Raw genomic sequence first — 45923 nt, forward strand, 5'->3', positions numbered from 1 at the left:
CGCGCCTGTGCGACGAGGGCAAGGTGGAGGAGTACGACGTGGCCGGCGCGCTCGACCCGGTCATCGAGCAGGTTGAGATCTGCGCGAAGGCGAAGGACGCCGAGTAGGCGCGAGCCGAACCGCACAGGTTGGCGCAGTAGCGAGAAGGGCTCTGGTGTCCGAAATTCGCGGGATCAGCACGTTCCGGCGGCCGTCAGGCCGCCGGAACCACAGAGCCTAGGGAACCGCTGATCAATGATGCTCGTACCGATCTGATCGCTTTCGGGAGAGCTGCTAAGGACGCCTTCCCCGCTCGATGCCTGTAGGCTTGCGCCCCCCGTCGTCCTTCGTAGTAGTGCGGTTTCACGAGCGCTACAAGCGTGTCCCCAGGGGATAGCCGTGCCCATCTGGCGCAGGAGCTCCTCACGCTTGGCCGTGCGCTTGCGAGGCCTCCGGGCATCCGCGAGGGTGTTCGGCGTTCCATGGAATGCCTCTCTCCCGATCTGGCGGTATCGCCATTCCGGCCGTCTTCTGCAGCCCGCTTCGCCTCGCTTCGCCTCGCTTCGCCCGCGCCGCGCCGACGTGCGGCGCGGGCTTCAAGCACGGTAGTCAGCGGTTCCCCAGGTTCGGGCAAGGCCCTGCTGGCGGGCATGCGGCCCTGCAAGATGGGGTAGGAGGTCGAGCTACGGTAATGGATTCGGAAATTTTTCCCGATATATTACCGAACCTCGGGATTTCGCGTCCGAAGCCTCCCGTTTGACGCCCGATATCCGGCTTTTCGCGCTGATTTGGGCGATTATCTCGCCTTGGAGGGGGAATTCGGAACCTCCATCGTTCGCTACGGTAAAATATCGATAATTTTCTTCGATTCCATTACCGTGCCCGAAGAGACAGGGCGATGCGGGCGGGCGTCGTCGCGCGATCGCCGGCTTGCACGGCGCCGTGGTGCACGGGATGCGCGGCGATCCGTTGCGGACCCGGGGAACCGCCGATCGACGCTCCTGCCGCGCGCGCTTCGCAGGGCGGGCGCCCCGTGCCTGCCGTCGAGCCGGGGGAACGCCGCGATCGAGCGGCAAGCCCGGGGTGCCTGCCCTGCGAAAAAGCCGAATCCGAAAATTTATCAGCGGTTCCCTAGGGGATGCCTTTTGAGGGAAATCAGCATATTCGCCGATGAGTCCGGAGGGCAAAACGGCCACTCGAAATACCATGTCCTCACCTTTCTCACTGTTCTTCTTGACGCTGCAGCACCTGCCCATCACCTATCAGTCATTCCTCTATAGAAGAAGCGAGCTGGCTGGTGCGGACGGGCTCGCCGCCCGCATGAAGCAAGATATCGTCAATCTGCTTTTCGACGAGCTTGAGTATTTTCAATCTTTCGACAAGGTGAAGGTTTACTACGATGACGGGCAGAACATGGTCGCTAGCGCCCTCCACGCAGCCGTAGAATACGCGCTGTCAAAGGAAAGCGTCCTGTATCGCAAGACGAAGTCATCGGACTTCCTCCTCTCGCAGACAGCTGACATGATCTGCACGTTCGAACTAACCGCATGCAAATTCCACAACCACGAATCCACGAGCACCGACGAGCGCGAGCTCCTTCAAGAACAATTACATGAAAGCCGTCAAAAGGAAGCGTCTTCGCAAGTGAAGCCCCCCCCCCCGTCACAGGTAGTCGTAAGGCATGCGGCGGGTGAAGGCGTAGAACAGCAGCAGCGCTAAAACCACGAGCGGCGAGAGCGCTACGGCGGCGGCCAGCGTAAGCACCCGCGCCACGTAGAAGGCGAGCCGCCGCCAGCCTGCGCGAGGGCGCGTCTCGCACGTCATGCGCACGAAGCCGCCGCCGAGCGTGCGGCCCTGCCGAAGCCACGGGACAACGCCCTCGAACGCGACGAACACCACAGCCGCAACCGCGCGCTCCCACCAGCTGCCGTCGGTCCACGAGGAATCGCCCGCCGCATGCAGCACGACACTCGCCACGGCAAGCAGGACGACCAGGACGACCCCCATGACGAACAGGTCGATCCAGAACGCGACGGCTCGGCGCACGAAGCCGGGCCGGTCGGTCACGCGACCTTCCCGTGCCAGCTCGCCCGGCGGCAGCAGGCGCCCGGCGAGCACGGCGGCGCCCCACCCGACGGCAGCGCCCGCCGTGTTGCAGAACAGGTCCAGAACGTCGAACATCCGGTACGCATAGGGATACAGGCCGAACAAGCCGGTGAGCTGCGCCGTCTCGATCAGCAGCGAGGTGCCGAACCCCGCCGCGAGCGTCATTGCGAACCGCCAGCGCAGCAGGCGCCCCGCAATGAAGCCGAGCGGCACGAAGAATGCGACGTTCGCCACCATGTCCGGCAGGGCGCGCACGCCGTCCTTCGCGAGGTCGTCCAGGAAGCCGAGCGGGTTAAACCGCGGCTCGATGCCGTAGGTGATGCCGGGGCCGGACGTGCCGTCGGGCAACGGATAGAGCGTGAAGCACCCGAGCCCCAGCACGTAGAGCACGGCGAGGTAGGCCGACACCGCCGATGCCGCGCGCAACCGTCCGTCACGGTGGTACAGGTAGGCAAGGATAGGCAGCGTGAGCAGCAGCGATGCAAGCGGCCACAGCGCCACCGCCGCTGCGAAGCTCTCGCTGAACCGTCCGAGGAACTGCGCAAGGTATCCCATCGTCTTCTTCTCTCCCGGTTGCCGCCCCGTCCTCACGGGTTCCAGTATGGCGCACGACCCTTGCGGCGGCCTTGCCCGACGCTTACGGCGCGCTTACTTCTTTGTAAGGCGCAGGTGGAGAAGGGCCGGCACCTCGCGGCGAAACGGGCAGAGCGCTACAATGGCGGCATGGATACCTCGCGAAACACCCAAACGCCTGCCCCGCCCGCGCCCGACCGCATCCAGGTGCGCGGCGCGCAGGTGCACAACCTGAAGGACCTCGACGTCGACATTCCGCTGAACCGCCTCGTGGGCATCGCGGGCGTGTCGGGGTCGGGCAAGTCGTCGCTCGCCCTCGGCGTGCTGTACGCGGAGGGCTCGCGCCGCTACCTCGAGGCGCTCTCCACCTACACGCGCCGCCGCCTCACGCAGGCGGGGCGCGCCGACGTGGACGAGGTGCTGCACGTGCCCGCCGCCCTCGCGCTGCACCAGCGGCCCGCCGTCCCCGGCGTGCGCAGCACGTTCGGCACCTCCACCGAGCTCTTGAACAGCCTGCGCCTTCTGTTCTCGCGCGTCGGCAGCCATGTGTGCCCCAACGGCCACCGCGTTCCGCCCACGCTGAACGTCGCCGCCGAGCGTCCCATCACGTGCCCCGTCTGCGGCGTGGAGTTCTTCGGCCCGAGCGCCGAGGAGCTGGCCTTCAACGGCGACGGCGCGTGCCCCGAATGCGACGGTACCGGCGTCGTGCGCACCGTGGACAGGGACGCGCTCGTGCCCGACGAGTCGCTCACCATCGACGAGGGCGCGGTGGCGCCGTGGGGCACGCTCATGTGGGATCTCATGAAGCAGGTCGCCCGGGAGATGGGCGTGCGCACCGACGTGCCGTTCAACCAGCTCACGCCCAAGGAACGCGACATCGTGTTCAACGGCCCCGCCGAGAAGAAACACATCCTGTACAAGGCGAAGAAGTCCGACACCTTCGCCGAGCTGGACTTCACCTACTACAACGCGGTCTACACCGTGGAGAACGCGCTGGCGAAGGTGAAGGACGAGAAGGGCCTCGCGCGCGTGGCCCGCTTCCTCAAGCAGGGCACCTGCCCCGTGTGCCACGGCACGCGCCTGTCGGCCGACGCGCTGAAGCCGCAGGTGGCGGGCATCAACCTGGCCGAGGCCACCGAGAAGACGCTCGACGGCCTCACGGGCTGGGTGGACGCCGTGCCGGGCGGCCTGCCGACCGAGATGCGCCCGATGGCACGGAACATCTGCGAGTCGTTCCAGCACACGGCGCGCCGGCTCGTCGACCTGGGGCTGGGCTACCTCTCGCTCGACCGCGCGGGCTCGACGCTCTCCACCGGCGAGCGGCAGCGCGTGCAGCTGGCCCGCGCCGTGCGCAACCGCACCACCGGCGTGCTCTACGTGCTGGACGAGCCGTCCATCGGGCTGCACCCGGTGAACGTCGACGGCCTGGTGGAGGTCATGCGCGACCTTCTGGCCGACGGCAACTCGGTGGTGATGGTGGACCACGACGCGCGCATCCTGAGCGAGACCGACTGCATCGTGGAGATAGGCCCGGGCGCCGGAGCCGCGGGCGGGCGCGTGATCGCGCAGGGCTCCGTGCCCGAGATCGAGGCCGACCCCGACTCGCTCATCGGGCCGTTCCTGTCAGGAGCGCGCACCGTGCACGTGCGCGCCCGAGCCGACGCCGCCCACGTGTTCGACCTGGGCCGCATCCATCTGGAAACGGACGCGCTCCACACCGTGAAGCCCCTTGCCGTGGACGTCCCGCGCGGGCGGCTCACCGCCGTCACGGGCGTGTCGGGCTCCGGCAAGACCACGCTCGTGCTGGAGAGCCTCGTGCCCGCGCTCAAGGCGGCGGCCGCCGGCGAGAAGCCGCCCGCCCACGTGCGCGTCCTCGAGGCCGCGGGCATCGAGCGGGCGAACCTCATCGACGCCTCCCCCATCGGCATCAACGTGCGCTCGACCGTGGCCACCTACGCGGGCGTGCACGACGAGCTGCGCCGCGCCTTCGCCCGCACCCCGGAGGCGAAGGCCGTCGGCCTCAAGGCGGGCGACTTCTCGTACAATACGGGGAAGCTTCGCTGCCCGGTGTGCGACGGCACGGGCTCCATCAGCCTGGACGTGCAGTTCCTGCCCGACGTGGACATCACCTGCCCCGCCTGCCGCGGCTCGCGCTACGCCCCGGAGGCCGACCGCATCCGCCGACCGCACGCGGACGACCCGGTGGATCTCGTGTCGCTGCCCGACCTCATGGCCATGGACGCGAGCGAGGCTCTGGCTGCCACGTCCGACCTCAAAAAGGTGGCCGCGAAGCTGCAGACCCTCTGCGACCTAGGGCTCGGCTACCTCACCCTCGGCGAGGCCACGCCGGCGCTCTCCGGCGGCGAGGCGCAACGCCTGAAGCTGGCGAGCGAGATGAAGCGCACGCAGGACGACGCCGTGTTCGTGTTCGACGAGCCCACCATCGGCCTGCACCCGCTCGACGTGGCGCAGCTGCTGGAGGTGTTCGACCGCCTGGTGACTCAGGGCGCCACCGTGGTGGTGATCGAGCACGACCTGGACGTCATCGCGAACGCCGACTACGTGATCGACCTCGGCCCCGGCGGCGGCGCCTCCGGCGGCCGCATCGTCGCCGCCGGCACCCCCGAGCAGGTGGCCGCCGATCCGGACAGCATCACGGGAAGGTACCTGTAGTGACATACGGTAAAGCTAATCGCAAGGTATACCTTGCGATTAGCCAGATTTATGATAATGTGTAAGGTATATCTTACACTTTTTTGAAAGGCCGCCGCATGACTGATAGCGAATTCCTTATTCCTCGCGAGCGCTATCAACGCCTATTGGAGGCCTATCGCGATGCCGAGCAGGTAAAGGTGCTGCAAGGCGTTCGCCGTTGCGGCAAGTCAGCCATCTTGACACTCTACAAAGACAGCCTTCTTAGCCAAGGAGTCGAACCGCGCAATATATATTATCGCCGATTCGACCTACTGGAGGAACCGCTGGACGTTTCAGCGGAAACCTTGCTGCAAGACGTGACGCAAGCGTGGGAAAAGGCAGATCGGGACAACCCCTTCTACGTGTTCCTCGATGAAATCCAGGACGTGGCAGGCTGGGAGAAAGTCGTTCGCAGGCTTCACTCGGAAAGAGGCATCGACCTATACCTGACGGGATCAAACGCCCACATCCTCTCATCCGATCTCGCAACCCTTCTCGCAGGGCGCAGCGTCACCATCGACGTGTTCCCCTTGAGTTTCAGGGAGTTCGTCGACTTCAACCGTCACGAAGGCGATGCGAGCGCCTCGACCGACGAGCTTTTCTCAAAGTTCCTGCGATACGGCGGCATGCCCAGCCTGTTCTCGCTCAAGCAACAAAACGAGGAGTTCATCACGCGAGAGCTGTCTTCCATCTTCGATACCGTTCTCTTAAACGATGTCGCACTCCGTCGGGGAATCCGCGATATCGCGCTGCTCGAACGACTCGTCACCTATCTATTCTCCACTTCGGGCAACCTGTTCTCCACGCGCAAAGTAGTAGGGGCGCTCGTCAGTTCAGGCCGAAAAACGTCCGCGGAAACGATCGATAACTATATCTCCGCACTTGAGAAGTCTTTCATCCTTCACGGCGTCGAGCAATCGGGAATAGCAGGCAAGCAGGTTCTCAGTCCATTAAGGAAGTTCTACCCCGTCGACACAGGACTCCGCAATCTGTCAACGAGGTTCTCGCCCCGCGACCTGGGATTCCAGTTAGAAGACGTAGCGCTTGTCGAACTCCTAAGGCGCGGATACGATGTACGGGTGGGGGCCGCCGAGAAAGCGGAAGTGGACTTCGTTGCAAACGGGCATGACAAGCGGATTTATTTCCAAGTGACGGAAACCATGCTCGACAACTCCGTATACGATCGCGAGCTTGCGCCGCTTCGAGCCATCCAAGACTCGTTCCCGAAGATGGTCCTCACGCTTGACCGCTTCCGCACCGGCACAACCGAAGACGGCATCCTTATTGCCAACCTCATCGACTGGCTCCTTGATCGCTGAAATTGCCGCGAAGAGACGACCTCTTCGCGGCGGGACCCACTCGATGAATCAGCAAGGGGAAACGGAGCTCCCGCTACCGGGCCATCGAGTCGTTCACGCGCGACGTCGAGGGTCTCGACGGCTCGGCGATGGTCGACCTCGTGGCGCATCGGCTGGAAGACTCCGTCGGCCAGCGCATGCTGCAGCTGGAGCAGGCGAGAAGCTAGCGCCCCTCCCCTCCGAGCTCCGCAGCAGGACCTCGCTCCTTGGCGTCGATCTCCCAGATGTCGTCGAAAGGGATGCGGGTGCGGACGACGGTGACAGTGCGGCCGGCAAGGTCGACGTCGCTGACCAGGCCGCGCGTCGTACGTACGCCTCGCCGTCGTAGTGGACGATGCTCGCCATCTCGCGGCGCTCCAAGCCCGCGAGGCGCTGCGACAGCTCGAGCGCCTGCTCGTCGGTCAGCTCGCGCCGCGGCTCTACCGTGCGCTCCCGCTCGCGGATGAGGTCGTAGTAGCCTTTGAGCGCGGCGAAGGGCATGAACTGCTGCGCGCGGTCGGCGCGAGGACGGCGCTCAGGCATGGTGGCCCCCGATCTGCTCGTTGCGCTCGCGCGCCGTGGCCTTCTCCTTGAGGCTCGTCCCGCGCAGAAGCGCGTTCTTCCCGAAGCGCCCCTTCACCGCCAACACCGCCTGCTGCAACCTGCGCTCCTCGGCCTCCGCCTCGGCGTCCGCGAACAGGTCCATGGTGGCGAACTCCTCGGGCAGCACGCCGCCGAAGCCCACGTTGATGCGGCGGATGGGTGCGTCTTTGCGCGTGGTCTCGTCGAACAGGTCGAGGAACCGCGGCATGAGCCTCGAGCAGAGGTTCGTGCGGTCCGGCTGCCTGCGCGTGCCGCCAGTGTGCGGGAACGCGCGCCGCCCGCTTGCGGGACGCCTGCCGTGGCCGCCGTCGAAGTATTCGCCGCCCGTGCCGTCATCGCCCGCCACGCCGCCCACGCGGCCGTCATCGCCTGCTATGCCGCCGCCTTGCGCCCCGGCCCCGCCGCCTGCGCCGCGTCCTTTCGCGTAGCCCACATAAAGCGAGATCGACCCAGCCACGAGGCCCTTCTCCACCAGGTCGAGCACGAGCTGGTCCACCATCTCCTTCAGCACGTCGCGCGCCTCGTCGAAGGAGTAGTCGCAGGGCAGCACCTGGCCGTTCCCCAGCGAATGCGCGCTCGGCTCGTAGGCGTGGATGTCGGCGATGGTGCAGGGCTCCTCGCCGTGGGCGTGGTCGATCAGGCACTCGGCGTTCACCCCGAACTCGCGGTAGAGCGTGGCCTCGCTCACCTCGCACACGCCGCGCAGGTCGCGCGCGCCGTACTTCGCCAGGCGCTTTGCGATGCCGGGCCCGATGTTCCAGATGTCGGTGATGGGCCGGTGGGTCTGGATCGAACGCTTGAACTCGGCCTGGTCGAGATATCCGATATGGTCCTCGGCATGCTTCGCCGTGATGTCGAGCGCCACCTTGGCGAGGAACAGGTTCGGCCCGATGCCCGCCGTGGCGCACACGCCCGTCTCGGCCAGCACCGCCTCCATGAGCATGACGGCGAACTCCTTGGCGCCCATCCGGTACAGCGAAAGGTACGGCGTCGCGTCGATGAAGCATTCGTCGATAGAGTAGGCGTGGATGTCCTCGGGCGACACGTAGCGCAGGTAGATCGAGTAGATGTCGGCCGACACCTCCATGTAGCGTTGCATGCGCGGGCGCGCCATGACGTAGCGCACGCCCTCGGGGATCTCGAACACGCGGCAGCGGCCGGGCAGGCCGAGCGCCTTCATCGACGGCGTGATGGCCAGGCAGATGGTCTTCTCCGTGCGGTCGGGATCGGCCACCACGAGGTTCGCCGTCAGCGGGTCGAGCCCGCGGTCGACACACTCGACGCTCGCGTAGAAGCTCTTCAAGTCAATGCACACGTACGTGCGCCCTTCCACCACCGCTCGCCTCCTCGCGCTACCCTAACCAAAACGTTTGTTCGTACAGTATAGCGCTTTCGGGTGTGACAGAGGGACGGGGATAATGTCACGTTCCTAGGCGCTTTGCAGCCCTGCATCTCATCGAGGAACGTGACATTATCCCCGTCCCTCTGTCACACCCGTCACATCCCGCCCCTCTGTCACACCCCGCCCGGCCTACCGGCGTTCGGGAGCGATCGGGCGCTTGGCCGGCCCTTCCAGCACCGAGCCGTCGGCGGCGAAGCGCGAGCCGTGGCAGGGGCAGTCCCACGAGTCCTCCACGTCGTTGTGCGCCAGGCAGCAGCCCAAATGCGAGCAGCGCCGCCCCGGCTTCACCAGGTTCGCCGCCGACACGCCCGCATTCGAGAGCAGGCTGGGAGCGAGCATCGAGCGCTGCGGCGAGAACAGGGCCTCCACCGGACTCCGACCATGCACCACGAGATCGGCGATGGCACGCGCGGCCACGAGCGCGCCCGTCATGCCCCATTTGCTGAACCCCGTGGCCACGTACTGGTTCGGGCGGCTACGCCGATGCACGCCGATATAGGGCACATGGTCCAGGCTCATGCAATCCTGCGTCGCCCACGCGTAGCGCTCCCGCGCGCCCGGATACGCCTCGTCGGCGAACGCCCGTATCTTGGCATAGCCCTCCGTGGGCTTCGGCCCCTGCCCCGTGCGGTGCCCTCCGCCTCCCACCAGCAGGAAGTCACCGTATGTGCGGAACGAGAAGCCGCCCGCGTCGCCTATGAACATGCCGTCGACAAGCGGGGCGCCTTCCAGTGCCAGCGCGTAGGAGCGCTCCTGATGCTCCTTCACGAAATACAACCCCGGCACGTTGACCAGGGGATAGTGCGATGCGAACACGATATGGCCGGCGGTCACGGAGCCGCGGTCCGTGCGCGCCGTGTTCCCACTCACGTCCCTCACGAACGCGTGCTCGTACACGTCGACGGACGGCATGAGCCCGAGCAGCCCGAACAACAGCTTCAGCGGGTTGAACTGCGCCTGACGCTCCATGCCCAGCGCACCCCGGTTCGCCACCGGCACCGGCGCGCTCGGCAGCACATGGTGCGGGATGCCCAGCTGCTCGTAGGCGGCAAGCTCGCGCTCGATACCCGCCGTGGAGCCCGTGGCGTACACGTAGGCCGTCTTCTCCTCGAAGTCGCAGGGAGCGGCATCGGCCAGCTGGCGCAGCCCCGCCACCGCCGCCTGGTTCGCCTCGAAGTAGAGGCGCGCGGCATCGGCGCCCCTCTTCTTGATCAGCCGGTCGTACACGAGGCCGTGCTGGGCCGTCACCTTCGCGGTCGTGTTCGCCGTCACGCCGGCGCCCACCTGGCCGCCCTCCACCAGCACGCAGCGGCATCCCGCCTCTGCCAGCAAATACGCGCAGAGCACACCCGCTATGCCGCCTCCTATCACCAGCACGTCGGCGGAGCGGTCGCCTTCGAGCGCCTTCGCGTAGCCCTGCGGCCGCACGGCGCTCGCTTCCCAGAGAGAGGTCATGCCGAGCCCTTTCGTCTTCAAGAGGAACGATCAGGCATCAGGGTACCTCGGCCCGCCAGCGGAAAAGCGGCCCGGCAAAACGCGTTTGCCACGCTTTGCCGAACGGTTTCGCACGCGTGAGCACCGCTCGCGCCGAGCGCTCGCATGATACACTATCCGCCGGAATCGAGGGAAAGGCGATCGATGGCGAAGAATCCCGGAAGAGACGCGTGGGCGAACGGCGGCAAGGGCAAGGCCATGGGCGCCCCGCGCGACATGCAGGTGCGCGCCGCCAAAGGCCTGGGCCCCAACAAGGCCTCCGGCCACAAAGGCGGCATCTCCCGCCAAGGCTCGAAGCGCGGATAGCGGGGCGGCATCCGAGCCTCCGCCTCGCCCCCCCCCCCGGCGCACAGGGCGCCCGCATACGGTGTGCGGAGGCGCCCGCATCCGCACAGTTGCCCGGAATAGCCAGCGCCTCCCTGCCGTGCGCGAGCCGCAACCGCCCCGAGACTGAAGCCCCCGTGCACGGGAAACCGCGGTTTGCGGCAGGTTTTGGAGGTTATTCGTCATCGAGGGCTCCAAAAACGCGCCGCCACGAAGTCCTCGGTGGAAGACAGCCGCGTTTCACCTGATGAGAGCGGCGTCCCTCCCTGCAAGCGCACAACGCTCCCTTCGGTGATGACGAATAGGCCGCGATTTCTGCCAGAAACGGCGGTTTCCCGCGCACGGGGGCCTGGCCCACCTGCCGGGGTTTTCGCAGCCGAGAGCTTGGCGCAGATCGGGAGCTTATGATGCGGCCCCTTGCAGTCCCCTACTCCAGGTACGCGCCGGTCTGCCTGCTCCACAGGTTCGCGTAGGCGCCGCCGGCCTCGATGAGCTCGGCATGCGGGCCGTCCTCCACCACGCGTCCGCCGTCGAGCACCACGATGCGGTCGAGCGAGGCAACCGTGGACAGCCGGTGTGCCACCACGATGGCCGTGCGCCCGCGCATGAGCGTGGCCAGCGCGTCCTGCACCAGCTGCTCGCTCTCGGAGTCGAGCGCGCTCGTGGCCTCGTCGAGCACCAGCACCGGGCAGTCGGCCAGAAGCGCCCGCGCGATGGCGATGCGCTGGCGCTGCCCGCCCGACAGCTTCACGCCGCGCTCGCCGGTGACGGTGTCGAAGCCCTGCGGCAGCCGCTCGATGAACTCCAAGGCGTTCGCCTGGCGCGCCGCCTCGCGGATCTGCTCCATCGTGGCGTCGGGCCGCCCGTAGGCGATGTTCTCCGCGATGGAGCGGTGGAACAAGAGCGCCTCCTGCGGCACGTAGGCGATCTGGCGGCGCAGCGACTGCTGGGTGGTGTCGGAGATGTCCTGCCCGTCAACGAGGATGCGCCCCTCCTGGATGTCGGACAGTCGCAGCAAGAGCTTCGTGAGCGTGGTCTTCCCCGCCCCGCTCGCGCCCACCAGGCCCACGCGCTGGCCGGCGGGGATGTGCAAGTCCAGGCCGTCGAACACGCGTGTGCGGGCATCGCCGTCGGTGTACCAGAAGCCGATGTCCTCGAAGTCGATGGCGCCCTCGCGCACCTCGAGCGGCGCCGCATCCGCCTTGTCGGCCACGAGCCGAGGCTCGTCGAGGATGACGGTCATGCCGCTCGCGTCGCCGAACGCGCGGTTGAAGCGCTGCAGGCCGTTGTTGATGAAGTTGAACTGGTTCGTCACCGTGTAGGTGTACGTGAACATCACCACGAGCGTGCCCGGCGTGATGCCGTACCACGCGTTGCCGCCCGCGATGAACACGGCCACCACGCTCATGATGGCGATGGTGATGCACGCCGTCACGATGCCGCGCGTGAGCGACGCCCACATGCGCTTCGAGTCGCGCGCCACCACCTCGCGGTTGGCCTGGTCGAAGAGGCCGCGCTCGTAGTCCTCGCGCCCGTAGGTCTTCACCGCCAAGATGTTGGCCACCGAGTCTGACAGCTCGCCGGAAAGCTGGTTCTGGGCGCTCGCCGCCTGCTCGTTCAGGTGCAGGATGCGCTTGTACATGTAGTAGGACACGCCCGCGTACACCGCCAGCAGCGCCATGAGGATGGCCACGTACACCGGCACGCGCGGCGCCAAGATGGCGCACGTGAACACCACCGAGCATATCACCGGCAGGAACGGGAACGTGATGGTCTCCAGCAGCAGCTGGTAGGCGCTCATGAACTTGGTGGTCTGGCTCACCAGCGTGCCGCCGAAGCGGTTCGAGTGGAACGACATCGACTGGTTGGACAGCGCGTCGAACGACATGGTGGCCAGGTCGTAGGAGGCGGCGATCTGCAGGCGGTACATCGCGTAATCCTGCACCTTGCTGGCCGCCTGGCCGGCCACGTTGATGCCGATGAGCGCGGCGATGTAGGGCCCGAACACGGCGAACACCTGGTCGGGCGCCACCGAGCCCGCGCTCACGCGGTCCACCACGAGGCTCATGACGTAGGGGTTGCCGTACGACAGCAGCGCCACGAACAGGAACGTCGCGGTCATGAGCGTGGCGAACAGCCCGAGGTGCTTGCGCGTGACCAGCCAGAAGTAATGCAGCGTGCGTCGCGTCGTCGACGCGCGGGAGGGTGCCATAGGATTCTCCTTCTCGTGTTTCAAGAAGATTATCGCACACCCGCGCAACTCCGGTCGCTCAGGCCCGCGCGCTCTACCCCACCAGCTTCGAGGACTCCACCTGCTCCACGTACCAGCTCATGAACTTCGCCAGCGGCTTGCGCAGTACGAGGCCCACGATGGCCGCCGGAATCAGGAACAGCGCGAGCAGCCCCATCTCCCACCAGAAGTCGCCCCCATAGGTGCCGAACATGGCCGCGCGCATGGCGTTCACCACGTGCGTCGCGGGAAGCCAGGGGCTTAGCCCCTGGATGAACGGCGGCAGCAGCTGCAGCGGGAACGACCCGCCGCACCCCGTCACCTGTATGATGAGCAGCAGCACCGCCACGGCCTTGCCCAGGTTCGCGAACGCCGCCACCAGCGCGTAGATCAAAAACGTGAACACGAACCCGGCGAGCCAGAAGCACAGCATGAACAGCAGCGGATGCGTCACCTGCACCTGCAAGAACAGCAGGTTCCCCAGCCCCATGACCGTGGTCTGCGCCAGCGACAGGAAGGCCATCACGCCGAAGCGCCCGAAGAACAGCTGGCGCGGCTGCGGGTCCACCAACTGCGCACGCACCCGGCCGGGAACGGTCGGCTTCACCACCACCAGTATCAGCAACGATCCGATGAACAGTGCGAGCGTAGTATACAAAGGCGCCATGGCCGAGCCGAAGTTGTCCACCGGGAACACGGCCACGCGGTCGATGCCCACGGGCGCCGCGAGCGCCTTCGACAGCACCTGCGTGTCGGAGCCCAGCACCTCGCGCAGCAGGTCGGCATCTCCGGCAACGAGCGCCTGGTCGATGCCGTCGGCCAGGTCGCGCAGCGTGGCGGAGGCGCTGTGCAGCTCGCCCACGGTCGCGTCTATCTTCTCCGCCGCCCCGCCCAGCACCGCTGCCGCGGAACCAGCCGAATCCGACAGGCCGGACCCCGCGGCACGCAGCCCCTCCAAACCGGAACCCACGCTCGCAACCAGCGAGGACGCCTCGTCGGCCAGCTTCTGGAGCCCCGGTTTCAGGTTGGCGTCGAACTCGTCCCGCATCGTGGCCGCACTCTGCTGCGCCTCGTCGGCCAGCCGCTTGATCTCCGCACGCTCCGCCTGCACGTCGGCGCTGCCCGCCTCCAGCTTGTCGGCGGCGCTCCCCATGGTGTCGCGCATGTTCTCCAGCAGGCCGATGGTGGCGTTCATCCGCGCGATGGCGCTCTCGAGCGCCTGCGCGTACTCGGGCGGCACCTGCTCGCGCAGCGCCTCCAGCTGCGCGACGATGTCCCGGCACGCCGCAACCTGCCCGTCCAGGGCATCGGCCTGCCCGCGCAGCGCGGCCACGCTGTCCTGCGAGCCGGTGGCGGCGGCATCGAACAGCGCGTCCACGGATGCCGACACGGCGGCGAAGCCCTGCCCGCCGTCCGCGAGCGCCTGGGACAGCCCGTCAGCCGCCTGCCGCAGCGCGTCCACCAGGCTTGCGGCCGAGGCCGCGCCCTGCGACGCCGTGCTCCCCAGACCGTCCGCCTCGCGCTGCGCGGCCTGCACCAGCTGGGCGGACTCGCCCACGAGCGACTGGGCGGACCCCGCCAGCGAGGAGTACAGCGTGAGCACCGAGGCCATCCGATCCACCTGGTCGCCCATGGTGCGCACGTGCGCGGACAGGTCGGCGATGCGGCCGCTCGCGTCGGCCTCGTCCGCGTAGCGGGAAAGCGACTCGGCAATGCTTAGCGCCACCTCGGAGAGCGTCTCGGCGAACACTTCGTTCACCTGGTACGACACCGTGTCCGCACCCCTGTCGGTGATCTTGGGGGCAATGGCGCTCTTCTTCTCGTTCGCGTAGTACACGATCTTGGCGTGGTGCACGTCCTCCGAGTAGAACGTGAGCATGACGCGGCTGAAGTCGTGCGGGATGACCACGGCCGCGTAGTACCGCCCCGACTTCGCGCCGTCCACGGCGTCCTCCTCGGTGGTGAACGTCCAATCGATCTCGTCGTTGGCACGCAGCGCGGACACCACCTGCTCGCCGATGTTCACGCGCAGGGGCACGAGGTCGCTCTCGTACCCGTCGTCCACGTTCGCCACGGCCACGGTGAGGTTGCCCGTGTTGTCGAACACGTTCCAGCACGCGATGATGTTGTACCAGGCGAAGATGGACGGCATCACCACGAGCCCGACGGTGATGATGATGTTCATGGCGTTCGAGAACAGCCGCCTCATGTCGCCGCGGAACAGGTGCCAGACATTGCTCATCGCACGGCACCCCCTTCCGCCCCGTCGTCGCCGTCCGCGGCCGAGCGCTCCATCTCGTTGCGCGAGGCGCCCAACTCCAGCAGCCCCTCGTCGGTCATGCCGTCGAGCCTCATCTGCCGCTCGAAGCTGTCGCGCAGGCTCTCAACCACCACCAGGAACACGAACACGGCCACAAGCCACACGAGCCACGCCGTGAGCAGCCACACCTTCTCGGCGGGCGTGAGCGCGAACACCACCGCCAGCGCCACCGGCACCGCGAGGCCTAGGGCCACGGAGCCGCGGATGAGCCGCGGATACCAGCGCGTGAAGCGCTCGTAGCGCACGCGCAGCTCCTCGCGGTACTCGTCCCTGCCCGACAACGCGCGGAACAGCTGCGAGAAGCGGTACGGCCGCGCGGGGATCTCCACGTCCTCGCCGTTGAAGATGCCGCCCTGCCGTACCTGGCCGGCCACCATGCGGTTGACGTTCGCCATCAGGGGACGCAACAGGATGCCGAAAGCCATGAACAGCGCGAAGAAGAACACCAGCATGCCGATGGCGTCGCCGTAGTGCGAGCCGTAGAAGCCGCAGATGGCCTCGCGCATGGCGGAGATGCCGTACGTGAAGGGGAAGAACGGGTACACGGCCTGGAAGAAGCCCGAGGTCATCTCGATGGGATACAACCCCGTGGCGCCGGGTATCTGCGCGAACACGAGCACGATGCAGATGCCCTTGCCTATGTGCTGCAGCGTCACCGACAACGCGTAGATGATGCTCAGGTACGCAAGCGACGCCACCGCCGCCGCAAAGAACAGCGCCGGCGCGCTGGCGGCCTGCACGCCGATGACCAGCACGCCCGCGCAGCAGATCACCGCCTGCAGCACGGCCATCACGGCCAAGAGCGCGAAACGCCCCAGGTAGCGCTGCGTGACGGTGAGGTTGCGTATGCCCTCGCCGTCCACCTCCTGCTTCATGATCACCAGCAGCATGAACGCGCCGATCCAGAACGTCAGGTTCATGAACAGCGGGGCCATGGCCGAGCCGTAGGCGTTCAGCGGGTAGAGCTGCTCGGTTTCAAGCTCGGTGGGCGACCCCATGAAGTCGGCGATCTTGGACGCGTCGAGCCCGTCCTCGCCCACCAGCTTCGCCAGCACGCCGGACTGTCCGAGCGACAGCACGTCCGTGCGCACGGTGTCCAGGCCCTCCTCCAAGCTGGCCAGGATGCCATCGGTCTGCCCGAGCGCGTCCTTCGCGGTGCAGAGCGTGGACGCCAGCTGGTCCAGCACGAGCGAGGTCTGGTCCACCAGCACGCGCTGGTTCGAGACGGCGGTTGCCAGCGACGACGATGCCGCGCCCAGCTGCGCCAAGCTCCCGTTCACGGCGGGGATCGTGGTGCCGAACAGGTTGTCCGAATAGGCTTGGGCGCCTGCGACGGCCTGCTGGACGGCGGCGTTCAGGTCGTTGCCCGCCTGGGCCGTGGCCTGCGAGACGGTTTCCGTGTCCGCGCTGATGCGGGTGAGGTCCTCCAGCGTGGCTTGGGCATCCGCAGCCTGCTGTTCCAGCTGCGCGGCAGCTTGGGCAAGCGGCTGCTTGCCCGGGTTGTCCTCGGGAAGCCCGTCGGCAACGCTCTTCAAATACGCCGCCAGCGCCCGATCCTCGTCCACCACCGCCTGGGCCTGCGCGAGCGTCGCCCGCACGCTCCCCTGCGCCTCGCCGATCGTGCCCGCGATGTCCCCCACCGCCTGGTTCGCCTTCGACGAGGCCTGCGACACCGATGACAGGCCCGTGCCCACCGCCGGCATGGCCGCGGCGGAGAAGCTCGCCAGCCCGTCCTGCATCTGCGTCGTCAGGCCGGACACGGTCTGCAGCGCGTCGGATGCCGTTCCCAGGTCGGCGCGCACGCGGCAGAGCGCGTCCTTCGCTTCGCCCACCTTGCCCTGCGCCTCGTCGGTGGCCGACCCGATGCCTGCAAGCGTTTCGCGCGCCTCGCCCACCGTCTGCACGGCCTGGGCGATCTTTTCCACCGCCCGCGAGCGCGACGCGTCCAGCTTCTCGCGCGACTCGCCCAGCGCCTGGTCGATGGCATCGGCGGCCACGTCGCTCACGGTGGAGACGAACGTGGAGTTGATGGTCTCGTCGAGCGTGCTGGCGCCGGTGTCGGTGATCTTCGGGGCCACCGGGCCCGCCTTCTCGTTCACGTAATATTCCAGCTTGGGCTGCGTGAAATCGCCGGTGGTGAGCGAGAGCAGCTGCGAGGTGAAGCCCGACGGTATCACGAACGCGGCATAGCTCTTCCCCGCGTCAAGCTCCGCCATGGCGTCGTCGCGGTCGACGAACACCCAGTCGAGCTGCGTGTTCCCATGCAGCTCGTCCACTATCATGTCGCCCACGTGCAGCTCGCCGGTCAGGTCGCTCGAGCCGCCCTCGTCCTCGTTCACCACGCACACGCGCAGCGCGCCCGTGTTGTTGTAGGGGTCCCAGAAGCCCACGACGTTGTACCAGGTGTACACCGACGGCAGCACGAGCAGCGCCAGCACTACCACCAGCGCCGGTGGCGTTTTGAGCAAGCGCAGCACATCGCGCTTGAGCACCCGCAAAACGTTTCCCATAGCCGCTGCCGCACCCTTTCTCCGCCCGATAAAATACCGAACAATGATAGTCCTCTCGGCACGGAACGTCACGCAAGATTGACGAACACGTTACATTCGTCAACGCAAAGCCGTCGACGGCCCGAAGCACGATGCTCCGGGCCGTCGGCCCCCTCGCCAACGCGGGCGCTACCGCGTCTCGTCGTCCTCGTCGTTGCCCAGCTCCCGGGCGGCGGCCTTCTGCTGCGCGTTGAACTGGTCGGCGCTGCGCTGCTCGGCTGCGGTCGCCTTCTTGAACTCGGTGGGCTGGTTGATCACCACCTGCGGGAACGGGATGCTGATGTCGTACTTGTCGAAGATCAGCTTCATCTCGCGGTTCAGGTCGCGCTCCAGCTGCAGGCGGTCGCTCTCGGAGCACTGCACCACGATGCGGATGGTCACGCTGTTGTCGCCCAGCTCCACGACGCCCTTGTAGAACGGCCCGTCGATGATGGCGGGAAGGCGCTTGCGGATGTTCGGCAGCTCCTTGGACAGGATGTTCTCCACGCGCTCGAGCGACTCGCCGTACTCTATCCCGACGTCGCACGAGGCGTAGGACGTCTCCTTGGTCATGTTGATCACGTTGCTGATGTCGCTGTTGCGGATGACCTTGATGTTCTGGGAGCCATCCTCCACCTTGGTGGTGCGCACGCCGATCTCCACCACGGTGCCGCGCCAGTCGCCCACCTTGATGATGTCGCCCACGCGGAACTCGCCTTCGAAGATGATGAACAGGCCGGAGAGGATATCGCTCACCAGCTCCTTCGCGCCGAAGCTTATGGCGATGGACAGGATGCCGGCCGAGGCCAGAAGCGTGGTGGTGTCCACGCCCACCAGCATGAGGCAGTAGTACGCCATGCCGATGATGGTGGCGTACTTGATGAAGCTGCCCAGAAGGCGGCACACGGTCTCGCCGCGCGCGCCCAGCACGGTGGCCAGCAGGTTCAGCAGCTTCTGAACGAGCGCGACCACGGTCAGCGCCACGCACACGAACATGATGCACGCCGTGAGGGCGAACACGTTCACGCCGCGCTCCCAGTTGCCGCCCAGGATATAGGAGAAGATCGAGCCCTGGCCGAAGATGCTCTCCCGGAACACCACGGCCGCGAACACGGCGATCACGAACACGCCCACGAGCCAGCGCACCACCGTGGCCGTCTTCTGCTCGGCCGTCTTCTCGCCCCACTTGAACGAACGGGCGATCCAGCGGCTGGCGGCCGACTCGGTCTTGGCCACGCGTCCGCTCGGCATCTTCACGTCGATCATGCGCGCGTCGGCCTCGACCGGCGCCTTGGCCACAGTCACGCTGCCCCTCGGCTCGAAGGCCAGCAGCAGGAATATCACCACGAGGCATACGAGGGCCACGCCACCCGTGGCCACGGTGAGCGGCACGCGCTCGGCCATGAGCTCGCCCTCGGTGTCGGCGACGTACAGGAAGTAGTTCTCCGCCTCGGCCGATGAGACGTAGTACGTCGTCCCCTCCACGGTGAGGTAGTCGCAGTAGCCGCCCTTCAGCTGGTTCTCCGTCATGCCGTGCTCCAGCGCGTCCTTGCCGACAAGGCGCTGGTCGGGGAAGTACGCGAAGGTGCGGTCGTCCTTGCTCACGGCGAAGGCGAACCCTTCGGAGCCCACCTTCACGCCACCCAGCACGCTGTCCACGGTAACGGTCTCCAACAGATTCTCCAGGCGCGTCGTGCGAATGCCGATCTGCACGGCGCCGTTCACAGTGCCGGCCTCGTCGTGCAGAGGCACGCCGATGTACTGGCGCAGCTGCCCGGATATCTCGTCGGGCTGCGCTTCCTGCACCACCGAGTCCGCGCCCTGGAGCAGCTTGCGGAACTCGGAGGACTGGTCCTCGGGGTCCTCGCTCAAGGTGAAGTTCGCGTAGGAGGAGTTCGTCGCGGTCATCACGCCGTTCCCGTCGTACGTGAACACGTACTGGATCATGAGGACGTCGGCCAGCCTCTGCAGGTCGTCGCGGTTCGCAAGCGAGGGGTTCTGGTCCAGGATGTAGCCGGCCACGCGCACCTTGCCCAGATAGCGCTCGTCGTACTGGCTGACAAGCTCGTCCATGCGCGCTTGGGTGCGCTGGGTGGTCTCGACCACCTCGGCGGCGCGCTCGTTGTTGGCCACGGATTGGGACGATAGCGCGAACAGCGTCTGCATGTAGAACGATACGCCCAGAACAGCCAGAAAGCCCACGAACGAGAGCACCGCCGCCTTGCGCCCGACCACCTTGTTGTAGCGCAGCGGCCCGACGGCGCGGTAGTCCTCGGGGTCGCGCCCCTCGCGCTCGTCCTCGCGCATGACGAAGATGCCGTACATGATGACCACGGCCATGACCGCGAAGAAGATGAACAGGATCACTCCCACCGTGATGTTGCGGGTGGCGGCCATGTCGCTCTCAGGCACGGCGGCGATGTAGTAGGTGTCGCCGATCTTGCTCACCTGGCCGTACAGGCTCTCGCCGGCAAGCTCCATCCACGCGAGCGAACCGTCCTCGAGGTCGGCCACGTCGATGCCGCCGTCGATGGCGTCGGTGCCCACAAGATGGTCGTTCGGGTGGTACTCAACCAGGTAGTCCTGCGCCGACACCGCGAACACGTAGCCGTGCTGGCCGATGGCGATATCCTTGAGCACGCTCTTCGTCAAGCCCGTGTCCTCCACGAGCTGGCGCAGCTCCTCAGGGCCCTGCTCGACCACCACCATGGAACCGTCGTCGATGCGGGCAGCGTAGTAGCGCATGAGCCAGTTCTGTTCGGGCAGCTCCACCTCCACGGCCGCGGAGGGCTTGCCGTCATCGAACACGGTGCGCAGCTGGTTGAAGCGCGCATACGCGAAGTTCGCGGGGGTGTCCTGCGCCTTCGCGACGATGGAGCCGTCGCGCGACACCACCAGCACGTTGTCCACGCCCAAAAGGTCCTGGTACTCGACCATCTTCGCATCGGTCGCCGCGAAGCCGGCGTCGTTGTTCGCCATGAAGGCCACGCTCGCCGCCTTGGACTGGTATATCTCGTCGAAGGTGACGGTGTTCTGCTCCACGCCTTCGTCTGCCAACGTCAACAGGCCCTCCAGTGCGTCGGACTCCTGCTGCATCTCGCTCGCGTAGCCGTCCAGCGACAGCTCGGTCTGCATCATGGACAGCAGCACGCCCATGACCGCCATGCTCGCGGCTGCCACCAAAACGAGGACGGCGATCTTGACTTTGAGTTTTCTCGACATGCCCCAGCGCCTCCCTAGTTCCACTTGTCCGTGAGCGCCGCAACGGTGCCGTCGTCGAGCATGCCCTGGATGGCGTCGGATACCGGCTTGCTCAACGCCGAGCCCTTCTGCGTGGCAACGCCGTATTCCTGCGTGTCGATGACGTAGTCGAGCATGCTGCGGTCGGCGTTCAGGTAGGTATGCGCGATAGCGCCGTCCATGCAGGCCGCATCGATGGACCCTTCCTCGAGTGCCCGGCTGAGGTCCTGGTAGGATGCCATCTGCACAAGGCGGAAGTTATCGAAACGGGTCATCGAGTGGTCCTCGGTCTGCTCCAGCGCCTCGCCCGACGTGAAGCCGGACTCCGTCAGCTTGAGCGCCAGCTGCGGGGCGGTGTTCGTCCCCGCCATGGTGCCGAACGTGAGCCCCTTGAGGTCGTCGATGCTCGACACGAGCGAGCTCTTCTCCACCATCACGATGGAGGCGTCCGTGTAGTAGGACGGCGAGAAATCGAAGTTCTTCTCGCGCGACTCGGCAATGGAATAGCAGGCCACCATGCAGTCGACTTCGCCGTTCACCAGCATGTCCTTGCGGGTATCGGGCGTCACGGTCACGAACTCCACGGAGCCGTAGCCCATGCGCGCAGCCATCTCCTCGGCAATATCGATCTCCAAGCCGTAGTACTTGCCCGTTCCCTCGTTCAGGTAGCCGAAGCCCACCACGTCGCTGCGCACGCCCACGCGCAGCGCCTTGCCGCTCGCCGGGGAGCCCTTTGCATTCTCGCCGCTGCACCCCGCCAGCCCAGCAAGCGCGCAGGCCAGCGCCACGGCGACGAGCAGAAGCGCCGCGCCTCTCGTCCTCACCTTGCCCATGTACTTCCTCCCATCGGATAACCTCCGCCCGACCCCGCATGCCGTCTCGCATCTGCGGGCTCGCCCCGAAGCATGCGCCCGGCCGCGCAAAGGCGGCAAAGCGCATCAAAGCCGCGGCGGCGCGGCTCCAAGAAGGTAAGTATGCCAAACCGGAACTGGCGAACATGCGCGATTGCCGGTTCAAAATTTTTTTAAGGGGCTGGTCAGACAAGGGATGTGCTGCTTCTATGCCATCAACCTCGCACGCGGAAAACAGCGGCGCCCGGGACGGATCCCGGGCGCCGAGGAGCTTGGGGTGCGCGGTCGCGCTACGCCGCGAGGCGCTTCGCGATGGCGAGGATGAAGTCGCGGGTGGAGAGCTTCACCGGGTTCGGAAGCGTGGTGATGAGGGCCAGATCGCCCGTCATCTCGCCGGCCTCGATGGTGTCGAGCGTGGCGCGCTCCAGGCGGTCGGCGAACGCCACGAGGTCGTCCAGGCCGTCCAGCTCGCCGCGCTTGCGGAGCGCCCCCGACCACGCGAAGATGGTGGCCACCGAGTTCGTGGACGTCTCCTCGCCCTTGAGGTGCTTGTAGTAGTGGCGCTGCACGGTGCCGTGCGCGGCCTCGTACTCGTAGTAGCCCTGCGGGCTCACCAGCACCGACGTCATCATGGCGAGCGAGCCGAACGCGCTCGACACCATGTCGCTCATCACGTCGCCGTCGTAGTTCTTGCACGCCCAGATGAAGCCGCCGTCGGCCTTCATCACGCGCGCCACCGCGTCGTCGATGAGCGTGTAGAAGTACTCGATGCCCGCTTCCTCGAAGCGCGCGGCGTACTCGGCGTCGTAGATCTCCTGGAAGACGTCCTTGAAACGGTGGTCGTACTTCTTCGAGATGGTGTCCTTCGTGGCGAACCAGATGTCCTGGCGCACGTCGAGGGCGTACTCGAAGCAGCTGCGCGCGAAGCTCTCGATGGAAGCATCCAGGTTGTGCATGCCCTGCGCCACGCCCGGACCGTCGAACTCGTGCACCAGCTCGCGCGTCTCGGTGCCGTCGGCCGCGGTGTAGACAAGCTCCACCCTGCCGGGGCCGGGAACGCGCAGCTCCGTGTTCTTGTACACGTCGCCGTAGGCATGACGGGCGATGGTGATGGGCTTGACCCAGTTGCGCACGCACGGCTCGATGCCTGCCACGGTGATGGGCGTGCGGAAGACGGTGCCGTCGAGCAGGGCGCGGATGGTGCCGTTGGGGCTCTTCCACATGCTCTTCAGGTCGTACTCGTCCATGCGCGCGGCGTTCGGCGTGATGGTGGCGCACTTCACGGCCACGCCCAGGCGCTTGGTGGCCTCGGCGGAATCCACGGTCACCTGGTCGTCGGTGGCGTTGCGATGCTCGAGGCCCAGGTCGTAGTACTCGGTCTTGAGGTCGACGTGCGGGCAGATCAGCTCGTCCTTGATCATCTGCCAGATGATGCGCGTCATCTCGTCGCCGTCCATCTCCACCAGCGGCGTGGTCATCTGAATCTTCGCCATTGTCAGCCTTTCCCTCGTTGCGCGGCTCGCCCGCATCCCGTGTGTACCGCGCAATCATACCCCAGCCCAGGCCCACACAGGCGCATCGCGCGCAAAACCAACGACATCACCGGTTTTCGGAAACGAGCGCGAAACAAAGGGGCTCATCGGGCGGCGAGCGCCATGTAGCCGTCTTCGAGGGTGGGCTCGACGGACGCCGATCCTGCGGGCGGCGCGTCGCTGACGATGCGGTAGCGCGTGCCCTGGGCCGTGGTCGCCGCATTCACCACGACGGCTCCCGCCGGCGGAGCCATGAGCGGCGGCGTGAGCCAGGTGCGTCCGTGCGCGCCGTCGATGAGGCCTGCGGTGGCGCCGTCGTACTGCAATCGGCCCCCGCGCAGCACGCATACATAAGGGCAGGTCTGCGCCACGTCGTCGAGGATATGCGTGGACAGCACCACCGTGCGCTCGCCGCCGAGCGTAGCCAGGAGCGTGCGGAAGCGCATGCGCTCCTCGGGGTCGAGGCCGGCCGTGGGCTCGTCCACCACGAGCAGGCGCGGGTCGCCCATGAGCGCCTGGGCGATGCCCACACGCCTCCGCATGCCGCCCGAGAATCCGCCGATCCGCCGCCGGCGCACATCGGCAAGCCCCACGCGGTCGATGAGCTCATCGGCCTGGTGCCGCCGGGCGCGCCGGTCGTCCATGCCCTTGAGGACGCCCACGTAGTCGAGGAACTCGGGCGGCGTGAGGTTGGGATAGGGCTCGATGTCCTGCGGCAGGTAGCCCAGGGCCTTCTTGAGCGCGCGGCGGTTGCGCGGCTCGGACAGGTCGCGCCCGTCCACGAGCACGCGTCCCCGCGTGGGGCCCACGATGCCGCAGAGGATGCGCATGAGCGTGGTCTTGCCGGCGCCATTGGGACCGATGAGCCCGATCATGCCGGAAGGCAGGTCGAGCGTGAGGCCGTCGAGGGCGCAGGGCTTCTTCGGGAAGTCCTTGCCCAAGTGATCGAGGGAGATGAACATGGGAGTTTCCTTTCTGTGCACCCGTCGGCGACGGACTCAACGGCGCCGGTACGTGCGCTTGCGGGCAATGGCGCCGGCCGCCGCAAGCAGCGCCACGGCAGCAGCCAGCTTGAGCGCTAGCAGCGCGATGGCCTCGAGGGGCGTGGCGGCGGTTACCGCGGACTCGGGGGAATCGAGCAGCGGCGTGCTGCCGAAGAGCACCTGCGCCACGGGGTCGGCCGCGATATGGACCCGCAGGCCGCCCCCGGCGGTCGGGGTCGGCACGAACACGCCGAGGAAGAGCACCCCGAACCAGGCGACGATGGCGGCGATCCGCGCAAGGGCGCGCGGCAGGAGAGACCCGGCAAACGCCGAAAGCGCCGCCGCGACGAGCGCGGCAGGCAGCACCACGCCGGCGAGCAGGACGGCCGCCTGGAGCAACGCCCATACGTTGCCGTGCAGCATCTGGCCGCCCGCGCAGAACAGCAGCACCCCGACGGACGGCAAAGCCATTGCCGCGAGCGCACCCGCCACGCGCGCCGCCACCAACTCGAAAGGAGGCACGGGCGCGGACGCCTCGATCTCCGAAATACCGAGCCGCTCCGACTCGGAGGCCAGGTCGGTGAAGGCCGCCGCGTAGGCGACGGGAGGCATCAACGCGAGCATCTGGGCCGTCAGGGCAAGCGCCGCCGGGTTGTCCGTCTCGAAGGAGAGGCCCGGGTTCACCGTGATCGTGACCGACAGCAATGCGAGCCCGAGCGAGACGATCCACAGGGCCCGCTGCCGGGCGGCGAGGCGAAAATGGGTGCGTGCCAGCGCAAGGAACCTCATCGCGCACCTCCCAGCTTCCGCCACGCGTACTCGGGCGAGCCGAGCGCGCGCCAAACGCCAGCGCCCGCCGCGAGCAGCACGGCCAACGGCAGCCCGCGCTGAAGGGCGAGCATCGGCATGTTCGGATCCCAGACGAGCGCGAAGAACAGCCATATCGCCACCACCGCAAGCGAGGCGCTGCGCGAAGAACCCGCGACCGTCACGGCAACGTACGCCGCCAGCACCATGAGGGCCGCGCCGCCAACGGGCGTGAGAGCCCCCGCCCATCCGATGTCGCGGTACACGAGGCCCAGCACCTCGAGCGGCGCGAACATCAGAAGCGCGCCCGCCATGCCCGCCGCCAACAGCAGGCCCGCGCGCAGCGTCTGCACGCAGCGGAACTCCACCGGCAAGGCCGCCTGCACCTCCACGAGCGGGTCGCCCGCCAGCACCGCGACGGCGCACACGCCCACGGTCAGCGGATACGCCTGCGTGAACGCGATCATCGCCATCGTGGCCGGCTCAGCACCCGCCGCATACGCCCAGCAGGCACCGACGAGCGCGATAACCGCCCCGACCGCCAGCGGCACGACGATGCCCACGACGAGCACGCGCCGCAGCTGCGCACCTACAAGCGCGCGCCCGCCCGATCCTGCCAAGCGGCCGCCGCCGCTGCCATGCCCTGCATCCATGGGAAACCTCCTCGATCTCATGCTGCCTCCAGGTGCGCGATCAGCGCCTTACGGGCCGTGGCCACCGCAGCCGCGAGAAGCACGCACCCCGCTATCGCCGTCGCCTCGCACCCGACGACGCCCTGCAGCTGCGCGATTGCCGACAGCATGCCGCCATCGGCCGCCGCGCGGCCGGCCGGCACCACGAGCGGCACGAGGACCGCGCCAGCCACCGCGCCGGCCCACGACGCGTTCGCCCACACCGCGACGAGCGCCGAGGCGCCCGCGACGGCGGCGAGGGGCACAAGCCACGAGGACACGAGCATCCCGAGCTCCATCGGCGCGCCCCACCACGCGAACGCCGCCGAGGCGGCGAGCCCCGCAAGCGCGTCGACGCCCAGCACCGTCGCCAGCCGCGCGAGCAGCACCGTCTGCGGCCCGAGCGGCATGGCCAGCGCCAGCACATCGGCCTTATCGGACGAGAGCGCCGCACATACGGTGAGCGCCGCCCCCAGCAGCAGGAGCGCCGAGAACCACCAGGCGGCCCCCTCCGCGCCCCAGCCCGAAGCGACGAAGCACGCCGCCACCGTCGCCAGCGCGGCCATCGCAAGCGCCGCCGGCAGCACCGCCCGCGGCATGACGCGCACCTGGACGGCCGCCAAGCTCGCGGCCAGCCGCGCGCTCCGGCGCACCGACCAGGCAGGAGCTTCGAAAACCGACGGCTCGTCCTCGATGCGCGCCGCAATGCGCGCGAACGAGGGCACGCCGTTCGCGCAGTTCCGCTCCTGCCGCCTCATCGCCTCGCGCAACGCCGCACGCGGCTCCGTTCCGTCCGTGCTCATATCCGCCTCCCCAACGTCTTCTGCAACAGGGCCCGCGCGCGGGACACGCGCGACTTCACCGTGCCCACCGGCACGTCGGTCACTTGGGCGATCTCCGCATAGGGAAGCTCGTGCAACCAGGCAAGCCGCACCGTCTCGGCCAGCTCGCATGGCAGCGCGTCCAGCGTGGCCATGATCTCGTCCGCTCCCGCCTGCGCCGCAAGAACCTCGAGGGGGCCGTCCGCCCTGTCGGCCAGGCTGGCCGCCTCGTCGTCGAGCGGGTATTCGAGGGGCCGGACGCGGCGCATGCGCACGTAAGCCTGGCGCTTCACGATCCCCAGCAGCCACGTGAGCACGCGGCTGTCGCCGCGGAACGCGGGCGCGGCGCGCCAGCATCCCAACCATGCGTCGGCCGCCACCTCTTCGGCAGCCTCGCGGTCGGGCAGGCGCGCCGAGGCGAACGCAAGCACAGCCGGGGCGTAGAGCCGGTACAGCTCCTCGAGCGCACGCTCGTCGCCGCGCGCGATGCGCGCGAGCGCGGCACGCGCCTGCTGCTCGTCAACTTCGCCAGCGCCCATGCCACCGCCTTTCGCCTCTCGTCGCCTGCAACCCCTTAGTAGCGCCAAGGAAGCGCGTGGTTCACAGGTTCCTGATCTTTCGCGACTGCACCCCTGAAACCGCCCTCGAACACAGCAGGGCCCGGAGCGCGCGCTCCGGGCCCGTCAAACCTGCGCGCCGGAGCGGCCCGCACAGCTGCGGTCGCCCCGCGTCGGCGCGACCGCGCCGCAGCCTGCGCGTCGGCTCCTACTCCCCCAGCTCCTCCGCGAAGCCCACGCGGTAGTTCTTGAACACGGCCTCGCCTTCCTCCTGGGTGGCGTCCAGATCCACGTCGGCTGCGATGGCGAAGTCGTGGTCGCCTTCCGGGTCGCTGAATATCTGGCGCACGTGCCATACGCGCTCCGTCTTCTCGTCCGCCTCGTCGATCGCCAGGTAGGCCGCCGAGCGGGCGTCGGCATCGATGGCAATGGCCTCATGCACCTCGAAGTACGCGTCGAGCGCGCGCTGCCAGCGCGGCTCGCCGCAGCCCCACTCCTGGTCGAGCTTCCCCAGCTCCGCCGCGCGGCCCTGCGACGCCAGCCGCACGCGCTGGAAGAGCGCGTTGCGCACGAGCACGGTGAGGCCGCGACGGTCGCGCACTACGGCGCCGTCGGCCGAGGGCGGGGCGGCCTCGAACATCGAACCCGCGCTCTCCCACTCGTCCACCAGGCTCGAGTCCACCGAGCGCACCACGAAGCCGAGCCATGCGATGATATCCTCCAGCCGCTCGTCGCGCTTGTCGGCGGGAATCGTGCGGTCGAGCACGCGGTAGGCGTCGGCCAGGTAGCGCAGAAGCGTGCCCTCCGAGCGCGCGATGCCGTAGCGCTGCACGTAGCCCTTGAAGTCCGCCGCGCCCTCCAGCATGTCGCGCAGCACCGACTTCGGCGCCAGCGCGAAGTCGCGCGCCCACGGCACCTCGGCGCAGTAGCGTTCGAACGCCGCCTCCAGCAAGTCCTCCAGCGGCCGCGGGTACGTGACCTCGGCCAGACGCTCCAGGCGCTCCTCGTACTCCACCCCGTCGGCCTTCATGTCGGCCATGGCCTTGTCGCGCGCCGCGCGCTCCTGGGCGCGCAGTACCTGCCGCGGGTCCTCCAGCGTGGCTTCGGCCATGGATATGACGTCGAACGCGTAGGTCTCGCTCTCGGGGTCCAGAAGTTCCAACGCCGCCAAGAGGAACGGCGACAGCGGCTGGTCGAGCGCGAAGTCCTCCGGCAAGTCCACCGTGGTCACGTACTCCACGGCGCCGTCCTCGCCCTCCACCTGCTCGATCACGTCTGCGTTGGCCAGCGTGTTGAATATCTCGTCGGCGCGCACCGAGAGCGCCGCCTTCTCCTCGTCGGTCTGGGCCGAGTCGGCTATGAGCTTCCGCACGCGAGCGTACGCGTCGCCGCCCTGCACCACCTCGGACAGCACCATGGAGTGCGTGATCTTCATGCGCGGCTTCAGCGTCTCGGGCACGGCGGCTATCAGGCGCTCGAAGGTCTGCTTGTTCCACGTGACGAACCCCTCGGGCGGCTGCTTCTTCTTTATCTTGCGCAGCTTCTTCAGGTCGTCGCCTGCCTTCGCCACCAGCTTCGCGTTCTCTATGTCGTGCTCGGGCGCCTCGGCTATCACCATGCCCTCGGTGTCGAAACCGCTCCTCCCGGCACGCCCCACGATCTGGTGAAACTCGCGGGCGCGCAGCCGGCGCATCTTGTGGCCGTCGAACTTCGTGAGCGCCGTGAGCACCACGGTGTGGATGGGCACGTTGATGCCCACGCCCAGCGTGTCCGTGCCGCAGATAACCGGCAGGAGCCCCTGCTGGGCCAGCTTCTCCACCAGCAGGCGGTAGCGCGGGAGCATGCCCGCATGGTGCACGCCCACGCCGCTGGCCAGCAGGCGCTTGAGCGTCTTGCCGAACGCCGTGGTGAAACGCGTGCCGCGCACGGCCTCCTTCACCTGCTCGCGCTGCTCCTTCGTGGCCACGCCGTAGCTGGACAGCGCCTGCGCGGTGGCGAGCGCCGCGTCCTGCGAGAAGTGCACCAGGTACAGCGGCGCCTCGCCCTTGCGCAGCGCCAGCTCCACCGTGCCCTCGAGCGGCATCTCCACGTACTCGTATTCCAGCGGCACCGGACGCGGCGCATCGGCCACCACGTCCACGTCCGTGCCCGTGCGCTCCTTAAGGGACGCCGCGATGGCGCCCACGTCGCCCAGCGTGGCGCTCATGAGCAGGAACTGGGCCTTCGGCAGCGTGAGCAGCGGTACCTGCCACGCCCAACCGCGGTCGGCGTCGCCGTAGAAGTGGAACTCGTCCATGGCCACGCAGCCCACGTCGGCCCCCTCGCCCTCGCGCAGCGCCTGGTTGGCCAATATCTCCGCCGTGCAGCAGATCACGGGCGCCTCCGCGTTGATGTGCGCATCGCCGGTGATCATGCCCACGTTCTCGCGCCCGAGGATGTCCACCAAATCGAAGAACTTCTCGCTCACGAGCGCCTTGATGGGCGCCGTGTAGTACGCACGGCGGCCGGTGGCCAGCGCCATGAAGTGCATTCCCAGCGCCACGAGCGACTTGCCCGAGCCCGTGGGCGTGCCCAGTATCACGTGGTCGCCCACCATGAGGTCCATGAGGGCCTCCTCCTGGTGGGGCCAGAGCTCTATGCCGCGCACGGCCACCCATTCCAGGAACCGGTCGAGCGCCTCGTCGGGCGCAAGCCACGGCTCGGGCTCGGCCTCGTCCTCCTCCGGCTCCCACCACGTGGGCGCCAACCGCCCGAGCGACCCGTGCGAAAACGCGCCGTTGTCGGTCTGGTCGGGTTCGGACGATGCATCTGCTTGTTCAACCATGGGGAAAGGCCTCCGGGAGACTCGCGTAAAGTAAAGGATGTTGGGAACCTATTCTACCTGCTGCCACCCGCCCAGATGCCCGCGCGCGTAAAGTTTTCATTCCGCAGCCCACCCTCGGCGCAAATGAAACCGGCGGCTTCGAAACCATAAAAACTGAAATGGTTATACGTTGCTTAATAATCTGAAAGTCAAGGGCTCATCGTACGAACGGCCGCAGATTATTGTGCACAAAAATGTCTATTGAACTGGTATTTTGTTCATAAGCAAGTATCTGCTCCGAACTTTTTTCGAACGCAGGATCGCGCCGCCTCCGCTTGCGCGGAATGCGCTCGCCCCCCGCGCCGCCAAACGGCAATCCGCACGTTTTGCGCGTGCTACAATCCGCCCAAAGATGTCGATGGCTCGCCCCTTAGGAGGTCAGGTCATGAACGGCAAGACCATTCGGTAACGCTTGCGAGCCTGCCAGCACCCCCCTCGCCTGCCCAAGCCCCAAAAGTAAGAAGGCCCCCATGAATCCCTTGAACAAGCCCAACGTCCATCCTCCTCTTTCAAGGTCAACGCCCACGGAGACCTTGCAGCCGCGTCCGCCGAAACCCCGCTCACCCGCCGCACGTTCCTGAAGCTCTCCGCCCTCACGGCAGCCGCACTGGGCACCGCCGGCCTGCACGAGATAGAGGGCGGCATCGCGCTTGCCTACGCAGACGAAGGCGCAGCGGAAGCGGCAACGCCCTTCGTCGTGGACGTGCTCTCGCGCAAAAGCGTCGGGTTTCTGGTAAGCGATCTAACCGGAAACGCGATCGATGCAAACGGCGGGTTCGCCCAAGCCGCTGCCGTGTCCGGAGCGAAGGTGGTGCTCACCTCGCTGTACACGAACACGTCCGTCGAGGCCGTCAGCGACGAACGCGGCAAGGCCATCTTCGCCGATATCTCCGCGTTAGCGATCGCCAACAACGACGACAAGCCGCCTACCTACCATTTCTGGGGCAGCATCGAAGTCACCAAGGACGGCTACCGCACGTTCAAGACGGGCCGCATCCTCGTAAAAGGCGCGCGCTTCTTCGTTGCAGCAACGCAGCCCCACGACGGGAAGTCCTCGTATCTGCGCGCCTGCACGTACGAAGGCTTCGACATGCAGTACTTCCCCTGCACCATGCCCAGCACCCGCGCCATCCCCGACAAGCACACCGTGCGCTGCGAGGTGGTGGCGCCCAACGCCAAGCAGGTCAAGGTGGAACTGTTCAACAAGGGCTGGTTCATGGAAGGCGTCACGGGAAAGGCCAGCGTCAAAGACGGCGTGGCCGTTGTCGACATACCCTACGCCTACTGCGCGGACACCGACATGGCGGGCTACGCCACGTACCTGACCGTCTACCTGGACGGCAGGAAATCCTACCGAGTGAACACGCGACTGGCGTTCAAGACCGCGCCCATCGACAAGCCCACCGAGGGAAAAGCGGGCGTGGTGCCGGGAGAAAACGGCGCGAGCAAAAACGGCAGCGATGCAGGCGACGGCACCGATCCGGGCGAGAACGTCCTGGGCGGGCCCCTCACGCTCACCTTGCCCAACAGCATACCTTTGGTCGGCGGTCTTGAATTCGATCCCGGCGTCGGCAGTCTACCCATCTCCTACCATTTCGACCTCTGGGGCATGTCGTGGTTCGGCTTGAACGTGGCGGTTGCCTACGAGACGGTCAACGGCGAGAAGGTCGAAGGCACCTGGAAAACCTACAACAACGAGACCATGGCCGAGCATCGCGCCAACATGCAGAGCGATTTCGACGCCGCCGTAAAACGCTACGACGCCTGCAAGCGGCACAAGAAAGACAAGAACTCATGGCTGGGAACCAGCGACAAGCTCAAAACGGCAAGCATCGGAATGTCGTTTCAAGCGCTTGCCGTCGGCGGATACGACTGGAAGACCAACGACAAGTCCTGGGAAATGGGACCGCAGTTCACCGTGTCCTTCTGGTTTTCCAAAGAGGTGACAAAGCAGCTGATGCTGGGGCCGGCTCCGGTGTTCATCGGTTTCGGGATAGGCATCAACGCCAACGCCCAGCTCGCCTTCCTCACGCGCATGAAAGGGCTGGACTTCTCCACGATGACCTGGTCGGGCAAGTCGAGCGAACCGCTCACCGTCAACGTGGACATCGGCATGAGCGTAACCGCCGGCATCGGCGTGAAGGACATCGTCTCGGTCGGCGCGACCGGTCGTGCCGGTGTGGACACCACGTTCACCGTCCACACCCTGGACAAACCGCAGCCGCACATCGTGCTCACCGCCTACGCTGCCGTGACGGTGACCGGCCAGTTCCTGTTCTACAAGGTCACGCACACCGTCTACGACAACCGCTGGGACGACCCGCCCATTCTGGACAACTGGAAAGGCAAGCTGGAACCGGGCGATTTCGACGCAGCGGCGGCGCCGGCGGGCCTTGAGCCCGCAACGCTGGGGTACGGCCTGCCCGAAGCAAACAGCAGCTGGAACATCGTCACCGAAGGCGAGCTGGCCAAGACGGCGGAATTCAACGGCGCAACCACCGCGCAAGGCTCGGCGGAGTTCTCCTACGATGCCGAATCCTGGACCGGCGCAAGCGTCGACGGGTTCGGGATCAGCGGCATGAGCGAGCTGGGAGCAGAACCGCTTGTGGAGCAGCTGGTGTTCAAAAACGTACTGTCCGACCCGCGCGTGAAGATCATCCCGTGCTGGAAAACGCAGCTCATGCTGCGCCTGGCGTCCGTCAAGCTGGACGGCGGCGCCGTCCGCACGCGCGTGACCGTCTCCCACTTGGACGGCACCGTGTGGAGCAAGCCGGAGGTGCTTGATTTCCAGATCGTCATCGGCTACGACACGCCCTCCGGCCAAGGCGACCAGCCAGCCGCCAGCGCCTTCATCGGGGGCGCCGACGATGCGCTCAGCGAAGACGCCCGCGCGTTTAAGCAGGGAGTCGAAGAAGCCGGATTGGCACTGGTCGACGAAGGCTTCAGCGACGTGAGCGACAACCCCCCGGCGCGCAAAGACCTGTTCGACGTGGACTTCGATATCGTGCCGTTCAGCGACGGGTTTGCGCTCGTCGTGATATCGTCGCTGCGCCCCAACGGAGACAACACGCCCATCGCCGATGCCGGCCTCACCAACATGGTGACGATCGTGGACTACACCCTGCAGCAAAGCGGAGGGAAGTACCTCTACCACCGCAATACGCAGCGCTCCTTCCTACCCAAGCCCATCGAAGGGCACGCGCCGTGCTTGACCAAGCCGCAGATAAGCGCAGGCGATAAAAAGGGCATGGCCACCTTCGAAGCCCGCTGCGGGTCGGGAAGCAACCCCACCGTGTTCTCCAACGAACGCTACATCGGCGCCATCCTGTTCGAGAAGAAAGCCGGGCTCGAACTCGAGCGCGCGCTGATCAAGCGCAAGGACGGCACGCCTTGGAGCACCATATCCACGCCAACCCACCTGGAATCGCACTCCTTCAGCGTCCCCTACGCCGGCCAGTTCAAAAGCGAAGGGCGCTACCGCCTGGAAGCAGCGGCAAGCTTGCGGTACGCCTCGACGGTGGTCGACATCGCGCAGGATCATGAAGTGGACATCACCTGGCTGGATTTCTCTACGTTCATGTACACCGACGCCGGAAAACTGCGCCTGGCAACGTTTGGCAACGACGGCAAGCTCTCGGTCCAAGACGTGTCCATCGAGCGCTTCGACCATGAATCGTTCGGTGCCTCAGCCGACGGCAAGCACCTGTTCTGGACGCAGGTGGAAGAAGGCGAGGGCCGCCCGAAGTACGACGCGCAAGGCACCGTCCAGCCGCGTTCGGGCGATCCGGTCAAAACGTTCCAGATCATGGCGGCAAAGCGCTATGGCAACGTGTTCACGCCGCCCTTCCCGCTGGCAAAGCTCAAGAACCGCGCCGACGGCATCGTGGGCACAAGCGGCACCAAGGGGTCGCTCGCATTTCTGTACACGAACTTCCGCGACGTGGCGAACAGCACGAGCGACTTGTGGTTCACGAGCATTCCCTGGGTGCAGAGCGTGCAGCTGGCAGGTTGCGCCTGCGACAACCCCTTCGTAGCCGCCGGCGAGCCCGCTCCGCTTTCCGTGCGCGTGATCAACACCGGATCAACGTGCGTGGACGGCGTGACCGTAAGCATCTACGACAACGCCGAAAAGTCCGGAAGCCCCGTCGACACCGTGACCATCGACTTCACGCGCGACACCATGCAGACCATCATCAACATGATGGAAACGGGCTTCGAAAGCGACGGCGCGCCAACGTACGCCGACGAGGAAGGCTTCGTCACGGGCGACGCGTTCAACGTGAACGGCGTGCTGCTGCCCGGCCAGGATCGCGTGTATTCCGCCAGCATGAACGTTCCCGCGGACTGGAAGACCGAGCAGCGCACGCTGCATGCCTTCCTGGAGTCCGCGCGCACCACCGTCGAAGGACCGTTCGCAGAAGTCGTTCCTGAAGGCGTCGAGATCATAGACCACCTCGACAACGCTGCGGCGGCGGCATTCGCCTTCGACCCCACGGCCACGCTGGACTTCTTCGGCCCGAACAACTACGAGATACTGGGAGACGACCCCGTCGACCCCGTGAAGCCGGACGATCCCGCAAAGCCCAAGCCGCTTACCAAAACGGGCGACCCCTTGGGGCTGGGCGTGCTCGGCGTTGCCGGGCTAGCCGCAGCCGCCGGCTTGGGCGCCTACAGCGCCCGCCGCGCCGCGAACGAGGACGCGCGCAAGGGCAAGAGAGGGGAAGACTAGGCGCCGAGCACCCACGGCGACGCGACCACCCACGCCATCGCCGCGACCCAGAGCACCGCCACCACCACCCGAGCGGGCAGGGGCACACGCAGGTTCTTCGCTGGAATCATGAACATGGCAATGAGCCCGCCCAGCGCCCCGCCCAAATGCCCGCTCACGGAGATGCCCGGCACCAGGAACGTGTACACCACGTTGATGCCGATGATGGTGAGCATGCTCTTGCTGTACTGGGCGAACACATGCCGGTTGCCCTTGTGCAGCACGCCGAGCAGCGCCACGGCCACGAACAGCGCGAACACGCTCGTCGATGCGCCCGCGCTCACGGTGGGCATCCCGCCTGCCAGCACGTCGGCCATATACGACACGGCGTTGCCCGTAATGCCGCCCACGAAGTAGAGCGCGAGGAAGTTGCCGCGCCCCAGCACCCGCTCCAGCACCTCGCCCACGCTGAACAGCGCCACCATGTTGAAGCCCAGGTGCATGAGGTCCATGTGCAGGAACATGGGCGTGACGAACCGGAACAGCTCGCCCGCCTGAACGAGCGGCGCGTACATGGCGCCCATGTCCACGAGCACGCGCGTGGGGATGTCGAGCGAGACCCCCATGCGCGCCCCGGCCAGCAGCGATATGGCCGCCTCGGCCGCGAACACGATCACATTGAGCGCAATGAGCACGATTGTCACCAGGCGGAACCGGTTGCGCTCGAAGAACCCGGGCGTTTTCGCGTTCATCATGCGCTTCAACTGCTCGTCATCGATGACGGGGCGCTCAGGCGCGTCGGGGTCGTTCACCTTGTACGGCACGGAGGACTCCTTGCTGATTCGTTCTGCCGAAAGTCCGAACCAGCATACCATCACCGTCCGTGTGAAGGGAGGCCCGCGGGCCTCCCTTCACGTACTCGCCAGCACCCGGGGCGCGCCGCCGTGCGTGCCGCGCCTGCCGTGCCAGCAGCCTTCCCGTACCGGGGCCCGCCGCTATCCCAGCGGCAGCGCCAGCTGCTCGGGCCCACCCGGCTCATCGCAGGGCGGCCAGCGATGCCGCGCCATATCGATGGTCTCGTCGTCCACGAACGCCACGCCCTCGTCTTCCAGCAGCTGCCGCTGCACGCGCTGGCCGCCGAACGCGTAGGTGGGCGCAAGGGTTCCCTTGGCGTTCACAATGCGGTGGCACGGCAGGTTCCACGCGCTCTGCACGCGGCTCATGGCCAGGCCCACCTCGCGCGACGCCTTGGGATACCCCGCCAGCTCGGCAATCGTCCCGTACGTGCACACCGAACCCGCCGGCACGCATCGCACCTGCGCATACACGCGCTCGAAGAACGCCTCGTCCATCTCGATCATCCCCGAGCCCTTCCTCTCGCCCACCGCCGCACCCCTTTCCCCGGCCGAACGTCCCTCCCATGATAATCCACCCGCCGTCCAACCGAAGCGAGAACAGCCCGAGGCTGCACCGCCATCGCCCGCGCGGACGCTTTAGAAAGGGAACCGCCCGTAACGGATGGAAGGCGCGCCGTTCACGCCGCGCGGCCGTCCGCTGCAGGGCGGTGCGCAGCCGGTATCGTGAGCGCTCCACGCGCCCGAGCCGCAGGGAGCTTCGCCCTGCGGGCACCGCGCGAACCTTACAGGAAAGGAGCGATCATGACCGCACGAGACGACAACGCCGCACGCCCCACCGCCCTGGGCCGGGGGCTCGACACCCTCATGGGCGACCGCGACGCACAGGGAGCCGACCGGGCCGATCGGCCTTCAAGCACCGGCAAAGCCGACCATCCGGACCGCACCGAAGCCGCGCACCAAGATGCCGAGGGCGACCGCCCCTCGCAGCCGCCTGTTCCATGCAAGGAGGATCGAGGAGCGCGCCCGCCCGAAAGCGGCATCGCCGTCGTCAGCGGACTCATCGCCGGCGGCGCGGCAGGCGCCGTGGCCATCGCCGCGTTCGCCCTCCTCGGCGTGAAGGCGGTGCTGTCCATGCAGCGGCGCAACCGCCTGTTCTAAGCTTGTCGGACCGACCGGCCCGCCGCATCAGTGTCAACCGGTCAGGCCGTACTTCTGCGCCAGCTGGGCCGCCTTCACGCGGGCGCCCTTCTCGTTGAGGGCCCAGCGCTCGAACAGCACCGCGTTCCCGCTCGTGAACACGTCGTAGATGCCCTCGAACGCCATCTCGGCGCACGTGAAGGCGCCCTCGATGGACGTGAAGTACGTTGCCGCGTCTTCATTGAAGGCACCGTCTTCGAACTCCAGGACGTGCGCCTGCTTCCCATGGCCGGCCAGGGGTACGAGCATGGTGCCACCGGAGAGCACAACGGGCATCCCGCGGCCGCCGAACGGCACGCGCGCCGACGTGCGCACCGGCTCGAACCGCCCGACCCACTGCTTGCCGTCCAGTTTCGCCCAAGCGGCCCAAGCGCGCGTGAAACGCAGGTCGTCGTCGCGGTAGAGCGCCTCGAAGAACTCGCGATACGTCGACGCACCGTCCAAGTGCCCTCGAAACTCGGGCCGTACCCCGCCCCCAAGGGAAACGAGCGAGAGCACGCGGGCGCATCCCCGGCGCTGCCGCTCGCCCAAACCGTCGATCTGCTCTTTCAATTCCCCGTACTCCATAGCCTGCCCCTTTCCCCCGAATACGCGCAGCGCGCCCCTAGGCGGCGTGCGTCTCGCGCACCAGTATAGCGCCCGAGCGCGCGTGCGGCAGCCCTTCCGAAGAAGAACCCCCTCCGACCGGCAGGTCGAAGGGGGTTCGGCAAGCCCGTTCCCGGGCCGCGGCAAGCGGACGGCCTACCCTCGGGCCTAAGGGGCCGGGCGGTTCGGACCTCAGCGCATCGGCGGCTGCTGGTACGGCGGCTGTCCGCCCCCGCCGGGCCCGCCCGCAGCGCCTGCCAGCTCGAACGGCATCGGATCGTCCTGCCCGCGCCACGCCGGCACGTTGAACTGCTGCGTCCAGTAGCCCAGCGCCCGCGCGATCATCGCCGTGAAGAACACGGCCACCACCATGGACGCGAATCCCGCCAGCAGCGAGAGCACGATCGCCACGCCGCCAACCCCGAACACCATGCCGACGATAGCCGCATCGAAACGGCTGGAGTTGATGTTCAGGTTGCCGCCCGTGACCGCGAATCCTATGGCCACGCACAGGAATACCACCACCACGATGAGGATGGTCACCACCACGGTCGTCGCAATGGCCATCAGCACGGCCATGCCCAGGATGCGCAGCATCCCGACGAAGTCATGGCGCAGCATGCTCCAGATCTTGCCGAACTGGAATCCGGCCGAAAGCCGGCCGTAGATGCTCATGCGCATGGAGCCCACCCAGGTGAAGAACGCCGTGAACAGGTACGCCGCAATGGACAGGGCGAAGAACACCATGCCGACAAGGCCCGAGGCAAGGCCCAGCGGGAACGACAGGAACCCGGAATGATAGCCCCAGCCCGACCATATCCCGAAGGAGCCTCCGGTCAGGATAGACCCCACCAATTCCACCGCCCAGGGAATGAGCGAGCACACGAAGCTTATTACGAGCACGAAGAACCCGCGGCTGTAAAGCCGCCCGTCCTCGTTGCCGAACACATGGGCGGGCAGCGGCGCATGCACGCCCCACGCGATGTCGCGCGCCCAGCCGTACAGGTAGCCCGCCACCACGATCCACCCGAAGATGGGAACAAGGCTCACCAGGCCCAGCACCAGCAGCTTGCCGAACCAGCCGGGCGAATTCTTTATATCATGCCAAGCGGCATTGAAGTAACCGGCCTGCATAGCGCCCCTCCTATCCTCATCAGCTGCGCTAACGCGCAGTCTGTCAGTTAGCGCGTTCTACTATATACGCGCGCGCCCTAAGCGCGTGCGAACCGTTGCCATTCCGTCAGTAAGGCGAAACCATCTTAAGCGCGACAACCCGCCGCACGTAACGCGCATCCCGCCAGACAGTAAGAGACCCCCAGGTCTGGGGGTCTCTCTTCAAGCAGTCTCGATGGCCGTCAGGCCGCCGGAACCAATTTACTTGAGGGTGACGGCCGCGCCGGCTTCCTCGAGCTTGGCCTTGATCTCCTCGGCCTTGTCCTTGGCAACGCCCTCCTGGATCGGCTTCGGGGCGCCCTCGACCAGCTCCTTGGCCTCCTTCAGGCCCAGGCTCGTGATCTCGCGGACAACCTTGATGACGGCGATCTTGTTGTCGCCGAAGCCCTCGAGCACGACGTCGAAGTCGGTCTTCTCCTCGGCAGCAGCGCCACCCTCGGCAGGAGCGGCAGCAGCCACGGCCACGGGGGCGGCGGCGGAAACGCCAAACGTCTCCTCGATGTCCTTCACCAGTTCAGAAGCCTCGAGCAGGGACATCTCCTTGAGGGCCTCGATGATCTCTTCACGCGTAACAGCCATGTTCGTTTCCTTTCAAAGCGGCCGGGTCCTTCCCGACCGGTGTGTTTTGCCTATCGTCAGGCAGCGCTCGCCGCGCCGCCTACGCTGCGGTTAAGCAGCTTCCTTCTGGTCGGCCACGGCCTTCGTGACCTGCGCCAGACCACTCGGCACGCCGTTGAGCGCCACGGCAAGGCCGCGGGCAACACCGGAGATAGCGCCGGCGATCTGAGCCAGGAGCTCTTCGCGGGACGGGAGAGAAGCGATAGCCTCCACCTGAGCGGCGGAAACCTGCTCGCCTTCCATCAAACCACCCTTGATCTCCAGGTTCTGGTTCGTCTTCGCGAACGTCTTCACGGCCTTGGCGGCAGCAGCCACATCGGCACCGGCGAACACGAACGCGCTCGGACCCTCCAGGATATCGTCGAGCGTGGGCAGGCCGGCCTCGTCCAGGGCGATGTGCATCAGGGTGTTCTTGTACACCTTCATGCTGGCGCCGGATTCGCGGATAGCCACGCGCAACGCCTGGATGTCCTTCACCGTCAGGCCGCAGTAGTCCACGACCCACACAGCGGAAACGCCGTCGAGATCCTCCTTGATCTTGGCAAGCGTCTCTTGGTTCTTCACGTTGGGCATGTAGTACACCTCCTTTTCCTCAAACTCGGGTTCCGCTCCCTCGTCTGGGATCGTCGCCTAAGAAAAAGGAACGACCCCCGCCGTCTCATGACAGCAGGGGTCGTCTAAGCGCGAAACTTATACAACCACCTCGGCGGGCCGCATCCCTGCGATTAAACCTCTCGGTGCCAGCTGTCTTGGGCAGCGGAACTAGCTATACGTCGTACTCCCGAAGAAGTAACCGTTATATTTTGCCACCATTCCGCCATTTGTCAACCCAAAACACGGAAAAGCCCGCCCTCCGCCCTCTGGCGCGCTCCCCGGGCTCCGTGCTCCCCGGGCCATCGATTGCCTTCTCGCCCGAAAACCACGGGAACCCCCGATCGCGGGGGTTCCCGAGCAAGCATTCTGCCGTCGAAGCGCTACGCCGCGTCGCCCTTCGCGTCCGCGGTGGCGTCGGCCTCCTTCTCCGCCTCCTTCGCGGCGTCGGCCCCGTTACCGGCCTTCGCGCCGTCGGCGCTGACAATCTCCTCCACGGGGTTCGTCGGCTCCGCCTCCACGTACGTGAACGTGATGGCGTCGCCCTCCTTGTATCCCACGATCTCTATCAACCCGGGAAGCGCGAAGTCGTAGATGGCGCTGCCGTCGTCCAGCTTCACGTAGAAGTGCGAGTTGCCTTCCACCACCGCCTGGGCGATGTGTGCGATCGTACCCTGCTTCTCAACCGCGCCCGTGTCCACGCCGGACTCGGCCAGAACGCCGTTCGTGGCGAGCAGGGCCTGGTAGGCCTTCTGGCACTCGGCCACCGTGTTGCCCACGGCCACGTTCTGGTAGCGCTGGATGTCCAGCATGGCGAACTGCTTGACGAGCCCCGCGTTGTCCTTCAGCGCCATGAAGTACGTCGGCTGGCCCGATACGTTGATGAGCAGCGGGAACGTGGCCTGGTAGCGCAAGTTCTGCACCTGGCCCTCGGCCGACTGCATGGCCGATTCCTCGGTGGCGCCGGCCACCGGGTAGAAGTGCGACTCGGCCGTGCGCTGGTTGATCAGCACGAAGCCCACGATGGAGTTGTCAGCCGTGGCCGAGGTCACGCCCGTGTACACCCACACGTCATCGTCCTTGGCAATGTAGTTGTACCCCAGGTTGCCGTCGGTGCCCGGCGTGGTCTGCACCACGTTCTTCTGCCCGAACACGGAGTTCAGCCAGCCGTCCTTGTACTTGCCGGACCAGTTGTACTGCTCGAGCAGCAGGTCGGTCGGGTAGGCATGGTCAACCCACTGCGGCACGTCCTCGATGGCCAGGTCCTGCGTCTCGCCCGTCGTGGCGTCCACCATGACCACGCGCTGGATGGTCGTTCCGCCGAACAGGCCGATGGTGCGCGACTGCACCGGGCAGATCCACCAGGGATGCCCCTCGTCGTCGATCTCGAACGACTTCTGGTCAAACATATAGAAGGGGTAGCTCAGCTGCACGTGGCGGTCGATGTTGCGCACGAGCGGCTCGGACTCGGAGTAATGGATGGGGTTGTCCTCAAGGCGCACGATCTCCGCATCCTGCGTCGTCATGTTCACCAGCGCGTAGGCGGGGATGCCGGCCTCGCGGTTCGTGAACCACTTGAACAGGTCCGCATACCCCAGCGGGCTCACGCGCACCGGCGAGCTCTGGTAGTTGATCTGGCTGTACAGCGGCGATATCTCGAACTGGCTCACGTACTCGGGGATGGAGCCCATCTCGCGGTTGCCCAGCAGCACGGCCGAATCGCGGTCGATAACGGGGATCTCCGAGTAGTTCACCTCCTTGATGTCCTGCGCGAAGTTGTCCTCCGTCGTCTGCAGCACCGTGGCGTACTTCTCGGCGTTGCCGGGGAAGATGGAGAGCGACATCACGGCGCCCAAGACGCCCAGCACGGCCACGGCCACCGGCACGTAGCTCGCGAACTTGAACGCCTTCGCCTTGCCCGGGTTCGCCTCGACCTTCGCGGTGCCCTCCTTGTAGCTGTGCGAACGGCTCCAGAACACCAGGAACAGCGGCAGCAGGATGAACACGGCCACGAACATCCAGGTGTCCGTCGAATGGATGTTGATGGGCGGGTGGAACCACCAGTAGGCGGCCAGGCCTACCAGCACGATAACGATGGCGGCGATGATAAGGGCCTTCTTGCCCCACGCGGCCATACGGTCCGCGAACGGGACCTCAACGTGAACGTGCGGCGGCTGCGAGCCTCCGCCGCCTCCCCTGCCGGCGCGACCCGCACCGTCCGAAGGGGCCTCCGCGTCGGCGTCGAAGCGCCCGTCCACGTTGATCCCCGATTGCCTGAGCGCTTCAAGCAGCGCATCGATTCCGGATGTCTGTTTCACGGCATCCCTTTCCGTATCCCTCGATTGCTAGAATTAACACTCCATTATACGGCAAAGCGCCCGCTTGCTCATCGCAACCGGGCGCCACCGTTACCTCGTCTTTACAATAGGCTTCTCAGCACGTAGGGCAGGATGCCGCCGTTCTCGTAGTAGCGCCCTTCCGTGGGCGTGTCCACGCGCACGGTCGCCTTGAACGTCGCCGTCGAGCCGTCCGCCCGCTCGGCCGTCACCTCCACCTCGCGCGGCACGGGCAGCCCCGCCGAGAAGTCGATCGGCGCCACCGTGTAGCGCTCCGAGCCGTCGAGCCCTAGGCTCTCGGCGCTCTCGCCTTCCGCGAACTGCAGCGGCAGGATGCCCATGCCGATGAGGTTCGACCGGTGAATGCGCTCGAAGCTCTCGGCGAACGCCGTGCGGATGCCCAGGAGCGCCGGGCCCTTCGCCGCCCAGTCGCGCGACGACCCGCTGCCGTACATCTTGCCAGCCACCACCACGAGCGGCACGCCCGCAGCCTCGTAGTCCATGGCCGCATCGAACAGCGGCCGCACCTCGTCTGCCAGGAAGTCGCGCGTCCAGCCGCCCTTCTTCCCCTCGGCCAGCAGGTTCTGCAGCTTCACGTTCGCAAACGTGCCGCGCATCATCACCTCGTGGTTGCCGCGCCGTGCGCCGTACGTGTTGAAGTCGGCCGGCGCCACGCCACGCTCCTCCAAGTAGCGCGCCGCCGGGGAGTCGGCCGCGATGGAGCCCGCGGGGGAGATGTGGTCGGTGGTGATGAAGTCGCCGAGCCGCGCCAACGCGCGGGCGCCCACGATGGGCTCGGGAGCCGAAGGCTCGCGCCGCATGCCGTCGAAGTACGGCGCGCGCCGCACGTAGGTTGACGCGTCATCCCAGGCGAACGTGCCCGCGGGCTCGCTGCCGAGCGCCTGCCAGGCCGCATCGCCGTCGTAGAGCCCGCGGGTGCCGTCCTCGTACAACGCCCGGTTCACCTGCGCGTCGACCAGCGCGTCGATCTCCTCGTCGCTCGGCCAGATGTCGGCCAGGCGCACCGGCGTGCCGTCCTCGCGGCACCCCAGCGCGTCGTGCGCCAAGTCCACGTCCATCGTGCCCGCCAACGCGTAGGCGATCACCATGGCCGGGGCGACCAGGTAGTTCTGCGACACGTCGGGCGAGATGCGCCCTTCGAAGTTGCGGTTGCCGGAAAGCACGCTCGCCAGCTCGATGTCGCTGGCCACGTCATGCAGCGCCGGCAGAATGGGTCCCGAGTTGCCGATGCAGCTCATGCATCCGAACCCGCAGGTGTAGAAGCCCAGCGCCCGCAGGCCCTCCATGAGCCCGGCGCGCTCGAGCAGAAGCTCGGTGGCCTTGCTGCCCGGGGCGAGGACCGTCTTCACCCACGGCTTGGGCGCAAGACCCGCCTCGGCGGCCTTCTTGGCCACCAGGCCGCACGCCAGCATCATGCGCGGATCGGTGGCCGTCGTGCAGCTGGTCACGGCCGCGATGGCAAGCGCGCCGTGGCCGAGCGCATGGGCCTCGCCCCCCAGCTCCACCTCCACGGTTTTGCCGCGGTCGAGCCCGCGCTCATCGCACACGGCGCGGAAGCGCTCCTGCACGCCTTCCAGCGGAATGCGGTCGTGCGGGCGCGACGGACCGGCGAGCGAGCGGCCCACGGAGCCCAGGTCGAGCTCGATCACCTCGGCGTACGTGCGCGCCGGGGCGTCCGGGTCGTGCCAGTTGCCTTGCGCCTTCGCATACGCCTCCACGAGCGCCACCTGCTCCTCGGTGCGACCGGTCAAGCGCAGGTACTCGAGCGTCGCGTCGTCCACGGGGAACAGCGTGCAGGTGCTGCCGTACTCCGGCGTCATGTTCGAAATGCACGTGCGCTGCGTGACGTTCAGGCTGGCGAGGCCCGGCCCGAAGCACTCAACAAACGAGCCCACCACGCCCTTCTCGCGTAGCATCTGGGCGAACGTCAGCGCCACGTCCATGGCCGCCACGCCCTCGGCGAGCTCGCCCGTCAGGCGCACGCCCACCACCTTGGGCACGAGCGTCGTGATGGGCTGGCCGAGCGCCGCAGCCTCGGCCTCGATGCCGCCCACGCCCCAGCCGAGCACGCCGATGCCGTTCGCCGTGGGCGTGTGGCTATCGGTTCCCACAAGCGTGTCGAAGTACGCCACTGGGCGCTCGCCATCTGTCCGCGCCACTCCCGCATCATCCGACGTCATGACCACGTGCGCGAACTGCTCGATGTTCAGCTGATGGCAGATGCCCGCCCCCGGTGGCACGATACGCACGTTGTCGAAGCTCTGCTGCGACCATTTCAGGAAGTCGTAGCGCTCCTTGTTGCGCGCGAACTCCAGCTCCATGTTCTGCGCGAGCGCGCCGGCGCAGCCAGCCGCGTCCGCGATGACCGAGTGGTCGATCACCAAATCGCAGGGGATCTGCGGGTTGATCTTCGCCGGATCGCCGCCCAGCTCGGCGCACGCCTCGCGCATGACTGCGAAGTCCACGAACACCGGCACGCCCGTGAAGTCCTGGAACAGCACACGCGCCGGCGAGAACTCCACCTCGCTGCCCACCTCGCCCGCGTTGCCTGCCGCCACGATGCGCCCGGCCAGCTCCTCGGCCGCCTCCGGGCTCTCGGCGTTGCGCAGCACGTTCTCCAGCAGCACCGTCAGCGCGTAGGGAAGCGTCTCCGAACCCGGAACGCCCGCCACCGGATAGTAGGTGTAGGTTGTGCCGCCCACTTCGAGCGTGTCGGCAAAACGGCTGGCCTCGTCAGTCATGCATGACTCCAATCCGCCGCCCCAGGGCGGCCCTCGCGCGCGAGGGCCGGCTCCCGCCCGTCCCGTCGCGCCTCCCTCTCGTACTCGCTCGCCGAAGACGGCGTTATTTGCCTTCTGCGCCCTGCGCTCGTCACGCGTCGCATGGCACCGACAATCTCCACGTCACCGCCCGGATGGGTGGCGCAGTATACCGCGCCCCCGCTTTCCCGATGCCGTCCTCGCAGGGGCAACAGGGAAGACGCGAAAAGCGGCGGATTGAGAACCGCCAGAAAATAAGGGGAGGTGAAGGCTAGTCGGCCTGCACGTTCTCGACGATCTGCTGGGCACGGCGCTTGAGCGCCCCCTTGCCGTTCTCCGCGTCGAACTTCATGCGATCCCGCAGCTCTTCCTTCACCCGCAAAGCAAGCTTGCCGGCCGAGAAGTCGACAACCGCCACGAGCATATCCTGGAACTCCAAGTCGCCATGCCAGCATTGGATGGCCTCGTCGATAAGCGGCCAGACTTTCTCGGAACGGTTCTCCGTCGTGGCACCCAGCTTGCACAGGAAGCGCATCGCCGCAAGGCGCACCGGGCCGCTCTCTTCGTCGAACAGCGCAGCCTCGGCACCCGGCACGGCCTTGTCGCACGTGCGCGAGTCGTAATCCACCAGTGCGGTAAGGATATCAAGGCATTCCCAGCGCGTTTGCGCTTCCGGACGGTTGAGCGCATCGACGAACGCCGACCCCTGGGGAACGAGCATTTCAGGCGCTTCTTTGGCGACGATGGCGAGAGCCGATGCGGCGTTCTGACGGGCGCGTCGCGATCCTCCCGACAGAGCCTCCGTCAATTCGCCGAGCTTGGCCTCGTCGCGTATCGCGGATGCGGCCACCTTCGCTGCCTCTTGCGCCTTATCGCTCACCAGACGTTCCTCCATCCTCGTTATCAAAAGCACGCAAATACCATGCTTAGCGTTTCATTATACCCTCGCCCCGGCGAGCCCCGCCTCCCCCGCGCAGAATAAACACGACCCCCGGAACGCGCACAAGGCCGAAGTACAAGGCCGCCCTCCCCCAGGCCCCCCCACACGCAGCAGGCCCCCGGGCCGACATGGTCCGGGGGCCTGCGATGTAAAGGAAGCATCCTCCGCGAGCGCGACGCCCTATCCTCCCACAGCCTGGCGCTGCAGTACTTTCGGCGATGGC

31 protein-coding genes and 1 pseudogene (1 of these 32 only partly in view) are annotated in these 45923 nt (G+C 66.8%); 8 read left to right on the top strand and 24 right to left on the bottom strand.

Annotation, left to right across the window (positions count from 1 at the left end; translation table 11 throughout):
* Together C1877_RS13985 and C1877_RS13990 are read left to right on the top strand one after the other, a co-directional pair.
* Positions 1 to 107, top strand: the final stretch of a protein-coding gene (locus tag C1877_RS13985; RefSeq protein ID WP_015539711.1) for an Mrp/NBP35 family ATP-binding protein. The gene continues 751 nt to the left of window position 1, outside the view; 107 of the gene's 858 nt are visible here — the last part of the coding sequence; its start codon lies beyond the left edge, outside the window; it ends in the stop codon at positions 105 to 107.
* A gap of 1078 nt (positions 108 to 1185) precedes the next feature.
* A complete protein-coding gene (locus tag C1877_RS13990) occupies positions 1186 to 1698 on the top strand; it encodes a hypothetical protein (RefSeq protein ID WP_147274565.1) in 513 nt (170 codons plus the stop codon).
* On the opposite strand, the gene C1877_RS13995 is transcribed toward C1877_RS13990, so the two are convergent.
* Positions 1642 to 2640, bottom strand: coding sequence for a VanZ family protein (locus C1877_RS13995; RefSeq protein ID WP_114569448.1), 999 nt, complete (start codon positions 2638 to 2640; stop codon positions 1642 to 1644). The two genes, C1877_RS13990 and C1877_RS13995, sit on opposite strands and share 57 nt — an antisense overlap.
* Before the next feature lie 168 nt (positions 2641 to 2808).
* Here C1877_RS13995 and C1877_RS14000 point away from each other — a divergent pair, with 168 nt between their 5' ends.
* Both C1877_RS14000 and C1877_RS14005 read left to right on the top strand, forming a co-directional pair.
* On the top strand, positions 2809 to 5331 hold the full coding sequence (locus tag C1877_RS14000) for an excinuclease ABC subunit UvrA (protein ID WP_114569456.1): 2523 nt from the start codon (positions 2809 to 2811) through the stop codon (positions 5329 to 5331).
* 98 nt (positions 5332 to 5429) lie between these two features.
* Positions 5430 to 6671 carry an ATP-binding protein gene (locus tag C1877_RS14005; protein ID WP_015540287.1) on the top strand — a complete coding sequence of 414 codons (1242 nt, stop codon included), beginning with the start codon at positions 5430 to 5432 and terminating at the stop codon, positions 6669 to 6671.
* Between the two features lie 553 nt (positions 6672 to 7224).
* Here the strand turns inward: C1877_RS14005 and C1877_RS14015 are convergent.
* Both C1877_RS14015 and C1877_RS14020 read right to left on the bottom strand, forming a co-directional pair.
* Positions 7225 to 8628, bottom strand: coding sequence for a Y-family DNA polymerase (locus C1877_RS14015; protein WP_244909864.1), 1404 nt, complete (start codon positions 8626 to 8628; stop codon positions 7225 to 7227).
* A gap of 195 nt (positions 8629 to 8823) precedes the next feature.
* Positions 8824 to 10149 (bottom strand): FAD-dependent oxidoreductase, encoded by a 1326-nt coding sequence (locus tag C1877_RS14020; RefSeq protein WP_114569449.1) that lies wholly within the window; start codon positions 10147 to 10149, stop codon positions 8824 to 8826.
* A 183-nt stretch (positions 10150 to 10332) separates the two neighbouring features.
* On the opposite strand from C1877_RS14020, the gene C1877_RS15380 reads away from it, so the two are divergent.
* Positions 10333 to 10494 carry a hypothetical protein gene (locus C1877_RS15380; protein ID WP_015540285.1) on the top strand — a complete coding sequence of 54 codons (162 nt, stop codon included), beginning with the start codon at positions 10333 to 10335 and terminating at the stop codon, positions 10492 to 10494.
* 445 nt (positions 10495 to 10939) lie between these two features.
* Here the strand turns inward: C1877_RS15380 and C1877_RS14025 are convergent, their stop codons facing one another.
* The 12 genes from C1877_RS14025 to C1877_RS14080 all read right to left on the bottom strand — a co-directional run bounded on the left by C1877_RS14025 (position 10940) and on the right by C1877_RS14080 (position 29876).
* The gene (locus C1877_RS14025) at positions 10940 to 12724 is read right to left on the bottom strand and encodes an ABC transporter ATP-binding protein (RefSeq protein WP_015540284.1); all 1785 of its coding nucleotides are present in this window, start codon (positions 12722 to 12724) and stop codon (positions 10940 to 10942) included.
* 73 nt (positions 12725 to 12797) lie between these two features.
* Positions 12798 to 14984, bottom strand: a complete 2187-nt coding sequence (locus tag C1877_RS14030) for a YhgE/Pip domain-containing protein (protein WP_114569450.1) — start codon at positions 14982 to 14984, stop codon at positions 12798 to 12800.
* Complete coding sequence (locus C1877_RS14035; protein ID WP_015540283.1) at positions 14981 to 17572, bottom strand: YhgE/Pip domain-containing protein; 2592 nt, start codon at positions 17570 to 17572, stop codon at positions 14981 to 14983. Before C1877_RS14035 ends, C1877_RS14030 begins: the two co-directional genes overlap by 4 nt.
* A 168-nt stretch (positions 17573 to 17740) precedes the next feature.
* Positions 17741 to 20812 carry a mechanosensitive ion channel domain-containing protein gene (locus C1877_RS14040; RefSeq protein ID WP_015540282.1) on the bottom strand — a complete coding sequence of 1024 codons (3072 nt, stop codon included), beginning with the start codon at positions 20810 to 20812 and terminating at the stop codon, positions 17741 to 17743.
* Between the two features lie 14 nt (positions 20813 to 20826).
* Positions 20827 to 21663 carry a transporter substrate-binding domain-containing protein gene (locus tag C1877_RS14045; protein ID WP_015540281.1) on the bottom strand — a complete coding sequence of 279 codons (837 nt, stop codon included), beginning with the start codon at positions 21661 to 21663 and terminating at the stop codon, positions 20827 to 20829.
* A 308-nt stretch (positions 21664 to 21971) separates the two neighbouring features.
* Complete coding sequence (locus C1877_RS14050) at positions 21972 to 23174, bottom strand: NADP-dependent isocitrate dehydrogenase (protein ID WP_015540280.1); 1203 nt, start codon at positions 23172 to 23174, stop codon at positions 21972 to 21974.
* Between the two features lie 143 nt (positions 23175 to 23317).
* On the bottom strand, positions 23318 to 24175 hold the full coding sequence (locus C1877_RS14055) for an ABC transporter ATP-binding protein (RefSeq protein ID WP_015540279.1): 858 nt from the start codon (positions 24173 to 24175) through the stop codon (positions 23318 to 23320).
* Between the two features lie 36 nt (positions 24176 to 24211).
* A complete protein-coding gene (locus C1877_RS14060; RefSeq protein WP_015540278.1) occupies positions 24212 to 24985 on the bottom strand; it encodes a hypothetical protein in 774 nt (257 codons plus the stop codon).
* Complete coding sequence (locus tag C1877_RS14065) at positions 24982 to 25656, bottom strand: hypothetical protein (protein WP_015540277.1); 675 nt, start codon at positions 25654 to 25656, stop codon at positions 24982 to 24984. The genes C1877_RS14060 and C1877_RS14065 overlap by 4 nt, the downstream gene beginning before the upstream one ends.
* A 17-nt stretch (positions 25657 to 25673) precedes the next feature.
* A complete protein-coding gene (locus C1877_RS14070; RefSeq protein ID WP_114569451.1) occupies positions 25674 to 26477 on the bottom strand; it encodes a hypothetical protein in 804 nt (267 codons plus the stop codon).
* Entirely contained in the window at positions 26474 to 27034 is a 561-nt protein-coding gene (locus C1877_RS14075) for an RNA polymerase sigma factor (RefSeq protein WP_015540276.1), read from the bottom strand. The genes C1877_RS14070 and C1877_RS14075 overlap by 4 nt, the downstream gene beginning before the upstream one ends.
* A 226-nt stretch (positions 27035 to 27260) precedes the next feature.
* Positions 27261 to 29876 (bottom strand): DEAD/DEAH box helicase, encoded by a 2616-nt coding sequence (locus C1877_RS14080; RefSeq protein ID WP_015540275.1) that lies wholly within the window; start codon positions 29874 to 29876, stop codon positions 27261 to 27263.
* A gap of 601 nt (positions 29877 to 30477) precedes the next feature.
* Here C1877_RS14080 and C1877_RS16050 point away from each other — a divergent pair.
* Both C1877_RS16050 and C1877_RS14090 read left to right on the top strand, forming a co-directional pair.
* Positions 30478 to 30534, top strand: a pseudogene (locus C1877_RS16050) (twin-arginine translocation signal domain-containing protein); the annotation flags it as partial.
* 174 nt (positions 30535 to 30708) lie between these two features.
* Positions 30709 to 34644, top strand: coding sequence for a hypothetical protein (locus tag C1877_RS14090; RefSeq protein WP_147274566.1), 3936 nt, complete (start codon positions 30709 to 30711; stop codon positions 34642 to 34644).
* On the opposite strand, the gene C1877_RS14095 is transcribed toward C1877_RS14090, so the two are convergent.
* Complete coding sequence (locus C1877_RS14095; protein WP_114569453.1) at positions 34641 to 35447, bottom strand: rhomboid family intramembrane serine protease; 807 nt, start codon at positions 35445 to 35447, stop codon at positions 34641 to 34643. The genes C1877_RS14090 and C1877_RS14095 overlap by 4 nt on opposite strands.
* 171 nt (positions 35448 to 35618) lie before the next feature.
* Positions 35619 to 36008, bottom strand: coding sequence for an MGMT family protein (locus C1877_RS14100; protein ID WP_197533107.1), 390 nt, complete (start codon positions 36006 to 36008; stop codon positions 35619 to 35621).
* Positions 36009 to 36281: 273 nt separating this feature from the next.
* Here C1877_RS14100 and C1877_RS14105 point away from each other — a divergent pair, with 273 nt between their 5' ends.
* Positions 36282 to 36638 (top strand): hypothetical protein, encoded by a 357-nt coding sequence (locus tag C1877_RS14105; protein WP_015540272.1) that lies wholly within the window; start codon positions 36282 to 36284, stop codon positions 36636 to 36638.
* A gap of 33 nt (positions 36639 to 36671) precedes the next feature.
* On the opposite strand, the gene C1877_RS14110 is transcribed toward C1877_RS14105, so the two are convergent.
* From C1877_RS14110 to C1877_RS14140, 7 genes are all read right to left on the bottom strand, one after another.
* Positions 36672 to 37244: a hypothetical protein gene (locus C1877_RS14110; protein WP_041239695.1), complete on the bottom strand. Its 573-nt coding sequence runs from the start codon at positions 37242 to 37244 to the stop codon at positions 36672 to 36674.
* A 210-nt stretch (positions 37245 to 37454) separates the two neighbouring features.
* Entirely contained in the window at positions 37455 to 38396 is a 942-nt protein-coding gene (locus C1877_RS14115; RefSeq protein ID WP_015540271.1) for a DUF4013 domain-containing protein, read from the bottom strand.
* A 240-nt stretch (positions 38397 to 38636) separates the two neighbouring features.
* Positions 38637 to 39014 carry a 50S ribosomal protein L7/L12 gene (gene rplL / locus C1877_RS14120; RefSeq protein ID WP_015540270.1) on the bottom strand — a complete coding sequence of 126 codons (378 nt, stop codon included), beginning with the start codon at positions 39012 to 39014 and terminating at the stop codon, positions 38637 to 38639.
* A gap of 90 nt (positions 39015 to 39104) precedes the next feature.
* Positions 39105 to 39626 carry a 50S ribosomal protein L10 gene (gene rplJ / locus C1877_RS14125; RefSeq protein WP_041240603.1) on the bottom strand — a complete coding sequence of 174 codons (522 nt, stop codon included), beginning with the start codon at positions 39624 to 39626 and terminating at the stop codon, positions 39105 to 39107.
* A 401-nt stretch (positions 39627 to 40027) separates the two neighbouring features.
* Positions 40028 to 41962, bottom strand: coding sequence for a putative periplasmic lipoprotein (locus tag C1877_RS14130; protein WP_114569454.1), 1935 nt, complete (start codon positions 41960 to 41962; stop codon positions 40028 to 40030).
* A gap of 101 nt (positions 41963 to 42063) precedes the next feature.
* The gene (acnA, locus tag C1877_RS14135; RefSeq protein WP_114569455.1) at positions 42064 to 44742 is read right to left on the bottom strand and encodes an aconitate hydratase AcnA; all 2679 of its coding nucleotides are present in this window, start codon (positions 44740 to 44742) and stop codon (positions 42064 to 42066) included.
* A gap of 289 nt (positions 44743 to 45031) precedes the next feature.
* The gene (locus C1877_RS14140; protein ID WP_049784177.1) at positions 45032 to 45640 is read right to left on the bottom strand and encodes a hypothetical protein; all 609 of its coding nucleotides are present in this window, start codon (positions 45638 to 45640) and stop codon (positions 45032 to 45034) included.
* Between the last annotated feature and the right edge of the window lie 283 nt (positions 45641 to 45923).

Origin of the sequence: Gordonibacter pamelaeae (assembly GCF_003340385.1) — a bacterium.
GTDB lineage: Bacteria > Actinomycetota > Coriobacteriia > Coriobacteriales > Eggerthellaceae > Gordonibacter > Gordonibacter pamelaeae.

Bases quoted from the DNA above. Each gene is read 5' to 3' on its own strand.
- rplL (WP_015540270.1), bottom strand. From the start codon at position 39,014: ATGGCTGTTACGCGTGAAGAGATCATCGAGGCCCTCAAGGAGATGTCC.
- C1877_RS14045 (WP_015540281.1), bottom strand. From the start codon at position 21,663: ATGGGCAAGGTGAGGACGAGAGGCGCGGCGCTTCTGCTCGTCGCCGTG.
- C1877_RS14025 (WP_015540284.1), bottom strand. From the start codon at position 12,724: ATGGCACCCTCCCGCGCGTCGACGACGCGACGCACGCTGCATTACTTC.
- C1877_RS14060 (WP_015540278.1), bottom strand. From the start codon at position 24,985: ATGAGGTTCCTTGCGCTGGCACGCACCCATTTTCGCCTCGCCGCCCGG.
- C1877_RS14080 (WP_015540275.1), bottom strand. From the start codon at position 29,876: ATGGTTGAACAAGCAGATGCATCGTCCGAACCCGACCAGACCGACAAC.
- rplJ (WP_041240603.1), bottom strand. From the start codon at position 39,626: ATGCCCAACGTGAAGAACCAAGAGACGCTTGCCAAGATCAAGGAGGAT.
- C1877_RS14115 (WP_015540271.1), bottom strand. From the start codon at position 38,396: ATGCAGGCCGGTTACTTCAATGCCGCTTGGCATGATATAAAGAATTCG.
- C1877_RS14075 (WP_015540276.1), bottom strand. From the start codon at position 27,034: ATGGGCGCTGGCGAAGTTGACGAGCAGCAGGCGCGTGCCGCGCTCGCG.
- C1877_RS14050 (WP_015540280.1), bottom strand. From the start codon at position 23,174: ATGGCGAAGATTCAGATGACCACGCCGCTGGTGGAGATGGACGGCGAC.
- C1877_RS14000 (WP_114569456.1), top strand. From the start codon at position 2,809: ATGGATACCTCGCGAAACACCCAAACGCCTGCCCCGCCCGCGCCCGAC.
- C1877_RS14035 (WP_015540283.1), bottom strand. From the start codon at position 17,572: ATGGGAAACGTTTTGCGGGTGCTCAAGCGCGATGTGCTGCGCTTGCTC.
- C1877_RS14065 (WP_015540277.1), bottom strand. From the start codon at position 25,656: ATGGATGCAGGGCATGGCAGCGGCGGCGGCCGCTTGGCAGGATCGGGC.
- C1877_RS15380 (WP_015540285.1), top strand. From the start codon at position 10,333: ATGGCGAAGAATCCCGGAAGAGACGCGTGGGCGAACGGCGGCAAGGGC.
- acnA (WP_114569455.1), bottom strand. From the start codon at position 44,742: ATGACTGACGAGGCCAGCCGTTTTGCCGACACGCTCGAAGTGGGCGGC.
- C1877_RS14005 (WP_015540287.1), top strand. From the start codon at position 5,430: ATGACTGATAGCGAATTCCTTATTCCTCGCGAGCGCTATCAACGCCTA.
- C1877_RS14040 (WP_015540282.1), bottom strand. From the start codon at position 20,812: ATGTCGAGAAAACTCAAAGTCAAGATCGCCGTCCTCGTTTTGGTGGCA.
- C1877_RS14055 (WP_015540279.1), bottom strand. From the start codon at position 24,175: ATGTTCATCTCCCTCGATCACTTGGGCAAGGACTTCCCGAAGAAGCCC.
- C1877_RS14110 (WP_041239695.1), bottom strand. From the start codon at position 37,244: ATGGAGTACGGGGAATTGAAAGAGCAGATCGACGGTTTGGGCGAGCGG.
- C1877_RS14105 (WP_015540272.1), top strand. From the start codon at position 36,282: ATGACCGCACGAGACGACAACGCCGCACGCCCCACCGCCCTGGGCCGG.
- C1877_RS13995 (WP_114569448.1), bottom strand. From the start codon at position 2,640: ATGGGATACCTTGCGCAGTTCCTCGGACGGTTCAGCGAGAGCTTCGCA.
- C1877_RS14070 (WP_114569451.1), bottom strand. From the start codon at position 26,477: ATGAGCACGGACGGAACGGAGCCGCGTGCGGCGTTGCGCGAGGCGATG.
- C1877_RS13990 (WP_147274565.1), top strand. From the start codon at position 1,186: ATGTCCTCACCTTTCTCACTGTTCTTCTTGACGCTGCAGCACCTGCCC.
- C1877_RS14030 (WP_114569450.1), bottom strand. From the start codon at position 14,984: ATGAGCAATGTCTGGCACCTGTTCCGCGGCGACATGAGGCGGCTGTTC.
- C1877_RS14020 (WP_114569449.1), bottom strand. From the start codon at position 10,149: ATGACCTCTCTCTGGGAAGCGAGCGCCGTGCGGCCGCAGGGCTACGCG.